This is a genomic window from Kluyvera sp. STS39-E (genome assembly GCF_040932435.1).
In the GTDB taxonomy this organism is placed as follows: domain Bacteria; phylum Pseudomonadota; class Gammaproteobacteria; order Enterobacterales; family Enterobacteriaceae; genus Kluyvera.
The window spans coordinates 1-57,671 of the sequence record NZ_JBFQGA010000013.1 but is presented as its reverse complement, the minus strand read 5'-3'; the positions used below and the strand labels follow the sequence as shown (position 1 = coordinate 57,671).

Annotated in this window: 50 protein-coding genes and 1 riboswitch (1 of these 51 running past the window's edge); of the genes, 15 read left to right on the top strand and 35 right to left on the bottom strand. The window is 54.9% G+C overall.

Features of this window, described 5'->3' with window-relative positions; all coding sequences use genetic code 11:
* Together AB4K05_RS22705 and ssb1 are read right to left on the bottom strand one after the other, a co-directional pair.
* Positions 1 to 447, bottom strand: partial view of a gamma-glutamyltransferase family protein gene (locus AB4K05_RS22705; protein WP_368481966.1) — the start only. The gene continues 1,161 nt to the left of window position 1, outside the view; 447 of the gene's 1,608 nt are visible here — the first part of the coding sequence; the start codon lies at positions 445 to 447; the stop codon falls past the left edge of the window.
* Positions 448 to 690: 243 nt separating this feature from the next.
* Positions 691 to 1,227, bottom strand: coding sequence for a single-stranded DNA-binding protein SSB1 (gene ssb1, locus AB4K05_RS22700; protein ID WP_368481965.1), 537 nt, complete (start codon positions 1,225 to 1,227; stop codon positions 691 to 693).
* Positions 1,228 to 1,480: 253 nt separating this feature from the next.
* Here ssb1 and uvrA point away from each other — a divergent pair, with 253 nt between their 5' ends.
* Entirely contained in the window at positions 1,481 to 4,306 is a 2,826-nt protein-coding gene (uvrA, locus tag AB4K05_RS22695; protein ID WP_368481964.1) for an excinuclease ABC subunit UvrA, read from the top strand.
* Here uvrA and AB4K05_RS22690 read toward each other — a convergent pair whose 3' ends face one another.
* The 5 genes from AB4K05_RS22690 to dnaB form a co-directional block, all read right to left on the bottom strand.
* Positions 4,307 to 4,660 (bottom strand): MmcQ/YjbR family DNA-binding protein, encoded by a 354-nt coding sequence (locus AB4K05_RS22690; RefSeq protein WP_368481963.1) that lies wholly within the window; start codon positions 4,658 to 4,660, stop codon positions 4,307 to 4,309.
* Positions 4,661 to 4,790: 130 nt separating this feature from the next.
* Complete coding sequence (gene aphA, locus AB4K05_RS22685; protein WP_368481962.1) at positions 4,791 to 5,504, bottom strand: acid phosphatase AphA; 714 nt, start codon at positions 5,502 to 5,504, stop codon at positions 4,791 to 4,793.
* A gap of 197 nt (positions 5,505 to 5,701) precedes the next feature.
* Complete coding sequence (gene tyrB / locus AB4K05_RS22680) at positions 5,702 to 6,895, bottom strand: aromatic amino acid transaminase (RefSeq protein WP_368481961.1); 1,194 nt, start codon at positions 6,893 to 6,895, stop codon at positions 5,702 to 5,704.
* Positions 6,896 to 7,080: 185 nt separating this feature from the next.
* On the bottom strand, positions 7,081 to 8,160 hold the full coding sequence (alr, locus tag AB4K05_RS22675; RefSeq protein WP_368481960.1) for an alanine racemase: 1,080 nt from the start codon (positions 8,158 to 8,160) through the stop codon (positions 7,081 to 7,083).
* Positions 8,161 to 8,198: 38 nt separating this feature from the next.
* Positions 8,199 to 9,614 (bottom strand): replicative DNA helicase, encoded by a 1,416-nt coding sequence (gene dnaB, locus AB4K05_RS22670; protein ID WP_368481959.1) that lies wholly within the window; start codon positions 9,612 to 9,614, stop codon positions 8,199 to 8,201.
* Positions 9,615 to 9,680: 66 nt separating this feature from the next.
* Here dnaB and AB4K05_RS22665 point away from each other — a divergent pair, with 66 nt between their 5' ends.
* The gene (locus tag AB4K05_RS22665; RefSeq protein WP_368481958.1) at positions 9,681 to 10,664 is read left to right on the top strand and encodes a quinone oxidoreductase; all 984 of its coding nucleotides are present in this window, start codon (positions 9,681 to 9,683) and stop codon (positions 10,662 to 10,664) included.
* Positions 10,665 to 10,835: 171 nt separating this feature from the next.
* On the opposite strand, the gene pspG is transcribed toward AB4K05_RS22665, so the two are convergent.
* The 4 genes from pspG to AB4K05_RS22645 all read right to left on the bottom strand — a co-directional run bounded on the left by pspG (position 10,836) and on the right by AB4K05_RS22645 (position 14,290).
* A complete protein-coding gene (pspG, locus tag AB4K05_RS22660) occupies positions 10,836 to 11,075 on the bottom strand; it encodes an envelope stress response protein PspG (protein WP_368481957.1) in 240 nt (79 codons plus the stop codon).
* 144 nt (positions 11,076 to 11,219) lie between these two features.
* On the bottom strand, positions 11,220 to 12,218 hold the full coding sequence (dusA, locus tag AB4K05_RS22655; RefSeq protein ID WP_368481956.1) for a tRNA dihydrouridine(20/20a) synthase DusA: 999 nt from the start codon (positions 12,216 to 12,218) through the stop codon (positions 11,220 to 11,222).
* Between the two features lie 163 nt (positions 12,219 to 12,381).
* A complete protein-coding gene (locus AB4K05_RS22650) occupies positions 12,382 to 13,629 on the bottom strand; it encodes a conjugal transfer protein TraF (protein ID WP_368481955.1) in 1,248 nt (415 codons plus the stop codon).
* A gap of 172 nt (positions 13,630 to 13,801) precedes the next feature.
* On the bottom strand, positions 13,802 to 14,290 hold the full coding sequence (locus AB4K05_RS22645; protein ID WP_368481954.1) for a cupin domain-containing protein: 489 nt from the start codon (positions 14,288 to 14,290) through the stop codon (positions 13,802 to 13,804).
* Between the two features lie 124 nt (positions 14,291 to 14,414).
* Between AB4K05_RS22645 and zur the strand changes: the two genes are divergently transcribed.
* Positions 14,415 to 14,930, top strand: a complete 516-nt coding sequence (gene zur, locus AB4K05_RS22640) for a zinc uptake transcriptional repressor Zur (RefSeq protein ID WP_368481953.1) — start codon at positions 14,415 to 14,417, stop codon at positions 14,928 to 14,930.
* A gap of 43 nt (positions 14,931 to 14,973) precedes the next feature.
* Here zur and AB4K05_RS22635 read toward each other — a convergent pair whose 3' ends face one another.
* The 4 genes from AB4K05_RS22635 to AB4K05_RS22620 all read right to left on the bottom strand — a co-directional run bounded on the left by AB4K05_RS22635 (position 14,974) and on the right by AB4K05_RS22620 (position 17,785).
* Positions 14,974 to 15,183 carry a CsbD family protein gene (locus tag AB4K05_RS22635; RefSeq protein WP_368482010.1) on the bottom strand — a complete coding sequence of 70 codons (210 nt, stop codon included), beginning with the start codon at positions 15,181 to 15,183 and terminating at the stop codon, positions 14,974 to 14,976.
* A gap of 136 nt (positions 15,184 to 15,319) precedes the next feature.
* Complete coding sequence (gene dinF / locus AB4K05_RS22630) at positions 15,320 to 16,639, bottom strand: MATE family efflux transporter DinF (RefSeq protein ID WP_368481952.1); 1,320 nt, start codon at positions 16,637 to 16,639, stop codon at positions 15,320 to 15,322.
* A gap of 69 nt (positions 16,640 to 16,708) precedes the next feature.
* Positions 16,709 to 17,317 carry a transcriptional repressor LexA gene (lexA, locus tag AB4K05_RS22625; protein ID WP_061283367.1) on the bottom strand — a complete coding sequence of 203 codons (609 nt, stop codon included), beginning with the start codon at positions 17,315 to 17,317 and terminating at the stop codon, positions 16,709 to 16,711.
* A 99-nt stretch (positions 17,318 to 17,416) separates the two neighbouring features.
* Positions 17,417 to 17,785, bottom strand: coding sequence for a diacylglycerol kinase (locus AB4K05_RS22620; protein WP_368481951.1), 369 nt, complete (start codon positions 17,783 to 17,785; stop codon positions 17,417 to 17,419).
* A gap of 195 nt (positions 17,786 to 17,980) precedes the next feature.
* Here AB4K05_RS22620 and plsB point away from each other — a divergent pair, with 195 nt between their 5' ends.
* Positions 17,981 to 20,410 (top strand): glycerol-3-phosphate 1-O-acyltransferase PlsB, encoded by a 2,430-nt coding sequence (gene plsB / locus AB4K05_RS22615; protein ID WP_368481950.1) that lies wholly within the window; start codon positions 17,981 to 17,983, stop codon positions 20,408 to 20,410.
* Positions 20,411 to 20,553: 143 nt separating this feature from the next.
* On the opposite strand, the gene ubiA is transcribed toward plsB, so the two are convergent.
* The 5 genes from ubiA to malK all read right to left on the bottom strand — a co-directional run bounded on the left by ubiA (position 20,554) and on the right by malK (position 25,747).
* Positions 20,554 to 21,426, bottom strand: coding sequence for a 4-hydroxybenzoate octaprenyltransferase (gene ubiA, locus AB4K05_RS22610; RefSeq protein WP_368481949.1), 873 nt, complete (start codon positions 21,424 to 21,426; stop codon positions 20,554 to 20,556).
* Positions 21,427 to 21,438: 12 nt separating this feature from the next.
* Complete coding sequence (ubiC, locus tag AB4K05_RS22605; protein ID WP_368481948.1) at positions 21,439 to 21,936, bottom strand: chorismate lyase; 498 nt, start codon at positions 21,934 to 21,936, stop codon at positions 21,439 to 21,441.
* A 187-nt stretch (positions 21,937 to 22,123) separates the two neighbouring features.
* Entirely contained in the window at positions 22,124 to 23,062 is a 939-nt protein-coding gene (malM, locus tag AB4K05_RS22600; protein WP_368481947.1) for a maltose operon protein MalM, read from the bottom strand.
* A 114-nt stretch (positions 23,063 to 23,176) separates the two neighbouring features.
* Positions 23,177 to 24,535 (bottom strand): maltoporin, encoded by a 1,359-nt coding sequence (locus AB4K05_RS22595; RefSeq protein WP_368481946.1) that lies wholly within the window; start codon positions 24,533 to 24,535, stop codon positions 23,177 to 23,179.
* A gap of 102 nt (positions 24,536 to 24,637) precedes the next feature.
* On the bottom strand, positions 24,638 to 25,747 hold the full coding sequence (malK, locus tag AB4K05_RS22590) for a maltose/maltodextrin ABC transporter ATP-binding protein MalK (RefSeq protein WP_368481945.1): 1,110 nt from the start codon (positions 25,745 to 25,747) through the stop codon (positions 24,638 to 24,640).
* 374 nt (positions 25,748 to 26,121) lie between these two features.
* On the opposite strand from malK, the gene malE reads away from it, so the two are divergent.
* From malE to malG, 3 genes are all read left to right on the top strand, one after another.
* A complete protein-coding gene (malE, locus tag AB4K05_RS22585) occupies positions 26,122 to 27,312 on the top strand; it encodes a maltose/maltodextrin ABC transporter substrate-binding protein MalE (RefSeq protein ID WP_368481944.1) in 1,191 nt (396 codons plus the stop codon).
* Between the two features lie 132 nt (positions 27,313 to 27,444).
* The gene (malF, locus tag AB4K05_RS22580; RefSeq protein ID WP_368481943.1) at positions 27,445 to 28,989 is read left to right on the top strand and encodes a maltose ABC transporter permease MalF; all 1,545 of its coding nucleotides are present in this window, start codon (positions 27,445 to 27,447) and stop codon (positions 28,987 to 28,989) included.
* Positions 28,990 to 29,003: 14 nt separating this feature from the next.
* Positions 29,004 to 29,894: a maltose ABC transporter permease MalG gene (gene malG, locus AB4K05_RS22575; RefSeq protein WP_062777991.1), complete on the top strand. Its 891-nt coding sequence runs from the start codon at positions 29,004 to 29,006 to the stop codon at positions 29,892 to 29,894.
* A 149-nt stretch (positions 29,895 to 30,043) separates the two neighbouring features.
* Here malG and psiE read toward each other — a convergent pair whose 3' ends face one another.
* The 6 genes from psiE to pgi form a co-directional block, all read right to left on the bottom strand.
* Positions 30,044 to 30,454, bottom strand: coding sequence for a phosphate-starvation-inducible protein PsiE (gene psiE, locus AB4K05_RS22570; RefSeq protein ID WP_368481942.1), 411 nt, complete (start codon positions 30,452 to 30,454; stop codon positions 30,044 to 30,046).
* 193 nt (positions 30,455 to 30,647) lie between these two features.
* The gene (locus AB4K05_RS22565; protein WP_368481941.1) at positions 30,648 to 32,744 is read right to left on the bottom strand and encodes a YjbH domain-containing protein; all 2,097 of its coding nucleotides are present in this window, start codon (positions 32,742 to 32,744) and stop codon (positions 30,648 to 30,650) included.
* On the bottom strand, positions 32,744 to 33,481 hold the full coding sequence (locus AB4K05_RS22560) for a capsule biosynthesis GfcC D2 domain-containing protein (protein ID WP_368481940.1): 738 nt from the start codon (positions 33,479 to 33,481) through the stop codon (positions 32,744 to 32,746). Before AB4K05_RS22560 ends, AB4K05_RS22565 begins: the two co-directional genes overlap by 1 nt.
* Positions 33,478 to 34,116: a YjbF family lipoprotein gene (locus tag AB4K05_RS22555; RefSeq protein WP_368481939.1), complete on the bottom strand. Its 639-nt coding sequence runs from the start codon at positions 34,114 to 34,116 to the stop codon at positions 33,478 to 33,480. The genes AB4K05_RS22560 and AB4K05_RS22555 overlap by 4 nt, the downstream gene beginning before the upstream one ends.
* Before the next feature lie 61 nt (positions 34,117 to 34,177).
* Entirely contained in the window at positions 34,178 to 34,423 is a 246-nt protein-coding gene (yjbE, locus tag AB4K05_RS22550; protein WP_368481938.1) for an exopolysaccharide production protein YjbE, read from the bottom strand.
* Positions 34,424 to 34,761: 338 nt separating this feature from the next.
* Positions 34,762 to 36,411, bottom strand: a complete 1,650-nt coding sequence (gene pgi, locus AB4K05_RS22545; RefSeq protein ID WP_368481937.1) for a glucose-6-phosphate isomerase — start codon at positions 36,409 to 36,411, stop codon at positions 34,762 to 34,764.
* A 244-nt stretch (positions 36,412 to 36,655) separates the two neighbouring features.
* Positions 36,656 to 36,853, top strand: a riboswitch (Lysine riboswitch).
* A gap of 114 nt (positions 36,854 to 36,967) precedes the next feature.
* On the opposite strand from pgi, the gene lysC reads away from it, so the two are divergent.
* The 3 genes from lysC (at position 36,968) to AB4K05_RS22530 (ending at position 39,753) form a co-directional block, all read left to right on the top strand.
* A complete protein-coding gene (gene lysC, locus AB4K05_RS22540) occupies positions 36,968 to 38,317 on the top strand; it encodes a lysine-sensitive aspartokinase 3 (RefSeq protein WP_368481936.1) in 1,350 nt (449 codons plus the stop codon).
* Positions 38,318 to 38,409: 92 nt separating this feature from the next.
* Positions 38,410 to 39,336: a ketopantoate/pantoate/pantothenate transporter PanS gene (panS, locus tag AB4K05_RS22535; RefSeq protein WP_368481935.1), complete on the top strand. Its 927-nt coding sequence runs from the start codon at positions 38,410 to 38,412 to the stop codon at positions 39,334 to 39,336.
* Between the two features lie 144 nt (positions 39,337 to 39,480).
* A complete protein-coding gene (locus AB4K05_RS22530; protein WP_052281808.1) occupies positions 39,481 to 39,753 on the top strand; it encodes a DUF3811 domain-containing protein in 273 nt (90 codons plus the stop codon).
* Here AB4K05_RS22530 and rluF read toward each other — a convergent pair.
* Positions 39,750 to 40,622, bottom strand: a complete 873-nt coding sequence (rluF, locus tag AB4K05_RS22525) for a 23S rRNA pseudouridine(2604) synthase RluF (RefSeq protein ID WP_368481934.1) — start codon at positions 40,620 to 40,622, stop codon at positions 39,750 to 39,752. The genes AB4K05_RS22530 and rluF overlap by 4 nt on opposite strands.
* A 219-nt stretch (positions 40,623 to 40,841) precedes the next feature.
* Between rluF and AB4K05_RS22520 the strand changes: the two genes are divergently transcribed.
* The gene (locus AB4K05_RS22520) at positions 40,842 to 41,765 is read left to right on the top strand and encodes a sugar-binding transcriptional regulator (RefSeq protein WP_368481933.1); all 924 of its coding nucleotides are present in this window, start codon (positions 40,842 to 40,844) and stop codon (positions 41,763 to 41,765) included.
* A 20-nt stretch (positions 41,766 to 41,785) separates the two neighbouring features.
* Complete coding sequence (locus AB4K05_RS22515; protein ID WP_368481932.1) at positions 41,786 to 42,598, top strand: shikimate 5-dehydrogenase; 813 nt, start codon at positions 41,786 to 41,788, stop codon at positions 42,596 to 42,598.
* 11 nt (positions 42,599 to 42,609) lie between these two features.
* On the opposite strand, the gene AB4K05_RS22510 is transcribed toward AB4K05_RS22515, so the two are convergent.
* Together AB4K05_RS22510 and AB4K05_RS22505 are read right to left on the bottom strand one after the other, a co-directional pair.
* Positions 42,610 to 42,927 (bottom strand): CcdB family protein, encoded by a 318-nt coding sequence (locus tag AB4K05_RS22510; protein ID WP_368481931.1) that lies wholly within the window; start codon positions 42,925 to 42,927, stop codon positions 42,610 to 42,612.
* On the bottom strand, positions 42,927 to 43,220 hold the full coding sequence (locus AB4K05_RS22505; RefSeq protein WP_368481930.1) for a type II toxin-antitoxin system CcdA family antitoxin: 294 nt from the start codon (positions 43,218 to 43,220) through the stop codon (positions 42,927 to 42,929). The genes AB4K05_RS22510 and AB4K05_RS22505 overlap by 1 nt, the downstream gene beginning before the upstream one ends.
* 184 nt (positions 43,221 to 43,404) lie before the next feature.
* Between AB4K05_RS22505 and pepE the strand changes: the two genes are divergently transcribed.
* Positions 43,405 to 44,094 (top strand): dipeptidase PepE, encoded by a 690-nt coding sequence (pepE, locus tag AB4K05_RS22500; RefSeq protein ID WP_368482009.1) that lies wholly within the window; start codon positions 43,405 to 43,407, stop codon positions 44,092 to 44,094.
* A 129-nt stretch (positions 44,095 to 44,223) separates the two neighbouring features.
* Here pepE and AB4K05_RS22495 read toward each other — a convergent pair whose 3' ends face one another.
* Both AB4K05_RS22495 and metH read right to left on the bottom strand, forming a co-directional pair.
* Entirely contained in the window at positions 44,224 to 45,855 is a 1,632-nt protein-coding gene (locus AB4K05_RS22495; RefSeq protein WP_368481929.1) for a Na/Pi cotransporter family protein, read from the bottom strand.
* A gap of 236 nt (positions 45,856 to 46,091) precedes the next feature.
* A complete protein-coding gene (metH, locus tag AB4K05_RS22490) occupies positions 46,092 to 49,775 on the bottom strand; it encodes a methionine synthase (RefSeq protein WP_368481928.1) in 3,684 nt (1,227 codons plus the stop codon).
* A 197-nt stretch (positions 49,776 to 49,972) separates the two neighbouring features.
* Here metH and iclR point away from each other — a divergent pair, with 197 nt between their 5' ends.
* Complete coding sequence (iclR, locus tag AB4K05_RS22485) at positions 49,973 to 50,797, top strand: glyoxylate bypass operon transcriptional repressor IclR (protein WP_368481927.1); 825 nt, start codon at positions 49,973 to 49,975, stop codon at positions 50,795 to 50,797.
* A gap of 57 nt (positions 50,798 to 50,854) precedes the next feature.
* Here the strand turns inward: iclR and aceK are convergent, their stop codons facing one another.
* The 4 genes from aceK to metA all read right to left on the bottom strand — a co-directional run bounded on the left by aceK (position 50,855) and on the right by metA (position 56,904).
* Positions 50,855 to 52,639, bottom strand: a complete 1,785-nt coding sequence (aceK, locus tag AB4K05_RS22480) for a bifunctional isocitrate dehydrogenase kinase/phosphatase (RefSeq protein WP_368481926.1) — start codon at positions 52,637 to 52,639, stop codon at positions 50,855 to 50,857.
* A 126-nt stretch (positions 52,640 to 52,765) separates the two neighbouring features.
* Positions 52,766 to 54,070: an isocitrate lyase gene (gene aceA / locus AB4K05_RS22475; RefSeq protein WP_368481925.1), complete on the bottom strand. Its 1,305-nt coding sequence runs from the start codon at positions 54,068 to 54,070 to the stop codon at positions 52,766 to 52,768.
* Positions 54,071 to 54,101: 31 nt separating this feature from the next.
* Positions 54,102 to 55,703, bottom strand: a complete 1,602-nt coding sequence (aceB, locus tag AB4K05_RS22470; protein ID WP_368481924.1) for a malate synthase A — start codon at positions 55,701 to 55,703, stop codon at positions 54,102 to 54,104.
* 271 nt (positions 55,704 to 55,974) lie between these two features.
* Positions 55,975 to 56,904 carry a homoserine O-succinyltransferase gene (metA, locus tag AB4K05_RS22465; protein WP_368481923.1) on the bottom strand — a complete coding sequence of 310 codons (930 nt, stop codon included), beginning with the start codon at positions 56,902 to 56,904 and terminating at the stop codon, positions 55,975 to 55,977.
* Between the two features lie 158 nt (positions 56,905 to 57,062).
* On the opposite strand from metA, the gene AB4K05_RS22460 reads away from it, so the two are divergent.
* Entirely contained in the window at positions 57,063 to 57,506 is a 444-nt protein-coding gene (locus AB4K05_RS22460) for an acetyltransferase (RefSeq protein WP_368481922.1), read from the top strand.
* Positions 57,507 to 57,671: the final 165 nt, after the last annotated feature.

Genomic DNA, 57,671 nt, shown 5'->3' with positions numbered 1-57,671 from the left:
AGGTACACCGTGGCGCGCGTAGTGCACGGCATCTTTTAGTAAACGAGGCAGCGGTAACGGCGCTTTTGCGCTATTTTGCTCAGCCCACGCCAGCGCTTGCTCCCAACCGGACACTGTTCCAGCGACGGTGTTTGCCGCCAGCGGCCCGCGCACCGGGATCTGCGAATAGCCCGCCTGCTGGTAAAAGGCGATATTGGCTTTTTCTGCCGCAAACCCGCAGGCCTGGATCGCCACCGGCTCTTTTCCCGGCGAGGAAATTAACCAGAAGCCGTCACCACCGATACCATTCATATGCGGGTAGACCACAGCTATGGTCGCTGCGGCGGCCACCATTGCTTCAATCGCGTTCCCGCCATCGCGCAGCACCGCGACCGCGCTTTCCGCAGCCAGCGAGTGCGGCGCAACGGCCATCCCCTGCATACATCTTGCTGATTGGTACTGAGTCATTGCCGGTCACCTTGCCTACATGAGTGTATACATTGATGTAGGCACAAACCGTGCCAGTTATTATTTTCTTTATTTATCTTGCAGTTATGGTGTTTTCCGTTTTTTGCTATTTTTTCTGAGTGGGCAACATGCGCACCGAAACGGTGCCGATGACGGGTCATGGTGCGAAAAATCATCTACTGGCAGAAACAAAAAACCCCGCCGAAGCGGGGTCTTTTATTTCTTAGCTGCCGAGTGCCAGCCTTAGAACGGGATATCGTCGTCGAAGTCCATTGGCGGTTCGTTAGACGGTGCCGGAGCGGACTGCTGCTGCGGGCGAGACTGCGCGCCGCCGCTGAACTGGTTGCCGCCCTGAGGTTGCTGAGGCTGACCCCAACCACCCTGCTGCTGACCGCCGCCTGCGTTACCGCCAGCTGGTGCGCCGCCACCCTGACGGCCACCCAGCATCTGCATGGTGCCGCCAACGTTAACCACGACTTCAGTGGTGTATTTTTCTACGCCTGACTGATCGGTCCATTTGCGAGTACGCAGCTGGCCTTCGATATAGACCTGAGAACCTTTACGCAGGTATTCAGCCGCAACTTCCGCCAGTTTGCCAAACAGCACAACACGGTGCCATTCGGTCTGCTCTTTCATTTCACCGGTCGCTTTATCACGCCAGGATTCGGAAGTAGCCAGCGTAATGTTGGCAACTGCGCCACCATTCGGCATGTAGCGTACTTCCGGGTCCTGGCCCAGATTACCGACGAGAATCACCTTGTTTACGCCTCTGCTGGCCATGTTTGTCTCTCCTGAATAACGATTCTTGATTAAGTGTAAACGCGCGAGTGTATCATTTCCACACGGTCTTTTGATAGCCGCGAGACATATTCCAGTAAACATCTTGTCACTCGACATTTTTTCATTGGCGACTCCGAGCGACGTTCCAACACTGTATATCCATTCAGGTTAAGTTGTGTCATAATTAGCCGTTTCTGCCGTTTGTCCTTCTAACAAACCAGGCAATCCGTGTATCTTCTACCGGGAAAGGTGAATGGATAAGATCGAAGTTCGGGGCGCCCGCACCCATAATCTCAAAAACATCAACCTCGTCATCCCTCGCGACAAATTGATTGTCGTGACCGGGCTGTCTGGGTCTGGTAAATCCTCATTGGCTTTCGACACCCTCTATGCTGAAGGGCAGCGCCGCTATGTAGAATCGCTTTCTGCCTATGCGCGCCAGTTCCTGTCGCTGATGGAAAAGCCGGACGTCGATCATATTGAAGGGCTGTCGCCGGCTATCTCCATCGAGCAGAAGTCGACCTCGCACAACCCGCGTTCTACCGTCGGTACCATCACCGAGATTCACGACTACCTGCGCCTGCTGTACGCCCGCGTCGGCGAGCCGCGTTGCCCGGATCACGATGTGCCACTGGCGGCGCAAACCGTCAGCCAAATGGTCGATAATGTGTTGTCCCAGCCAGAGGGCAAACGCCTGATGCTGCTGGCGCCGATTATCAAAGAGCGTAAAGGCGAGCACACCAAGACGCTGGAAAACTTGGCAAGCCAAGGCTATATCCGTGCGCGTATCGACGGTGAAGTTTGCGATCTCTCCGATCCGCCAAAGCTTGAACTGCAAAAGAAACACACCATTGAAGTGGTCATCGACCGCTTTAAAGTACGCGACGATCTGGCGCAGCGGCTGGCAGAATCTTTCGAAACCGCGCTGGATCTCTCCGGCGGTACGGCGGTGGTCTCCGATATGGACGACCCTAAAGCGGATGAGCTGCTGTTCTCCGCCAACTTCGCCTGCCCGATTTGCGGCTACAGCATGCGTGAGCTGGAACCGCGCCTGTTCTCGTTCAACAACCCAGCTGGCGCTTGCCCAACCTGTGATGGGCTTGGCGTACAGCAGTATTTCGATCCAGATCGCGTGATTCAGAATCCCGAGCTGTCGCTAGCCGGTGGCGCAATCCGTGGCTGGGATCGCCGCAACTTCTATTACTTCCAGATGCTGAAGTCGCTGGCAGAACACTACCAGTTCGATATCGAAGCACCGTGGGATACCCTCGGTGCCGTCGCACAGAAAGCCATTCTGTACGGTTCAGGCAAAGAGTCGATTGAATTCAAATACATCAACGACCGTGGCGATACCTCCGTTCGCCGTCATCCTTTCGAGGGCGTGCTGCACAACATGGAGCGCCGTTATAAAGAGACGGAATCCAGCGCCGTGCGCGAAGAGCTGGCGAAATTTATCAGCAACCGCTCATGTACCAGCTGCCACGGCACCCGTCTGCGTCGCGAAGCGCGTCACGTGTACGTTGAAAATACGCCGCTGCCAACCATTTCCGATATGAGCATCGGCCACGCGCTGGACTTCTTCAGTAATCTGAAGCTGGCAGGCCAGCGGGCAAAAATTGCTGAAAAAGTGCTGAAAGAGATTGGCGATCGCCTGAAGTTCTTGGTGAACGTCGGCCTGAACTACCTCACCCTCTCCCGTTCGGCAGAAACGCTGTCCGGTGGTGAAGCGCAGCGTATTCGTCTGGCCAGTCAAATTGGTGCCGGACTGGTCGGCGTGATGTACGTGCTGGATGAGCCGTCCATCGGCCTGCACCAGCGGGATAACGAACGCCTGCTGGGGACGTTGGTTCATCTGCGCAACCTCGGTAACACGGTAATTGTGGTTGAGCACGACGAAGACGCAATTCGCGCCGCCGATCACGTCATCGACATCGGCCCTGGCGCTGGCGTGCACGGCGGCCAGGTGGTAGCCGAAGGGACGCTGGACGACATTATGGCGGTGCCAGAGTCCTTAACCGGGCAGTTCATGAGCGGTAAACGCAAAATTGAGGTGCCGAAAAATCGCGTTCCGGCCGATCCGGAAAAAGTGCTCAAGCTGACGGGCGCATCGGGCAACAACTTAAAAGACGTGACCCTGACCCTGCCTGTCGGGCTGTTTACCTGTATCACCGGCGTATCCGGCTCGGGTAAATCGACGTTGATTAACGATACTCTGTTCCCGATAGCTCAGACCCAGCTAAACGGCGCCACTATCGCTGAACCAGCACCGTATCGCGACGTACAGGGGTTGGAGCATTTCGATAAAGTTATCGATATCGACCAGAGCCCTATCGGTCGTACTCCGCGCTCAAACCCGGCAACCTACACCGGCGTATTTACCCCAGTGCGCGAGCTGTTTGCCGGCGTGCCGGAGTCGCGTGCGCGCGGTTACACACCGGGGCGCTTTAGCTTTAACGTGCGCGGTGGACGCTGCGAAGCCTGTCAGGGCGACGGCGTCATCAAAGTCGAAATGCACTTCCTGCCGGATATCTACGTGCCGTGCGATCAGTGCAAAGGCAAACGCTATAACCGCGAAACGCTAGAGATTAAGTACAAGGGTAAGACCATCCACGAAGTGCTGGATATGACCATTGAAGAAGCCCGTGAGTTCTTCGATGCGGTACCGGCGTTAGCGCGTAAGCTGCAAACGCTGATGGACGTTGGCCTGACCTACATTCGCCTTGGCCAGTCGGCCACGACGCTGTCCGGCGGTGAAGCGCAGCGCGTGAAACTGGCGCGCGAACTGTCAAAACGCGGCACCGGTCAGACGCTGTATATTCTTGATGAGCCGACTACCGGCCTGCACTTCGCGGATATCCAGCAGTTGCTGGAAGTGCTGCATCAGCTTCGCGATCAGGGCAACACTATCGTGGTCATTGAGCACAACTTGGATGTCATTAAAACGGCAGACTGGATTGTCGACCTGGGTCCAGAAGGCGGCAGCGGCGGCGGGGAAATTCTCGTTTCCGGTACGCCTGAAACGGTGGCTAACTGCGAAGCCTCGCACACCGCGCGTTTCCTCAAACCACTGCTACAGTAACTACGAGTACATCTGCTGCCGGAGCGCATCCGGCAGCAGGTCCACCGCCAGCTGATACGACGCATCGACCAGATAGTAAATCTGCGAATTTGGCAACGAGCCGTCGAGATACACCGTGCTCCAGTGCGCTTTATTAAGATGGCGGCTTGGACGCACATCTTTGTGCTGCTCACGCAGCAACTCTGCCAGTTCGGGGCTGGTTTTCAGTGACACCGCCGGGCGGTCTTCCACATCCTTTACCATCGCGAAAAGTACATCGGCCACTTTAATCTGAGTTGCCTTCCAGTCGCTGTGCACGCTCTGTTCCGCGCCACGTTTAGCCATGCAATACAGCAGAAGATCCGAACTGGTCATCGTTATACTCCTTTGGGTTAACGCCACCTGTGCAAAAAATCATCACCTTCAGTGTGCAACAAGACGCCGAAAGGTTAAACCTTCCGGCGCGTTATTTTACCCAAAAGAGCATCATTTCTTGGTGCCGCACTCAATACTCGGAGTTGACGATCACTTCTTCATTGAAGCTGCCGGCATGCGGCAGCGGGCGATACGTGGAGTTAGAGGCGCGCAGTACCCGGATGCCTCTAGCTCCCGCCTCACGCGCAGCGGTGATATCGTTGTCAGAATCGCCGTAGAACACCCGAATGTTCTTCTCTTTCAGCCATTGTGTTTTCGTGTTCTGCCCTGGATTATCGCCAGCAAAAATCACCGGATTCATGTTTACACCGGGGATCAGGAAATAGTCCTGCAGCGTTTTCGACACGGTTTCAGTTTGCGTTTGGCTGCGGCCAGTAACAAAGTAAATACTGTCACCGCGCTTCACGTGCATCGCGATCAGCGAACGGGCCACTTCTTTCGGAATGCTGAATGCATCCCAGCCGTTGTTCATTTTTTCCCAAAAAGCCGGATTTTTCAGATAATCTTGGCTGTCCGGCGAGTAGGTTCGCTGCCCACGCCAGAAGCCGGGGCTGGAAAAAAGGACGGTATCATCGATATCAAAACCAACCGCCATCGGTGGATGGCTAATCAGACTATTTTCGATTTGTGCCACAGAAACCCAGTGAATAGGCGCTTGCTCAGCCAATTTTGCTACATCAGTACCGGGGTAAAGCGGAGCAGGAGACGACGCGTGAGCCGTCACCGAAGCATTCAGTGCAAATAACAAGCAGACGGCACTGAGAGCTTGCGTAATCTTGCGCATAATTTCCCTTAATTCGTCGATTCGTTATTGTCATAAAGTGGGCAATAATTCCCAAAAACACTGGGACCTTACCGTTTGAGGTCGATGAAAGAAAGGATTATCTAAGAATAATCACAGAAAAAGTAAGGGGATCACATTTTGATTATTCGGAAACACTCTGGCTCAACACATGCCTTTGAGCCAGAGTGAGCACACACTTACATCACGGCAGCAAAGGCTTTCGCCACTCGTTGAACGTTACGACTGTTAAGCCCAGCAACGCACATACGGCCGCTGGCGATCAGGTACACGCCGAACTCATCGCGCAGTCTATCGACCTGCTGTGCACTCAGGCCGGTATAACTGAACATTCCGCGCTGCTTGAGCAGGTAATCGAAGTTGCCGTTCGGCATCTCTTCTTTAAGCACCGTCACCAACGCCTGACGCATCTCCAGAATGCGCGTACGCATCCCTTCCACTTCCGCCAGCCAGTTGGCTTTCAGCTCCGCATCGCCCAGCACTGCGGCAACCACCTGCGCACCGAAATTCGGCGGGCTGGAGTAGTTACGACGGACGGTCGCTTTTAGCTGACCCAGCACGCGTAGCGCGGTTTCGTTGTCTTCACAGATAATCGACAGGCCGCCAACGCGTTCACCGTACAGCGAGAAAATTTTGGAGAAAGAGTTGCTAACCAGTGCCGGAAGTCCCGCTTCAGCAATCGCGCGGATCGCATAGGCATCTTCATCCATGCCGGCACCAAAGCCTTGATAAGCGATATCGAGGAATGGGATCAGATCGCGGGCTTTCAACACTTCAACCACCGCGTCCCATTGCGCTGGAGTCAGATCCGCACCGGTTGGGTTGTGGCAGCACGGATGCAACAGTACGATGCTGCGCGCTGGCAGCGTACTGAGTTTTTCCAGCAGCGCATCAACGCGCACGCCGTTCGTTTCGCTGTCGAACCACGGGTAAGTGCCAACGGTAAAGCCCGCACCTTCAAAGATGGCAATGTGATTTTCCCAAGTGGGGTCGCTGACCCACACCCCGGAATCCGGGAAGTAACGTTTGAGAAAATCTGCGCCAACCTTCAATGCGCCTGAGCCGCCGAGAGTTTGAATGGTGGCCACGCGTTGCTGCTGAAGAACCGGATTATCCGCGCCAAATAACAAAGGTGCGACGGTGTGGCGATAGCTGTTAAGCCCTTCCATCGGCAGATACAACGAGGCACCGTGAGGCTGCGCATTCAGGCGCGCTTCGGCTTGTGCCACCGCCTGCAGCTGAGGAATGATGCCGTCTTCGTTGTAGTACAGGCCGATGCTGAGGTTAACTTTGTCGCTGCGCGGATCTTCTTTGAAGCGTTCCATTAACGAAAGAATGGGGTCGCCCGCATAGGCGTCAACTTTTTGAAACACGCGATGGTTCTCCAGGTTTACAGAAAGGCAGGTAATAACACAATAAACCGGATGGTGAGGAAGGTCGAGAGGTTGTTGCGGTTGCGGTGAACATTGCCGGATGGCGGCGTAAACGCCTTATCCGGCCTATAGTCAATGCGCGATGTAGGCCGGATAAGCGCAAGCGCCATCCGGCACAGCCACGCTTAATCGATATACTTCATTGCGACGCGCGACGTCAGACGCGTAATAAGTTCGTAAGCACTCACTTTCGTTATTTCAGCAATGCGCTCAACCGGCAGTCCTTGACCCCACATAATCACCGTATCACCGGTCTTATCTTCAGCCTCTGGGCCTAAGTCCACGCAGATCATGTCCATCGCCACGCGGCCGACAATCGGCACTTCGCGACCGTTCACCAGCACCGGGGTGCCGGAAGGTGCCGCGCGAGGGTAACCATCGCCATAGCCCATCGCCACCACGCCCAGACGGGTATCGCGTTCACTTATCCAAGTGCCACCGTAGCCTACCGCTTCACCGGCTTTGTGACTGCGCACCGCAATCAGGCTGGAAGTCAGCGACATCACCGGCTGCATACCAAAATCCGGCCCCCAGGGCTTTTGCTCCAGAGGTGATACGCCGTAGAGAATAATGCCTGGACGCGCCCAGTCGAAATGCGACTGCGGCCACAGCAAAATACCGCCGGAAGCCGCGATGGAGCGCAGCCCTGGTTTGCCTTCGGTAAACGTATTGAAGATATCCAGTTGGCGCTCCGTCGCGCCGCAATCAGGCTCATCGGCACGGGCAAAATGGCTGACGATATTCACCGGCTGACGTACGTTTTTACACTGGGTCAAACGCTGGTAGAACGCTTCGGCATCCTCCGGACGAACGCCCAAGCGGTGCATGCCGGTATCAAGCTTCATCCACACGGTCACCGGCTCGTTCAGCGTAGCGGTTTCCAGCGCCTCAAGCTGTTCGACGTTATGGACGGCGGTTTGCAGGTGCTGTGCAGAAATCGTCGGCAGGTCCGTGGCGTTGAAGAAGCCTTCCAGCAACAGGATCGGCTGAGTGATACCGCCCTCGCGCAGACGCAGGGCCTCTTCAAGACGAGCAACGCCAAAAGCGTCAGCGTCGGGGAGCGTTCGCGCGGTCTCAAGAAGGCCGTGTCCGTAAGCGTTCGCTTTCACCACCGCAACCAGCTTGCTGGCAGGTGCCAGTTCACGCAGACGTTGCAGGTTGTGTCGCAGAGCGCGGCGGTTAATGACTACAGTTGCCGCTTGCATTTGTGTTCCTTGATAAGTGTTTGCTTTATTGAGCGTTATTATTCGTCGTCGTACTGCGGGCCAGCGTAATTATCAAAACGCGACCATTGACCGTTAAAGGTCAGGCGAACCGTGCCGATCGGGCCGTTACGCTGTTTACCGATAATAATCTCGGCGATGCCTTTTAAGTCACTGTTTTCGTGATAAACCTCATCACGATAGATGAACATGATTAAGTCGGCATCCTGCTCGATGGAGCCGGATTCACGCAGGTCGGAGTTGACCGGACGCTTGTCCGCACGCTGTTCCAGGGAACGGTTAAGCTGTGACAGCGCCACCACCGGCACGTGCAATTCTTTGGCTAACGCTTTGAGCGAGCGGGAAATTTCAGCGATTTCCAGCGTACGGTTGTCGGAGAGCGACGGTACGCGCATCAGCTGGAGGTAGTCGATCATGATCAGGCCAATGCCGCCGTGTTCACGAGCGATACGGCGCGCACGGGAGCGCACTTCCGTCGGCGTCAGGCCGGAGGAATCATCAATATAGATGTTACGTTTTTCCAGCAGAATGCCCATGGTGCCGGAGATGCGCGCCCAGTCTTCATCGTCGAGCTGACCGGTACGAATACGAGTCTGGTCAACGCGCGACAGCGATGCCAAAGTACGCATCATAATCTGTTCTGATGGCATTTCGAGACTGAAGATAAGAACCGGCTTGTCTTGTAACATCGCCGCATTTTCGACGATGTTCATTGCAAATGTCGTTTTACCCATCGACGGACGCGCGGCGACGATAATCAAGTCTGATGGCTGCAGGCCAGCGGTTTTCTTGTTGAGGTCGTCGTAACCGGTGTTAACGCCGGTGACGCCATCATGCGGCTGCTGGAACAGCTGTTCGATACGTGCGACGGTGGCGTCGAGTACTTCGGTGATGTTTCGCGGGCCTTCGTCTTTGTTCGCCCGGCTTTCGGCGATTTTAAAGACGCGGGATTCTGCCAAGTCGAGCAAATCTTCGCTGGTTCGGCCCTGCGGGTCAAAGCCCGCTTCGGCGATTTCGTTGGCTACGGCGATCATTTCACGCACGACCGCACGTTCGCGGACGATATCGGCATAAGCGCTAATGTTCGCCGCACTTGGCGTATTTTTCGACAGCTCTGCTAAATAGGCAAAGCCGCCGACGCTATCCAGTTGCCCCTGTCGCTCTAGCGATTCCGCAAGCGTGATGAGGTCAATTGGGCTGCCGCCTTCCTGCAAACGCCCCATCTCGGTAAAGATGTGGCGGTGCGGACGGGTATAGAAATCGTCGGAAACCACGCGCTCGGCGACATCGTCCCAGCGCTCGTTATCCAGCATCAAACCGCCCAACACCGATTGTTCCGCTTCAATCGAGTGCGGCGGTACTTTCAGACCTGCAACCTGAAAATCGCGTTCACGCGCTTCAGTTTGCGGTTTGTTGAAGGGTTTATTTGCTGCCATAGTGAATGGTATTACCGAGATAAAGAGTGGGTCGAAAGATTACCACATAATCGTTCTGGAGGAAGCATGGCAACCCGTATTGAATTTAGCAAGCATGGCGGCCCGGAAGTGCTTAATGCCGTCGAATTCACCCCTAACGCCCCTGCTGAAAACGAAGTGCAGGTGGAAAACAAAGCCATCGGCATTAACTATATCGACACCTATATTCGCAGCGGCCTTTACCCACCGCCAACGATGCCAAGCGGGCTGGGCACAGAGGCTGCCGGCGTGGTCAGCCAGGTAGGCAGCAACGTTAAGCATATCAAAACGGGCGATCGCGTGGTGTACGCGCAGTCGGGGCTTGGTGCGTACAGCTCTGTGCATAACGTCCCTGCTGATAAAGTCGCCCTGCTTCCGGCGGCGATTTCTTACGAGCAAGCAGCCGCTTCTTTCCTGAAAGGTTTAACGGTCTTTTATCTGCTGCGCAAAACCTATGAAATCAAACCCGGCGAGCCATTTTTGTTCCACGCGGCCGCAGGCGGCGTGGGATTAATTGCCTGTCAGTGGGCAAAGGCGCTGGGCGCAAAACTTATCGGTACCGTTGGCAGCGCGGAGAAAGCGCAGCGCGCGCTGCAGGCAGGGGCTTGGCAAGTGATTAACTATCGCGATGAGAATATCGCCGAGCGGGTGAAAGCGATCACCGGCGGTAAAAAACTGCCAGTGGTCTACGATTCAGTCGGTAAAGATACTTGGGAAGCATCGCTGGACTGCATTCAGCGCCGTGGCCTGATGGTCAGCTTCGGCAACGCTTCCGGCCCGGTGACCGGCGTAAATCTGGGGATTCTGAACCAAAAAGGCTCGCTGTTCGTGACCCGCCCTTCTCTCAATGGCTACATCACCACCTATGACGAGCTAAAGGAAGCCAGCCACGAGCTGTTCTCGCTGATTGCCAGTGGGATCATTAAAGTGGATGTCGCGGAGAATCAAAGGTATCCGCTGAAAGAGGCACGACGCGCGCATGAAATTCTGGAAAGCCGAGTAACGCAGGGCTCGAGCCTGCTTATTCCGTAGGCTTGCTGCGGCACAAAAGACTAGGGCTTCCCGTAGGAAGCCCTTTCTTTTTTTGTTCGGCTGTATGTAGGGTACAGCTCGATGAATTCGTTAACGCCAGTAATAGTGACAGATTTTTTACGCGGTTCCTACGGCGTTTTATGCAAAACTTTTGAGGTTGTGACGAAGCCCTCAATACCTACGGTAGTTGTCGCGGTAGGTCTGATTTTTCGGTGACTTTATCGCCCGCACAATCCATACCGCCACGATGGCCAGCAGTAGCCACGGCAGGAGTTTAATCATCAACGCAAACAACCCACCCACAAACATCAGCACCGTCGCCACCACCAGCGCGGCGATAATGCCGAGCAGTGAAATGCCCGTGACCAGTAGCATGACAAAAAATCCAATCACAAATAATAGTTCCAGCATGGTCGCTCTCCCAGGATTCACACTTATTTCTCTGGGCTAATACATTACAAAAACCATGCCAAAAATAACCCATTGAATATAAACAAAAACGCCCCGCAGTGTTGTGCGAGGCGTGGTGAATTTGACCAAGTTTTAGCGAAAAAATTAGCGTTTATCAGCAACCAGCTTTAGCGCGTGTTCGAGCACATTAATATCCGCACCGGCTTTATGCGCATTTTCACTCAGGTAGCGACGCCACTGGCGCGCGCCCGGGATACCTTGGAACAAACCTAGCATATGGCGTGTGACGTGGCCCAAGTAGGTGCCGTTGCTCAGTTCGCGTTCAATGTACGGATACATTGCCCGCACAATGGCCACTGGATCGGCGTCCACATCGCTCGCGCCGAAGATCTCCCTGTCAACCGACGCCAGAATCCCCGGGTTTTGATAGGCTTCACGACCCACCATGACCCCATCCATATGCTCCAGATGCGTTTTCGCTTCTGCCAGCGATTTAATCCCGCCGTTGATGGACATCGTCAGATGCGGGAAGTCACGCTTGAGCTGATAGACGCGCGGATAATCCAGCGGTGGGATCTCACGGTTCTCTTTCGGACTTAGACCTGAAAGCCAGGCTTTGCGCGCATGGATAATAAACATCTCACACTCGCCGCGCCCGGATACCGTGTCGATAAAGTCACAGAGGAACTCGTAGCTGTCCTGGTCGTCGATACCGATACGGGTTTTTACCGTGACCGGAATATCGACCACATCGCGCATGGCTTTGATGCAATCGGCGACTAACTGGGCGTTGCCCATCAAGCAGGCACCGAACATGCCGTTCTGTACGCGGTCAGATGGACAGCCGACGTTGAGGTTAATTTCATCATAACCCCGCTCCTGCGCAAGCACAGCACACTGCGCAAGTGCCGCCGGATCGCTCCCGCCAAGCTGCAGAGCAATCGGATGCTCTTCGTCGCTGTAGGCCAAATAATCGCCCTTGCCGTGAATGATTGCCCCGGTGGTCACCATCTCGGTATACAGCAACGTGTGCTGCGACAGCAGGCGCAGGAAGTAGCGGCAGTGTCTATCCGTCCAGTCGAGCATCGGCGCGATGGAAAAACGGTGAGCGGGAAAAGCAGCGGACGAGGATTCTGACAACATGGCGATTATTTAAGCATCCGGAAAAATGGGCGGGTACTATAGCATAAAGCATAAGCAGGGAAAAAATGCAGCGTAGGCCGGATAAGCGCAGCGCCATACGCCACCATGCGGCACATTGCCGCATGGTGGCGTAAACGCCTTATCCAGCCTACAAGGTCTGTGGCTAGAAGGTGACACTCACCTGGGCGCCAGCGCCCCAAGTTTGGTCTTCGCCGTACAGCCCCATGAGGTCGAGGTGGACACGGTTAAACGGCGCAAAACCTACGCCGCCGGTGAAGACGTTGCTGTCGTTGTTCTTCACATCCGCGCGGTAACCTGCGCGTACAGCCAGCCAGTCCAGCGGACGCACTTCGGCGCCCACGCCAACGTACTGTGAACTCTCCTCGCTCTTAAAACCTTTGGTTTCAGTCAGATCGCCATCGGCGCTCAGCGTCAGCATATCGGTGTGCCACGCAACGCCTGCGGTAACCAGCGGGCGGATTTGGTAAGTGTCACGAATGCCCGCCACTTCCTTGGTGTCGATATCACGGGAGAATAAGTTTTGCCCGCTCAGCCCAACCGTCCAGTTATCGCCGAAATCGGCGCTCATCCCCGCATCAACGTTAAAACCAGTATCGTCGTTGCGATAACGACTGCTGTTGATATCGTCGCTGCTGAAGTTGTAGATCGAAGCGGTGTAGTTGTAGAGCCACGTTTTTTGCAGCTTAGGCGTTACGCCGAATGACACCGGCACGCCGCCAAAGTCGAACTGGCGAGCGATGGCGACACCGTAGTCGGAGACAATAGCCGCCCGGCCATAGCCTTTAGATTTCAAATCGTCAGGGCTGACAGCCAGAACTTGGGATGGCGTGGCCTGAATCCCACGCAGCATATCGATATCACTTTGTTTGATATCCGAGCTAATCCGCGCACGGGCGTTCGCTTTAGCCACAAACGCTACCGCTAACACATCGTTCGGGATTGAAATCGCCATCCCCGCGCCGGCCTTCGCCTGTGCGGTCTTCCCTTTTAGCGATGAAAGTTGATCCGCCAGATTACCTGCCGCGGATGATACCTGCCGGTATCCTAGACTACCTGGGATGAAAAGATCGGAGATATTAATCGAGTTCAACGTGCCGATGTAGCTATTCACGTCATCGCTGACATCGTCTATCTTGTTGCGCAGATCATCCTTGTCGGAAATCTGTGCGCCGATCGTCGGTAGAATCACCGTGATGTCATCATCAGGCTTTGCTTTCGCCAGCAGCGCTGGGTTTATCAACACGCCGCTGCCGTAATTCGCGGAAGCCACCCCGGTACCACCCATGGCGTCATTTCTGGCTTCCGTCCAGCCGTTTGCGGCCCCTGCCTGACCTGCCACTAAAAAAGAGACAGCTATCCCCATCAGCGAAAATTTTTCGTTTTTTTTCACAGTTTGCTCGTCTTATTGTCTGTTATGAAACAACCCTCCCTCCGTTATCGCCTGGAAGGAGACGAACTATTGCTGTGAATAACGGGACAAAAAGTGGCTTGTTCCCTTAACTGAAATTTTCTACGAGGCTGTCATTATTAGTAAGCGCCCTAATCTTTATAGAAGAAGATGGCTAATTTCGCCCAGGTTTTCCGTCATGTGGGCCGAAAAACTGCGGTGGGTGATCCACCCAGCGGTCTTCACGGGTCACGGCATACGAGGCATTTAGCGGGTAGTAAATGCGGTTAGTTCGCTTATTTGCCTCCCCAACCACCAGCAGCCGGACCTCTTCCGACGTATTGTTGATAAAGGTGTGGCAAACCCCGGTTCCCGCCGGAAAACCAACGCTATCACCAGGCTTAAGTTTCCACAGGTAGCCATTGATCCACGCCTGCGGATACCCTTCCAGCACGTAAATAAACTCTTCTTCATCGCTCTCCGCGTGCGGATAGGAAGTGCGCCGCCCCGGCGGTAAGCGTTCGTGGTGAATACCCAGGTGCCTAAGCCCTAACGCACGGGCCAGCGGCGCGCCAATCGAAAAACGCTCATCGCTATCGGGATAGCTGGAATCATCGGGGCCTTCAACGTCGTGCCAATGGCGAATGCAATCGGGTCTTTTCATTTTTTCGTCCTGAGTGTGAAGTACACCTGATATAACACACCTATAGCACACCGGTGGAAACTCGGCGTTTCTGGCATAACATGATAAAGTATGCGTTTGTTTCACCCGTAACCCGAGGATGCCGATGGATAAGACCACTACGCAAGAACTGTTAGCGCAGGCTGAAAAGCTGTGTGCGCAACGCGGCGTACGCCTGACCCCGCAGCGTCTGGAAGTGTTACGCCTGATGAGTCTGCAAGAAGGCGCGATCAGTGCCTACGATCTGCTCGATCTGCTGCGGGTCAAAGAGCCGCAGGCTAAGCCGCCCACGGTATACCGCGCGCTGGAGTTTCTGCTTGAGCAGGGCTTTGTCCACAAGGTCGAATCTGCCAACAGCTACGTGTTGTGTCACCTGTTCGATCAACCAACCCACACCTCCGCCATGTTTATCTGCGACCGCTGCGGCGTGGTAAAAGAAGAGTGTGCGGAAGGGGTCGAAGACATCATGCATGCGCTGGCGGCAAAAATGGGCTTCGCTCTGCGCCACAACGTGATTGAAGCACACGGCCTGTGTTCAGGCTGCGTTGAGGTCGAGGCCTGCAAAACGCATGAATGCTGCCAGCACGATCATACAATCCAGATTAAGAAGAAATCCCGCTAGCGAACGCTAAGCGGGATAGCGTACTTCCTTGTACGCGAGGGGTTTACCAGCGGTGGTTGTGACGCTTGTCCCAGCTATCGACCTCTTTTTCCGCCTGATCTTTCGCGTAGCCGTAACGCTCCTGAATTTTACCGACCAGCTGATCGCGTTTCCCTTCGATCACCGTCATATCATCATCGGTCAGTTTGCCCCATTGCTCTTTCACTTTACCTTTGATCTGTTTCCAGTTACCGCCGACTTCGTCTTTATTCATCATAAAATCCTCGGGAGTCAGTGAGTGAATAGCGAAAGGTTTTCTACAACACGAACATCTTTTTCGCTAAGCGTGAGATTAATTGTAGTCGGTCATTCTGGGTTCGTTTCACTATTCAGAATCTTTAACCATCACGCTAAGAAAACCAGCTCCCCTCGCGCCAGTGACGACGCCAGATAAACGCCAGCGACATACCACGCAATGCGAGGAATACGGCCAGCGCTAACCACAGTCCGTGGTTGCCTAGCGTCGGCAGCGCCAGCAGCGTGAGCGCAAAACCGGCCGCCGCGACCGCCATGCTGTTACGCATTTCAGCGCCGCGCGTCGCACCGATAAACATGCCGTCCAACAGGTAACACCACACACCAATCACCGGCAGCACGACCTGCCAGAGCACATAGCGGTCAGCCAACTGGCGCAGCTCAGGGATGGAAGTCAGCAGCGCGACAATATGCTCACCCAATAGCGCATAAACCAGCGCAAAGGCCAGCGCGACAACGCCCGCTTGGCGACATGCCGCCTGCCACACCTCAAGCAGTTTGCTGCCATCGCGTGCGCCGTAGGCTTGCCCAGAGTGGGCCTCTACTGCATAGGCGAATCCGTCCAATGCATAGGCCGTGAAGGTCAGCATGGTCATCAGCACCGCATTCACCGCCACCACGTCGCTGCCGAGTCGGGCACCAAAGACGGTCACCGCGCCAAAGCACAGCTGAAGCAGCAGCGAACGCAGCATAATGTCGCGGTTCAGCGCCAGTAGCCGTCGAAAGTCACCGAGCCAAGCCGTTTTCAGCATCGCCCATGAAATGCCACGCATGATCAGTACCTTGCGCACCATTCCCAGCCCAACCAAGAACGTTGCATATTCAGCAATCGCCGTTGCCAGCGCCGCCCCCTGCACGTTCATATGCAGCCCCATAACCAGCCACAGGTCGAGAACAATATTCAGCACATTCCCTACCACCAGCAATACCACCGGTGCGCGAGCATACTGTACGCCGAGTAGCCAGCCGAGCAGCACGAGGTTTGCCAGTGAGGCGGGGGCGCTGAGCCAGCGGATTGAGAGAAAACGCTGCGCTTGTTCCAGCACCTCGCCGCTGCCGCCGACGATGGAGAGCGCCAAATGAATCAGCGGGTTTTTGAACAGAATAATCAGCAGACCCGCGCCCAGCGCCAGCAAAAGCGGTTGTACTAAGGCTCGGGCCAGCGCCTGGGGGTCTTTGGCACCAAACGCTTGCGCCGTCAGGCCGGTGGTGCTCATGCGTAAAAACAGCAGCAGCATGAACAGGAAGCTGGTCGCCGTGGCCCCAATCGCCACGCCGCCCAAATAGACTGGACTATCGAGATGACCAATCACGGCAGTATCCACCAGTCCCAGCAAAGGCACGGTGATATTGGAGAAAATCATGGGTAGCGCAAGACGCCACAGGGCTTTATCGGCGGAGGTCAGTAGAGGCATGTGCATGAACCAGAAAGAAAAAAGGCTGCGATACCGAAAGCATCACAGCCATTTGAGAGCGGAGAAGGGTTACAACCACTCACCGTTGCGGATAACGCCAACGGCCAGCCCTTCGATGGAGAAGTTCTGCTGGCGCAGATCGACCACGATAGGGGAAAACTCGCTGTTTTCTGGCAGCAGTTCGACGACGTTACCCTGTTTTTTCAGGCGTTTTACCGTCACTTCTTCGTCAATGCGCGCCACCACAACCTGGCCGTTACGCACATCCTGGGTTTTATGCACAGCAAGCAGGTCGCCGTCCATAATACCAATATCTTTCATCGACATACCGCTGACGCGCAGCAGGAAGTCGGCGCTTGGTTTAAACAGCGATGGGTCGACCTGATAATGGCCTTCAATGTGCTGTTGTGCTAGCAGCGGTTCGCCCGCCGCCACGCGGCCAATCAGCGGCAAGCCCGCTTCTTCTTCCACCAGTAGGCGGATACCGCGAGAGGCACCGGAGACAATCTCAAGAACCCCTTTACGCGCCAGCGCTTTCAGGTGTTCTTCAGCCGCATTCGGGGAACGAAACCCCAAGCGCTGAGCAATTTCCGCACGCGTCGGCGGCATGCCCGTCTGGCTGATATGATCCCGGATGAGATCAAACACCTCTTGCTGCCTGGTCGTTAACGCTTTCATTCCGCCCCCTGGGTGTATATACAGTTATGCTGTGAGTATATACAGCTAGTGTCTATTTTGGAACCATAAAACGCAGGAAATCAGGCAGTTTTCACAGCTTTAGTGGAAATGAGACCACAATAAGATGCCCCAGGTGATAACCGCGACGAAAATCGCCAGCAGCACCGCGGCAGAACCCATATCTTTAGCGCGCCCGGACAGCTCGTGATACTCCGAGCCAATACGGTCAACGACGGCTTCCAGCGCACTATTAAGAATTTCCACTATCATCACCAACAGGACAGAGCCGATAAGCAACACGCGGGTGATAGGATCCACATCCAGCCAGCAGGCAATAATTATCGCCACTAAGGACGCAACCCCTTCTTGGCGGAACGCGGCTTCGTTTTGCCACGCCGCGCGAAATCCTTTCCAGGAATAACCTGCTGCTTTGATAATTCGGGTGATCCCAGTGGTATTATTGGCCATCTCAAGAACCTTTTACGTTATGCGTCAATGACAATGCGTATGTACATCGTTCTTCCCGTCGCCGCTGCGTTCGCCGCGTGGCCGCTACGAGAATCACTTAGTGTATTATTATGGAGCGGTAGAACAGAAATCCTGCCAACTTTCTGATATTCTTGCCGCGCATTTGCATGATTAACCAGAGGCTTTACATCGTTTATGTCCGGCTGGCCAAGAATTTACTACAAATTACTGAATTTACCATTAAGTGTTCTGGTAAAGAGCAAGTCTATTCCCGCAGAACCTGCTCAGGAATTGGGGCTTGATACATCGCGTCCAATTATGTACGTCCTGCCTTACAACTCTAAGGCTGACTTACTGACGCTCCGCGCCCAATGTTTGGCGCACGACCTGCCCGATCCGTTTGAACCGTTAGAAATCGACGGCACCTTGCTGCCGCGCTACGTGTTCATCCACGGCGGGCCGCGCGTGTTCACCTATTACACGCCGAAAGAAGAGTCGATCAAACTGTTCCACGATTACCTCGACCTGCACCGCAGCAACCCAGATCTGGATGTGCAAATGGTGCCGGTGTCAGTGATGTTCGGTCGTTCTCCGGGTCGTGAGAAAGGCGAAATTAACCCGCCGCTGCGTATGCTGAACGGCTTCCAGAAATTCTTCGCCGTCTCTTGGCTCGGTCGCGATAGCTTCGTGCGTTTCTCGCCGTCCGTCTCCCTGCGCCGCATGGCCGACGAGCACGGTACGGATAAAATTATCGCTCAGAAGCTGGCGCGCGTTGCCCGTATGCACTTTGCCCGTCAGCGTCTGGCAGCGGTAGGCCCACGTCTGCCTGCGCGTCACGATCTGTTCAAAAAGCTGCTGGCATCAAAAGCTATCGCCAAAGCAGTAGAAGATGAAGCGCGCAGCAAAAAAATCTCCCACGAAAAAGCGCAGCAGAACGCCATTGCGCTGATGGAAGAGATTGCGGCTAACTTCTCCTACGAGATGATCCGCCTGACTGACCGTATCCTGAGCTTTACCTGGAACCGTCTGTATCAGGGGATTAACGTGAATAACGCCGAGCGCGTACGCCAGCTGGCGCACGACGGCCACGAGATTGTTTATGTGCCCTGCCACCGCAGCCACATGGACTATCTGCTGCTCTCATACGTGCTCTATCACCAAGGTTTGGTGCCGCCGCATATCGCCGCGGGTATCAACCTGAACTTCTGGCCAGCAGGTCCGATTTTCCGCCGTCTAGGTGCGTTCTTTATTCGCCGTACTTTCAAAGGCAACAAGCTTTATTCCACCGTGTTCCGCGAATACCTCGGCGAGCTGTTCAGCCGCGGTTACTCCGTGGAGTACTTCGTGGAAGGTGGTCGTTCCCGTACTGGTCGCCTGCTGGATCCGAAAACCGGCACGCTGTCGATGACCATTCAGGCAATGCTGCGCGGCGGCTCCCGTCCTATCACCTTAGTGCCGATTTATATTGGCTACGAACACGTGATGGAAGTGGGCACCTATGCGAAAGAACTGCGCGGTGCCACGAAAGAGAAAGAAAGCCTGCCGCAGATGCTTAAAGGTCTGAGCAAGCTGCGCAATCTCGGCCAAGGCTACGTCAACTTCGGCGAACCAATGTCGCTGATGACCTACCTGAACCACCATGTTCCGGAATGGCGCGAGTCTATCGACCCGATTGAAGCCGTGCGTCCAGCGTGGCTGACGCCAACCGTCAACAAAATGGCGGCAGAGCTGATGGTGCGTATCAACAACGCCGGTGCGGCTAACGCCATGAACCTGTGCTGTACCGCGCTGCTGGCTTCGCGTCAGCGTTCTCTGACCCGTGAGCAGCTCACGCAGCAGCTGGATTGCTATCTGGCCCTGATGCGTAACGCGCCGTACTCTGCAGATGCTACCGCACCGAAAGCCACCGCCAGTGAGCTTATCGACCACGCACTGCAGATGAACAAGTTCGAAGTCGAGAAAGACACCATCGGCGATATCATCATTCTGCCGCGCGAGCAGGCGGTGCTGATGACCTACTATCGCAACAACATTGCGCACATGCTGATCATGCCGTCGCTGCTGGCGTCGATTATGACGCAACATCGCGAAATCAGCCGTGAGCAGGTTCTGGGCTATATCGACACCCTGTACCCAATGTTGAAGGCCGAGCTGTTCTTACGCTGGAAACGCGAAGAACTGCCGGTGGTTATCGGTACGCTGATTGCCGAAATGGTGCGTCAGGAATTGATTACCGAACACGACGGCAAGCTGCACATCAATGCTTCGCATTCCCGTACCCTGCAACTGCTGGCCGCAGGCGCGCGCGAAACGCTGCAGCGCTACGCGATCACCTTCTGGCTGTTGAGCGGCAACCCGTCGATGAACCGCAGTACGCTGGAGAAAGAGAGCCGTACCATGGCGCAGCGTCTGTCCGTTCTTCACGGTATCAACTCGCCGGAGTTCTTCGATAAGGCGGTGTTCTCATCGCTGGTGTTAACGCTGCGCGATGAAGGCTATATCAGCGACAGCGGCGACGCCGAGCCGGAAGAGACGATGAAGGTCTACCAGATGATGGCAAGCCTGATTACCTCGGACGTGCGCTTGACGATTGAGAGCGTAACGCAAGAAGAAGCGGCGCAGTAAAAACAAAAATCCCCGGTCTTAGCCGGGGATTTTTTTATCGCGTGGTGGCCAAATGCCGCGCCTGATGGCGCAGCGCTTATCAGGCCTACAAACTTTCGTAGGCCGGATAAGGCGTTTTACGCCGCCATCCGGCAAGGTCGTTTTCAAAACTGCCAGTAGCTCATCGCCAACCCAATAAACAGCACCAGCCCGACATAGTTATTGTTCAAGAACGCTTGGAAACACGGGCCGCGCTCGCGGTGGCGAATCAGCTTTTGCTGATAAACAAACAGCGCTCCGGCAATCAGGATTGACCAGTAAAATTCCCACTGCAGACCATTTAGCCAACCAATAGCCACCATCAGCGCCAGCACACACGCTTGGAGAATACCGATAATTAAGCGGTCATTTTTGCCGAATAAAATCGCCGTCGATTTGATACCGATTTTGATGTCATCATCGCGATCAACCATCGCATATTGGGTATCGTAGGCCACCGCCCAAAGAATATTCGCCAGCAGCATCAGCCAGCAGCTCAGCGGCAGGGATTCGCTCACCGCGGCAAATGCCATCGGAATTGACCAGCCAAATGCCGCCCCCAACACAACCTGCGGCAGATGCGTGTAGCGCTTCATAAACGGATATACCCAAGCCAGCGCCAGACCGGCGACCGACAGCAGGATGGTCATAGTATTGAGCGTGAGAACCAGCAGGAACGACAGCAGCACCAGTACAGCAAACAGGATGCGCGCCTCTTTCTCGCTCACCGCGCCGCTTGGTAGCGGACGGTTAGCCGTGCGTTTGACATGGCCATCAAATTTGCGGTCAGCGTAGTCATTCACCACGCAGCCAGCGGCGCGCATTAGCCAGACGCCAGCGACAAACACCGCGAGGATCCACAGCGGTGGCACGCCCGGTGCCGCGACCCAAAGTGCCCACAGGGTTGGCCACAGCAGTAACAGCGCGCCGATGGGTTTATCCGTGCGCATCAACTGATGATAAGCCAGCAGCTTGTTCGGCCTCAGACTCCTCTCCATTTTTTCTTCCTCTTAGTACAACGGCGACGCCGGCAAAAACAGCTCGGTCAGGAGCAGTGGTTTTCCACTCAAACGGAGCCGTGAACGACGCCCCCACAGCGCATCATGGCGGCCAATTTCAATAAAATCTCGGGTCAACTGGGAGGACGTAAACAGATACCGGCCTAACGGCGTTTGTCCCAGTTGCTGTAATGCCAGCTCCGGTCCACATAAGGTGGACTCCGGTACGACGGTGCGCCCGGCAAGCCACGGCTCTCCCCCGACGCACAATAATATTTCTCGCAGCCAATAGCGAGGTTCATCGGCGAGCAAATGCTGCTCATCAACCAGCCCATCGCGACGAATAAATTCTTCGTTTAATAGCGTTACGCTAACGGGTTTTCCATACTGCTCAAACCGTTTGGTCATCGAATCTTCCAGCATCAGCCAATCGCGCTGGGCCGGTTCAAGCGGGGGAATGACGTCAAAATAGTGCAAAGCACGCAGCTGCGTCAGTGCAGGGTGCGACATGCCTGTCTCTCCAATACATAGCGTTGAGCCATTGTATCGCAGAAAGTCACTGTAGGGGGTGCAGGAATGGTCAAATACGATCATTGGCGCAACAGCAGTGCAACAGTTTGCCGCGCGCAACAAAAAAGGTGTGCCCACACGGGCACACCGAAAGGCTTCGCCTAAACATCGGCGCTGCGGGGAGAACTTACCCCTTGCCTTTTACAGCGCCAATAAAGGTGGAACGAGCAGATTTGGAGCCTAAGCGTTCGGCTTCATTCATCAATTTCAGGGCCTTATCGATATCGCCTTTGGCGACGGCCTGTTTGATCCCGTTGTTAAAGTAGCTTTCCGTATCGTTCAACATCGGTTCAGCTTTTGCAGCAGGCGCTGCCGCGACGGCCGTTGCTGCAACCGGCGCTGCGTAGGCTGGTGCGGCGGTATTACCAACGGTGACCGGTGCCGGGCCGGAGGAGCCGAACAGCGGGCCAACCAGTACGCTGGAGCTGCTATTGGTTTTCACCTTCAGCTTCACCAAACCGTCGGTGGTGTGTTTCGCAACCGGGTCAGGAATATCTGGGATCGCGTTGCCAATCCCTTTCGCATAGGCTTTGGCCGGATCCAGCAGCGTGGTGGTCTGCTGGAGATCTTTTTCCGTGGTAAAGACCAGCACGTACAATTTTTGCTGGCCCAGCGCAGGCGTCAGGCGCATTTCGCCTTCCAGACGGTCAGCGCTCATCACACCCGGTGCCTGGTAGGTAAAGTAGCTGCTTGGGAAGTAGGCAGAAGGCGTCATATTCTGATCGAGAATCAACACGTTCGGCGCAAATACGTTGGTTTGTTTGTTGACTTCGCTGGTCAGTGTTAGCGTCAGTTCACCGATGTTAGCCGGGACGCTGTAGGCCACCACGTTGCCGGTAATGCCCGGTACGTTCAGGCTCTGACCACCGGTAGAAAGTTGGGTAGACTGGACTTTAGATTGGTCAACCGGCGTCCAGGTCAACTGCTGAAGAGCAGAGGTTGGAATCGTCGGCGCGGCGCTGGTGTTTTGCGGCACATAGTTAACGTCTGCGAGGCTGATGCCCGGGACGCTTGCCATTAATCCAGCGGATAAGCACAGGGCAACGAGACTTTTTTTCATTTTCATTATGATGACCTCAGAAAGCAGAGATCCAGCGGTAGCCAGGCAATAGCGCGCTAAACCTCAAGGAACAGAGGGGCTTGCGCCCCTCGTCGGTTGTTACATCAGGTTAGTGCTGAATTACCACCAGATTTCCATCTGTGCACCGAAGGAGAACTCATCGCTGTCGCCACGACTGTTGGTAGATACACCAGAGCTGTTGGAGGCTGCGTAACGAGTCGCGTTACCGTTGCTGTCTTTAACATAACCCCAGTTTTCATCCCACTTCGCGTAAGTGGCGAATACGCGGATTGCTGGACGAGACCAGATGCTATCGCCAGCCTGCCACTGTTGTGCCAGGGTGATTTTGTACTGGTTGTTACGATCGCCAGTCTGCTGGGATTTCACGTTGTCATAGCCCACTTCCAACAGGGTGCTCATGATAGGCGTCCATTTGTACATTGGACGAATACCAACGGTCCACCATTCGGTACCCAGGTTAGTATCCATATCAAGCTTCTGATACATACCGACGTACATCAGATCCCAGTTGTCGCCAAGAGAGATGGCACCGTGGTCCAACACGCGCCACAGATTACCGTTGTTGTTGATGCGGTTGTTAACGTGGTAAATAACCGGATCTGTTGGTGAAGCCTGAGTGGTAAAGGTTTCGCCATAGGTACCTTGGGACTGACCTTTACCCTGAGTTGTCATCGCATCACTTGCGTACTGCAGAACAAACTTGTTATAGCCCTTCAGCATGCTCTGCGTATGTTCAGCGGTGAACATCCAACCATCTTTAGATGCGTCATCCGCATAGCTATAACCGTCGGTTTTGTTTGCGCGGCCATAATCAACACCCAGCTCCAGAACACCATCTGGGTTAGTCTGCAGACCAGCTAAGCGGACATCGAATACATCGTTCGCGGTGTCTTTGGATTTGTCATAGATATTCTGGCTGCTAAAGATATAAGAACCGCCAGCTTCCTGAGAACGGGTTGCTGCCAGAGACAGTTTACCGAAGCCCAAATCGATGTTTTCGATACCCGCACCAGGACCGGAGATATCCCAGTAGTAGAAGTCGATCATGTGAACGTCATGACGCTGGTAGAAACGCTTACCGGCCCAGATGGTGGAACCTGGCAGCCATTCAATCAGGTTTTTACCCTGCACGTTTGCTTCACGGAATGCCGGGTCAGTTGCTTCCCAGTCATTCTGCTGTGCAACGGAATAAGCTACGTTGGTGTCGAAGTAGAAGCTCTTATCGCCCTCTTTCCACACTTCCTGACCTAATTTAAGCTCAGCATAGGTCTCACATTCGTTACCGAGACGGTATTTACTTTGTGCACCAGTTGCTTGGAAACACTGTTGTTCGCCACCGCTACCCGTCCAGCCAATGCCGGAACGTGCGTAGCCATGAAAATCTACGGCCATTGCCTGAACAGACATAATGCCTGCTGCTACGGCAACCGCCACGGGGAGTTTGCGCAGAGTAATCATCTATTCTATCTCCTGAGATCATTGCTTTTCTTTAACATTCCACCCGGTAACGCCTTATCGCTGGCGGTGTAAGGGCTTCATGCTTGTTTTGTTATGGGGCTCTTAAACGCCGGGTTCTTTATGCAGCCGACGACATGCGGTGCCATCTTCACGGAACAGATGACAGCGCTCTGGCGGCAAACCGATGGCGAATGTGGCACCCTCTTTTACCAACACCACGTCGTTCTGGCGGTACACCAGGTTTTGACGAATGGCGGGGATCTGGATATGAATTTGTGTTTCGTGACCAAGCTGTTCAACCACATTCACCACGCCTTCCAGCGTTACGTCGGCGATATGGCTAGGCAGCAGGTGTTCCGGGCGAATGCCCAGCGACATATTGCTGCCCACGTTGACGTTATTACTTTCCACCGGTAACCAGACCTGCTGGCGGTTTGGCAATTCCACCTGCACCTGGTCAATGGCGGTTGCCGTGACTTTCACCGGCAGGAAGTTCATTTTCGGCGAGCCGATAAAGCCCGCAACAAAACGGTCGGCCGGATAGTGGTACAGCTCCAGCGGTTTACCCACCTGCGCCACGCGACCGGCGTCCAGCACCACGATTTTGTCCGCCAGGGTCATCGCTTCAACCTGGTCGTGGGTGACGTAAATCATCGTGCGGCCCAGACGTTTGTGCAGACGGGAAATTTCAATACGCATCTGAACGCGCAGCGCGGCATCGAGGTTGGAAAGCGGTTCATCAAGCAGGAAGACGCGAGGCTCTGCCACCAGCGTACGGCCAATGGCGACACGCTGACGCTGACCACCGGACAGGGCTTTCGGTTTACGTTCAAGCAGGTGGGCCAGTTGCAGTACCTCAGCAACCTGAGTGACGCGCTGGTTAATCACCTCTTTTTTGGCGCCGGCCAGTTTCAGACCGAAGGACATATTTTCAGCGACGGACAGGTGGGGATACAGCGCATAGGACTGGAACACCATACCCACGCCGCGTTCGGCAGGCGGGATGTCATTCATGCGGGTTTCGCCGATAAACAAATCACCGCTGGTGATGGTTTCGAGGCCTGCGATCATACGCAGCAAGGTTGATTTACCGCAGCCCGATGGCCCGACAAACACCACGAATTCCCCTTCCTGGATATCGAGGTTGATATCTTTTGATACCACCACGTCACCCCAGGCTTTCGTTACATTGCGTAGCTGTACGTTCGCCATGCCCTTCTCCCTCGTTACAACTTGTCACCAAAAGACACAATCAAGATGGGCTGACTATGCAACAGCCATCAGTTTGGTGAATCCTCCACCCCCCCGGTTTTTTATGGGGGAGGAGGCGGGAGGATGAGAAGGCGCGGTCTGCCCCCGATGACATCTGGTACTGACGAAGATCGTGATGGGGGTTGCAAAAAACGGCGCTTTATTTTGTGCGCTGGGACTCATAACCGGGAATTATGTTACAGAGATCACACTTATACCCCCTAGGGCGTAGACCCCAGGAGGATGGAAAGGGGTTGCTAAAAAAGGAAACTCATCAACGTTAAACCACCTCTGTGTATCCACGAGTACATCACCACCAAGAAAGGACGGGATATATGAAAATCAAAACTGGCGCTCGCATCCTCGCGCTGTCCGCATTGACCACGATGATGTTTTCCGCCTCTGCTCTGGCAAAAATTGAAGAGGGAAAGCTGGTTATCTGGATTAACGGCGACAAAGGCTATAACGGCCTTGCCGAGGTAGGTAAGAAATTCGAAAAAGATACCGGTATCAAAGTCACCATTGAGCACCCTGACAAGCTGGAAGAGAAATTCCCGCAGGTCGCGGCAACCGGCGACGGCCCGGACATCATCTTCTGGGCGCATGACCGCTTTGGCGGCTACGCGCAGTCTGGTCTGCTGGCTGAAATCACCCCAGACAAAGCGTTCCAGGACAAACTCTATCCGTTCACTTGGGATGCCGTACGCTATAACGGCAAGCTGATTGCTTATCCAATCGCGGTTGAAGCGCTGTCGCTGATTTACAACAAAGACCTCGTCCCTAATCCACCAAAAACGTGGGAAGAAATTCCGGCACTGGATAAAACGCTGAAGGCGAAAGGCAAGTCTGCGCTGATGTTCAACCTGCAAGAACCGTACTTCACCTGGCCGCTGATTGCAGCCGACGGCGGTTATGCCTTCAAGTTTGAAAACGGCAAATACGACGTGAAAGACGTGGGCGTGGATAGCGCTGGTGCGAAAGCGGGTCTGACCTTCTTGGTTGACCTGATTAAGAACAAACACATGAACGCGGATACCGACTACTCCATCGCTGAAGCGGCCTTTAACAAAGGCGATACCGCGATGACCATCAACGGTCCGTGGGCATGGTCCAACATCGATAAGAGCAAAATCAACTACGGCGTCGCGCTGCTGCCAACCTTCAAAGGCAAGCCGTCTAAACCGTTCGTTGGCGTGCTGAGCGCGGGTATCAACGCAGCTAGCCCGAACAAAGAGCTGGCGAAAGAGTTCCTCGAAAACTACCTGCTGACCGATCAGGGTCTGGATGAAGTGAACAAGGACAAACCGCTGGGTGCCGTCGCGCTGAAATCCTTCCAGGACAAGTTAGCGAAAGACCCACGCATTGCAGCCACCATGGATAACGCCCAGAAAGGCGAAATCATGCCGAACATCCCACAGATGTCTGCATTCTGGTATGCCGTTCGTACCGCAGTCATCAACGCTGCCAGCGGTCGTCAGACCGTCGATGCCGCGCTGAAAGATGCACAAGGCCGTATCACTAAGTAATGCTGTCGCGAGGGTGCCGGATGGCGGCATAAATGCCTTATCCGGCCTACAGCACACCGTAGGCCTGATAAGCGCAGAGCCATCAGGCGCTCTCCCAGCAACAAGATTTCATCGCTGTAGAGGAAGATCCCCATGGATGTCATTAAAAAGAAACATTGGTGGCAAAGCGACACGCTGAAATGGTCAGTGGTTGGTCTGCTTGGCCTGCTGGTGGGTTACCTTGTAGTTTTAATGTATGCACAAGGGGAGTACCTGTTCGCCATCATGACGCTGATTTTAAGCTCAGCTGGCCTGTATATTTTCGCCAACCGTAAAACCTACGCCTGGCGCTACGTTTACCCTGGTATGGCCGGGATGGGGCTGTTCGTTCTTTTCCCACTGGTTTGTACTATCGCCATTGCTTTCACCAACTACAGCAGCACCAACCAGCTCACCTTCGAGCGCGCACAGCAGGTGCTGATGGACCGCTCCTATCAGGCGGGCAAGACCTATAACTTCAGCCTCTTCCCAGCGGGCGATGAGTGGCAGTTGGCCCTCACCGACGGTGATAGCGGTAAAAATTATCTCTCCGAAGCCTTTAAGATCGGCGGCGAGCAGAAGCTGCAGCTGAAAGAGACCGAAGCACTGCCGACCGGTGAGCACGCCCAACTGCGCGTCATCACTCAAAATCGTCAGGCGCTGAACCAACTGACCGCCGTACTGCCTGATGAAAGCAAAGTCACCATGAGCTCGCTGCGCCAGTTCTCCGGCACCCAGCCGCTCTATAAACTTGCCGACGACGGCCAACTGACGAATAACCAAACCGGCGTGAAATATCGCCCTAACAGCGAAATTGGTTTCTACCAGACCGTTAACGCTGACGGCAACTGGGGCGATGAAAAGCTCAGCCCAGGCTACACCGTGAGCATCGGCTGGGATAACTTCACTCGCGTCTTTACCGACGAAGGCATCAAGAAGCCGTTCTTCTCTATCTTTGTCTGGACGGTGATCTTCTCCATCGTGACGGTTGCCCTAACCGTGGCGGTCGGCATGATTCTGGCCTGCGTGGTGCAGTGGGAATCGCTCAAGGGCAAAGCGATTTATCGCGTGCTGTTGATTCTGCCGTATGCCGTCCCGTCGTTTATCTCGATACTGATTTTCAAGGGACTGTTTAACCAAAGCTTTGGTGAAATCAACATGATGCTGAGCGCGCTGTTCGGTATCAAGCCAGCCTGGTTTAGCGACCCGACCACTGCGCGTTCGATGATCATTATCGTCAACACCTGGCTTGGCTACCCGTACATGATGATCCTGTGCATGGGCCTACTGAAAGCCATTCCGGATGACCTGTATGAAGCCTCGGCAATGGATGGCGCCGGGCCGTTCCAGAACTTCTTTAAGATTACGTTCCCGCTGCTGATTAAGCCGCTGGCACCGCTGATGATTGCGAGCTTCGCCTTTAACTTTAACAACTTCGTTCTGATTCAGCTGTTGACCAACGGTGGCCCTGACCGACTCGGCACCACCACGCCGGCCGGCTATACCGACCTGCTGGTCAGCTACACCTACCGTATCGCCTTCGAAGGCGGCGGCGGCCAGGACTTCGGTCTGGCGGCAGCCATTGCCACGCTTATCTTCCTGTTGGTTGGCGCGCTTGCGGTAGTGAACCTGAAAGCCTCACGTATGAAGTTTGATTAAGGGAGACAACGATTATGGCTATGGTACAACCCAAATCCCAGAAACTGCGTCTCTTCACCACGCACCTTCTGCTACTGATTTTTATTGCGGCAATTATGTTCCCGCTGCTGATGGTCATCGCCATCTCACTGCGCGAAGGTAACTTCGCCACCGGCAGCCTGATCCCAGAGAATATCTCTTGGGAACACTGGAAACTGGCGCTGGGCTTTAGCGTGGAACATGCAGATGGTCGCGTAACCCCGCCGCCTTTCCCTGTGCTGCTGTGGCTGTGGAACTCGGTGAAAATCGCGGGCATCACCGCTATCGGTATCGTCACACTGTCCACCACCTGCGCTTACGCTTTTGCCCGCATGCGCTTCCCAGGTAAAGCGACGCTACTCAAAGGGATGCTGATTTTCCAGATGTTCCCGGCGGTGCTGTCACTGGTCGCGTTGTATGCCTTGTTTGACCGTCTGGGCCAGTACATTCCGTTCATCGGCCTGAACACTCACGGTGGGGTGATCTTCGCCTACCTTGGCGGCATTGCGCTGCACGTGTGGACGATTAAAGGCTACTTCGAAACGATTGATAACTCGCTGGAAGAAGCGGCTGCGCTGGACGGTGCAACGCCTTGGCAGGCATTCCGCCTGGTGCTGTTACCGCTTTCTGTGCCGATTTTGGCAGTGGTATTCATCCTGTCATTTATCGCTGCTATTACTGAAGTGCCGGTCGCATCGCTGCTGTTACGCGATGTGAACAGCTACACCCTGGCCGTGGGTATGCAGCAATACCTCAACCCGCAAAACTATTTGTGGGGCGACTTTGCCGCTGCGGCTGTCCTTTCCGCCATCCCTATTACCGTGGTCTTCCTGCTCGCGCAGCGTTGGCTGGTAAACGGCCTCACGGCCGGCGGCGTGAAGGGCTAAGTTTCATCGTTAATGCCACTGCTATCATCCTCAACTTGTTATAACCCTAACTTGTGACTGTTTGGCGCTCTTCGGAGCGCCCTTTTTTTGCCCGTCGGTCGGGCGTAGGCCCGGTTCCGGGTTGCCTGATGGCGCTGCGCTTATCAGACCTACTCGCGCTTAAGGCGCTTCGAGTTACATAGCCAAAGGGTGATCACCAGCAGCAAAATGGCAGCGGAATAGATCAGCACATCCAGCGGGGATTTATGATCGACAATGATCAGCCGCACAATCGCCGTGATCCCGATATAGACAAAGTAGCGCAACGGGAAATGAAAGCCCGACTGAAAGTACTTCACAATCAGGGCGATAAATTCGAAATACAAGAAGTAGACCACCAGACCTTCCACCAGCGCGTACTTGCTGGTGCTCTCTGGCGCGAACAGTGCGTCTGCCAGATGTAGCGTCTCTTTACCGAGGAAAACGACCAGGATCAGGCCAAGACTGAGCAGACCCAGATTTAACACGGTCTGCAGAATGGTGGAGATGAACTCTACGCGTGGACGAGATAGCGACGTCATGGCTAACACCTCTTTCGCGGGGCCGAGATCTTTGTATAGCGCAGAAGTGTGATCTAGATCTAGTTTTTTATCGCATTCGAGGGTGACGGGTTCGCTGGCTTCTGCCCGATGGCGCTACGCTTATCGGGCCTACGAAGATAGGCTCAGGGCCAAAAAGTAGGCCGGGTAAGCGCTGCGCCACCCGGCAACAGGGCTAGCGGAAGTTCAGACTCTTATCGCCCGTCATGCTGTACAGCTCAAACTTACGCCCCAGCATCTGACCGCCGTCGCGGGTCAGCGGCGTCCAACCGACGGACGCCCGGCTGCGGGTTGGGCCGGAGGTGAAGAGATCCATCGGGATATTCACGTAAACGCCTTTGGTAAATTCCCCCTCCCCGTACTCATCCGCCGACACGTTGGTGATGGTGGCGTACGCGCCGACCACAATGCCGCTGTCGAAGTGTTTGGAAATATCCAGCGTGCCGCCTTTATCCCCCGCCAGATACTGGCCGACGCTGGCTTTCACCAGCACGTCTTGGGCAAACGACGGCGTCCAGTAGGCCGTCAGGTGGCCGGTTTTCACGCTGTAGTCGGTAAACTTCATCATATCCTGTGCGCTGCGCCAGTCGCGCTGTTTCACGTAGTTGGCGTTCAAGCCAAAGGCCCAGTTACTGTCCACCGGGCGATAGAGCACTTCCGCACCCGCACCGCCGTACATGGTTTCCAGATAGCCGCCGTAGACCTGCCCGTAGAAATCGTTGCCCAAATACTGGAAGTAGTTGGCCTGCAGGTTATTAACGTAAACATCGTTCTCAACGTATTCGCGGATGTGTGTACGCACGCGCGGTAGCGCCGAGTCGTTAGGCGGGTTGGTGTAGTTAAATTTGTCGTAGTTATTGGCGACATTGGCAAACAGGCTGCCGCTGGTCAGCAGGTGGTCGGTCACCCACCAGTCCGCGGTTCCCATCACGCCGACTTGGTACATATAGAAACTTTCCGGCCCGCCGATGGACTGGCTCAGCACCGGGTCGAGGTGGAAATCAAAGCGCGATTTGTCGATATACCAGCCCTGCTCGGTTTTCTCCGGCACAACCGGCGCCATGCGTTTTTGCACCAGCGGCGTTTCCTGGCCCAGTGGCTCGCCTTCCAGATGGCGTTTCAGACTGGCGACGTCGGTTTCGGTTGTTACTTCCGGCAAATTGAGGCGGGTTTCGGTCACGCGGATCGTGCGGATCCCATCGGGAAGATCGTTCATTACGATCCGGTTGGCACGTTCGATCCCCTCACGAGAATCCCGGTATTTCACCTGCTCACCGGTTACGTACAGCGTATCGCCTTTTACCTGCATATTCGGCGCGGCAAATCCGGCGTTGTACTTAAGCTGGGTCAGCTGATTCGCCACCACGGAGTGCTGGAGAATGGCATCCTGCGGCTGCGGACGGTAAGCCGGGCGCGCGTTGTCGTTATATGACGGGCGCAGGTCATTAAAGTTGGTACGTAGCGTAAAGCCAAACATCACGGTGTTGCCGCGCTCATAGCTCAGGTTGACGTCGGCCCAGTCGGTGACGCGATAAATGGCGCCGACGTTAAACTTGCTCTTTTGCTCAATCTTACCGGCAAAATCCTGCTGGTAATTATTGCCTTCATACTCCAGCTTGAGGCGCAGCGGCTGCCATGGCGTCTGGTATTCGACGCCGCCAAACCACGCCGCCGGGCCGTGGAACATCTGGCTGCCGTCGACGGAGCCCGCTTTGCGGTAGCTGTTATCGCGGTAGCAGTATTTATCACTGTATGAACAAAATGGGTTGGTGGCGTTACCGCTGGTGCCCAGATATCCCCAGCCTAAGCCGAGCGAGAAATCAAACGGCCCCCACGCCTTACTGGCAACCACATATTCTGAGTCGAACAGCCCGGTACCGCCGATGTCCCGCGCGCCCACGGCGACCTGCGGCAACCAGTAGCTCTCTTCCCACAGGCGTAGCTTCAGATCGAAGGCTTTATCTTTGTAGGTCTGCGAGCCGGAAAAGGACTCCACGCTGCTGTAGTTTTTGGTACGTACGTCGGTGTAGCGTAACGTGGTTTCAAGCCACGGGAACAGCTGTGCCGAAGCGGAGTAATAGCGATACTGATCGTTATTGCGATAGTTGGCGCTGAATTCGCCCTCACGCGCCATGCGAGCCGTCGGGGTTTGCATCAAACCTACGCCGCCGAAATCCGACTGTGACGGACCAATTGGCGCAGGATAGGTTTGCGCATGGCAGGCGATACTTACCGACAGGGCAAGCAGGCTATACAGACATTTTTTTTTCATTATTCAGGTCTCCGCTGCGACAGGGAGCGAAGAATGGCGGTATTTAGCGCCGCATACTTGTTCGTCCACAACGAGTCAGCAAAGCCGACAAAAAGGATGCTGCCGGGCATGGGTTCAATATGGCGTTTATTCCAATAGGCCACCGGCGCTTTCTGGGTGCGCCCATCCGGGTAGATAATCCAAGCGTAGCTACGGTCTGCGCCGCTAAGCAGGCTGATGTTATCCAGATATCCCGCGACGTCTTTTCCCGGTGTAAAGGCAATGCTTCCCGGTTTATCCACCAGCCCAAGGCGCGTGATCGTTGAAGGTTCGCGTCCCAGCCAGAGGGTGTAATGGCCCTGCAACGGTGGATTATTTTTGCTATGCACTCGCACGATATCCGGGTCTAGCGGCACCCGCAGACGCCCGGTGACCGGTATTGCCTGCAGTTGCTGACGCAGCGCATTGATGGCCGCCGCCGCGCTGCCGCCTTCCTCTGCCGCCAGTGCGCTGAGCTGCGCCAGCAGTGCTTGATGTTCATGCATGGCCTGCTCGGTGTCTTGTGGCGTTGTGATAACCGCGCCAGGCCACCAGCTCCCGGCAAGCCGCGGCTGTCCGACCAAATCGGCCAGCCGTTCCGCATTGGTTAAGGTGAGCGGTTTGGCCTCACCCACCTGATGGACTTCAACGATGCCCGCCGCCTGCGCAGCGGCTGAGAAAAGCGTAAAGGCAGCTGCGGCGATAAGCATTTTTTTCATGATTTTGCCGCCTTGATAAGCGTGGTATTCACCGGGAAAGTGCCCGCGCCAAGGTACTGCTGTGATTGACGGATCTGCCCTTCGCTGTCCACCCAATAGCGATTGCGCCAACTGGCCTCAGAGGTGGTGACTTCCTCCTCCAGCACACGGACTGCCGTACGGTTGTTGCCCATCGTCAACGTGTCGCTACCGTCCCAGCGGAAGGTCGATGTTGCCGTGGCGTAGCGTACCTGCTGGTGTTCGGTCCAGCCCATCGTTCGCGTCCAACGGGCTCCATCGGAAATCTGATTGGCGTGTGCCAAGGGGTCGTTTGCAAGATTATTAACCGTCAGCAGGTTGTCGCCCGTTAGCTGAGTTTTCACCAGACGCCCATGCTGAGTCACCAGCATCGCCCGGTCCTGGGTAAGCCATTTCTGTTGACCGTTTTCCGAGAACGCCAGCACGACAAAAATCTGTGGCCCGCCGTTAAGCTGCATGTATTGGCTGGCATACGGCATATTTTGGATATCGTCATCGGTGAGCTGTACGCCAGGCGAACCCCAGATGCTCTCCCAAAACGAGTGTCCCAGCCCTTTGGTACTGGGTGAACACGCCTGAAGCAGCAGGCAAAAAAGAGGGATAAAAAGTCGCTTCACGACGCGTCTCCAAGGGCGAAATAACCACACCGAAGTGTGGTTAGAATTAACGTACCTTTAATTACTGGGTACTGGTGGTCGTGCTGGTTGTGGTGGTCGTCCCGGTATTGGAACCATCACCGCCAGCCGCTGCCAGCGCCATACCAACAGCAGAACCTGCGGTGCTGGCGCTGGTGGCGGTTGAACTCCCGGCAGACACAGACGTTGCCGCAGCGCCAGCCGCTTCACCGGTTTCAATCGGTGCTGCGCTGGCGCTTGCCGCAGCAAACGCCGATATGGCAAAAATGCCATAGAGGATTTTCTTCATAAGTATTCCCTTCATTAGATGAATGGAGATATGCCTAAAAATATTCAGGCGTCATCGAGTATACACAACCAGATGAATGGAATTCGCGCGTGGGAAATAAGCCAATAGCTTTTAGGATAATAAGAAAAAGAGGTAGTGTGGAATACTCAATTCAATATAAAACAACAAGTTAAATTATAATCCAGGAATGGCAATATACGGTTAATCCGAAAAACGGTCACCGTGTTAGGAATATTTAGGATTATGCTCAATGGTAATATTATGCTGAATTTAGCGATAAGCAGAATTATCTGACAAAAAAATGCCGGCATTACGCCGGCATTGGGAAAAATATAACCTTACGCGCGCCAAGACTTATAACGGTTAATCAGACCGTTGGTCGAGCTATCGTGGCTGTCGATGGCTTTATCATCATTCAGCTCCGGCAGAATGCGGTTAGCCAGCTGTTTGCCCAGCTCTACGCCCCATTGGTCGAAGGTGAAGATGTTCAGGATAGCGCCCTGAGTGAAGATTTTGTGCTCATACAGCGCGATCAACGCACCCAGGCTGTAAGGCGTGATTTCACGCAGCAGGATAGAGTTGGTCGGACGGTTACCTTCGAACACTTTAAACGGCACCACGTAGTCTAGGGTCGCCGGATCTTTACCTTGGTCACGGTATTCCTGCTCAACCACTTCGCGAGATTTGCCGAATGCCAGCGCTTCGGTCTGCGCGAAGAAGTTAGACAGCAGCTTCGGATGGTGGTCGGTCAGCGGGTTGTGGGTGATGGCCGGGGCGATGAAATCGCACGGTACCACTTTGGTGCCTTGGTGGATCAGCTGATAGAACGCGTGCTGGCCGTTGGTACCCGGCTCGCCCCAGATGATTGGGCCAGTCTGGTGCGCCACTTTGTTGCCGTTACGGTCAACGTACTTACCGTTGGACTCCATGTTGCCCTGCTGGAAGTAAGCGGCAAAGCGGTGCATGTACTGATCGTACGGCAGAATCGCTTCAGTTTCGGTACCGTAAAAATTGTTGTACCAGATACCGATCAGCGCCAGCAGTACCGGCAGGTTTTTCTCAGCCGGGGTGGTGGAGAAGTGTTTGTCCATCGCATGGGCGCCGGACAGCAGCTGTTCGAAGTTGTCGAAACCGACGGACAGGATGATCGACAGGCCAATCGCCGACCACAGGGAGTAACGGCCACCAACCCAGTCCCAGAATTCAAACATGTTGGCGGTATCGATACCGAATTCAGCAACCGATTTACCGTTAGTCGACAGCGCAGCAAAGTGTTTCGCCACGTGTGCCTGGTCTACCGCGCTTGCCAGGAACCAGTCGCGCGCGCTATGGGCGTTGGTCATGGTTTCTTGGGTGGTGAACGTTTTGGAGGCCACGAGGAACAGCGTGGTTTCCGGGTTCAGCGTCTTGAGCGTTTCAGCGATATGGGTGCCATCGACGTTAGAAACGAAGTGCATATTCAGATGGTTTTTGTACGGACGCAGCGCCTCGGTCACCATGAATGGGCCAAGATCGGAGCCGCCGATACCGATGTTAACCACATCGGTAATCGCTTTGCCGGTGTAGCCTTTCCAACTGCCTGAAATGATGGCTTCTGAGAAGGATTTCATTTTCGCCAGAACCGCGTTCACTTCCGGCATCACATCTTTGCCATCAACCACGATAGGGGTATTGCTACGGTTACGCAGTGCGACGTGTAGTACGGCACGATCTTCGGTACGGTTGATCTTTTCGCCAGAGAACATGGACTTGATTGCGGCGCTCAGATCGGTCTCTTTGGCCAGATCCAAAAGCTTAGCCAGCGTCTCGTCGGTGATGCGGTTTTTAGAGAAATCGACCAGCATCTGATCGTCGAAGGTTGCGGAAAACTTAGCAAAACGGTCGCCATCTTTGGCGAACAGTTCGGCAATGGTAACGTCCTTCATTTCATCGAAGTGTTTCTGTAGTGCCTGCCACGCAGCAGTCTGCGTTGGATTGATGTTTTTCATTAGCAATACCCTTCTGATTTAAAAATCGTAACTGTCCTCGATTGTAGCGCCAGTCACAAAAAATTGTGATGGTTTTAATGTTATCCCCCCAGCGGATGACAAAATCGTGCATAAAGTAGACAAATATATCGTTTTTATAAGCTCTGTTACTGAGGGCCACGGCTGCATGAAAAATCCACATAACCCCAGCGTTGACAACCTACCCGCTAACCCTTTATTTATAAATGTACTACCTGCGCGTGCGCAGGCCAGAAGAGGCGCGTTGCCCAGGTAAACGGTGTTAGAGGAACCAGTCCTGAGAAAACATCTGAAGGGGAGCAACGCCGAGATGATTGAACAACCGGTTACGTTCATCATCGGCTACAGGGGCTGAATCCCCTGGGTTGTCACCAGAAACGTTCGCAGTCGCACGTTTCACAAGTGGTGGAGCACTTCTGGGTGAAATCGTAGTTGTTTACCGCTCTGCGCCCACCCGTCTTTCGCTCTTCCCTTGTGCCAAGGCTGAATAATTTGGACCGGCTTAAATAAGCCAGCCCTCCCCTGACACGAGGTTATTATGACAGCATTAGTAGTCGCCAAATTTGGCGGAACCAGCGTAGCCGATTTTGATGCTATGAACCGCAGCGCCGATGTGGTGCTCTCCGACGCCAGCGTGCGTGTTGTTGTGCTGTCTGCCTCCGCGGGTATCACCAACCTGCTGGTCGCCTTGGCTGAAGGGCTCGACGCTGCCGAACGCCAGACCAAGCTCGACGCGATTCGCGCCATCCAATATGCCGTGCTGGATCGTCTTTCCAACCCTACGGTTATCCGCGATGAAATCGAACGTCTGCTGGAAAATCTGGCAGCGCTGGCAGAAGCCGCGGCGGATGAAACCTCTACCGCCCTGACCGACGATCTGGTCAGCCACGGTGAACTGATGTCGACCCTGCTGTTTGTTGAAATTCTGCGTGAACGCCAGGTTCAGGCGCAGTGGTTCGACGTGCGTAAAGTCATGCGCACCAGCGACCGATTCGGCCGCGCTGAGCCGGACGTTGCCGCACTGGCAGAGCTGTCCACGCAACTGCTGGCACCGCGTCTTGAGGAAGGTCTGGTGATCACTCAGGGCTTTATCGGCAGCGAAAGCAAAGGTCGCACTACCACGCTTGGTCGTGGCGGCAGCGACTATACCGCAGCCCTGCTCGCCGAAGCGCTGCACGCTACTCGCGTTGATATCTGGACAGATGTTCCGGGCATCTACACCACCGATCCGCGCGTCGTACCTGCGGCAAAACGTATTGATGAGATTGCCTTCGAAGAGGCCGCTGAGCTTGCGACTTTCGGCGCGAAAGTCCTGCACCCGGCCACTCTGCTGCCCGCCGTGCGTAGCGATATCCCGGTGTTCGTCGGCTCCAGCAAAGATCCTAAAGCCGGCGGAACGCTGGTATGCAATGAAACCGCTAACCCGCCGCTGTTCCGTGCGCTGGCACTGCGCCGTAAACAAACGCTGTTAACGCTGCACAGCTTAAATATGCTGCATTCCCGCGGCTTCCTTGCGGAAGTGTTTGGCATTCTGGCGCGTCACAGTATCTCGGTGGATCTTATCACCACCTCCGAAGTCAGCGTCGCGCTGACCCTCGACACCACCGGCTCCACCTCCACCGGTGACACGCTGCTGACCCAGTCCCTACTAATGGAGCTGTCGGCGCTGTGTCGCGTAGAAGTGGAAGAGAATCTGGCACTGGTAGCGATTATCGGTAACGATCTGTCGAAAGCCTGCGGCGTCGGCAAAGAGGTGTTTGGCGTGCTGGAGCCGTTCAATATCCGCATGATCTGCTACGGCGCATCCAGCCATAACCTGTGCTTCCTGGTGCCGGGCGCTGAAGCCGAGCAGGTGGTGCAGAAACTTCATCATAATTTGTTTGAATAATATTCCACCACGCGATAAACAATAACTATAGCCGGGCTCGAACCCGGCTTTTTTATAACAACACAACACACCTGAATCGCAAGGAATACAACATGCTCGCCGTACTCACCCGGCTGTTCCCGCTATGGGCGCTGCTGCTCTCCGTTATTGCTTACTTCACGCCGACAACCTTCACCCCTATCGGCCCATTTGTCCCCTCGCTGCTGATGCTGATTATGTTTGGCATGGGCGTGCATCTGAAGGTGGACGATTTCAAACGCGTACTCTCACGTCCTGCGCCGGTGGCGGCGGGAATTTTCCTGCACTATCTGGTGATGCCGCTCGCGGCATGGCTGCTGGCGCTGGCGTTCCATATGCCACCGGAGCTTTCCACCGGGATGGTGCTGGTCGGTAGCGTAGCCAGCGGAACCGCGTCTAACGTCATGATCTATTTAGCGAAAGGCGATGTCGCTCTGTCGGTGACGATTTCATCGGTGTCAACGCTGGTCGGCGTGGTCGCCACGCCGCTGCTTACGCGTCTGTACGTGGATGCGCATATCCAAGTAGACGTGATGGGCATGTTGCTTAGCATCCTGCAAATTGTCGTGATCCCGATTGCTTTGGGCCTGGTGATTCATCACCTCTTCCCGCGCGTGGTGAAGGCCGTTGAGCCTTACCTGCCGGCATTCTCCATGGTGTGCATTCTGGCCATCATCAGCGCGGTGGTTGCGGGCTCTGCATCGCATATCGCCTCGGTTGGCTTTATGGTGATTATTGCGGTGATTTTGCATAACACGATTGGCCTGCTCGGCGGTTACTGGGGCGGACGCCTGTTTGGCTTTGATGAGTCGACCTGTCGCACGCTGGCGATCGAAGTCGGGATGCAGAACTCTGGACTGGCCGCCGCGCTGGGCAAAATCTACTTTGGACCGCTGGCGGCATTGCCAGGCGCGCTGTTCTCCGTCTGGCATAACCTGTCCGGCTCGCTGCTGGCGGGATACTGGTCAGGAAAACCGATTAAGAATAAAAAGGATCAATAACAATCGATTGTAGGCCAGATAAGCGCAGCGCCATCTGGCAGGCCCGCGCACGTTGCCGGATGGCGCCGCAAAAGCCTTATCCGGCCTACACAGCCTCTTCCCTTTGCCGTACACTGGGTGAACCATCCGATTGAGGGCACCCCTATGGCACTCCCCCGTATTACGCAAAAAGAGATGACCGAGCGCGAACAGCGCGAGCTGAAAACGCTGCTCGACCGCGCGCGCATTGCGCATGGCCGCCTGCTGACCAACGCAGAAACCAACAGCGTGAAAAAGGAGTACATCGATAAACTGATGGTAGAACGCGAGGCAGAAGCGAAAAAGGCCCGCCAGTTGAAGAAAAAGCAGGCCTATAAACCCGATACCGAAAGCTCATTTTCGTGGTCAGCGAATACGCCGACGCGCGGCAGACGTTAACGCCCTTTCTTTTTACGCCCCGGTGATACAAAACGTTTACCGTTTGACGCCGGGCGCGCTGGTTTTTCGCTGGTTTTTTCCATCTTCACCACCGGCCGTTTAATGCCCGCAGTTTTCGGCTTGGCCTTCGTCTTTGGTTTGGCTTCCGACGATGAACCCTCAATCAATTTAAACAGATCGATAAGTTCGTCATCGGTCAGATCACGCCATTCGCCCAGCGGGATGCCGCTCAAGCTGACATTCATGATGCGCGTACGTTCAAGCTTTGTGACCTCAAAACCGAAGTGTTCACACATGCGGCGAATCTGACGGTTCAGGCCTTGCACAAGGGTGATACGGAAGACAAACGGCGCCTCTTTCTTCACCTTGCACTTCTTGGTTACCGTCCCCAAAATGGGCACGCCGGCGCTCATTCCGCGAATAAAGTCATCGGTTACCGGTTTATCAACCGTCACCAGATACTCTTTTTCATGATCGTTGCCAGCGCGCAGGATTTTGTTCACCAGATCGCCGTGGTTGGTCAGGAATATCAGCCCCTGCGAGTCTTTGTCCAGACGCCCAATCGGGAAGATGCGTTTGCTGTGGTTAACGAAATCAACGATGTTGTCGCGCTCGCCATCTTCGGTGGTGCTGACAATGCCGACAGGTTTGTTTAGCGCAATCAGCACTAAATCGTCCGCTTCCCGCGGCTCAATCAACTGACCGTTAACCTTCACAACGTCGCCTGGCTTCACCTGATCGCCAATCGTGGCGCGCTTGCCGTTAAGGAACACATTGCCTTGTTCGATATAGCGATCGGCCTCGCGGCGCGAGCAAATTCCGCTTTCGCTGATGTATTTATTTAATCGGGTTGATGAGTCGGGCAGCATAAATTCTCCTGTAAAAGCGAAATATACCTCACCTTGATGCTGTGGAAAAAGGGTCCGCTTTAAATCATTGCCAATATCCCCCCATTCTTGCACAAACGTGCAAGGTTGCCTGCTTCCTCTCTCTGCAAAAGAGGCTTGAACTCGCTATAGGATGGCGATATACCAGATCGAGAATCTCTTTTTATGTTTTGCACATATGTGCAGGAGTCCAACGCCACGATGGAAAACAGTGACGATATCCGCCTGATCGTAAAAATAGCCCAGCTTTATTACGAGCAGGATATGACACAGGCGCAGATAGCGCAGACTTTGGGCATCTATCGCACCACCATCAGCCGCCTGTTAAAACGTGGGCGCGCGTTGGGCATCGTGAGCATTGCTATCAACTATGACTACAACGACAGCCTATGGCTCGAACAGCAGCTCAAGTTGAAATTTAACCTGAAAGAAGCCGTCGTGGCGCCGCAGGAGAGCGACGTCGGGCTGTATGGCGCCCAGCTCGTGGAAAGGTTGTTATCGCCCGGCATGGTGATAGGGTTTGGCTGGGGACGCGGCGTCAGCGCGCTGGTTGAGCAACTGTCGCAGTCCAGCCAGCCCCACCAGCTCGTGTGCGTGCCGGTGGTGGGTGGACCTGCGGGCAAATTGCCAAGCCGCTTTCACGTCAACACTCTCACCTACAGCGCTGCCAGCCGATTAAGGGCAGATTCTCATCTTGCTGATTTTCCTGCGCTTTTAGATAACACCGTTCTTCGCAACGGCATTATGCAATCGCAACACTTCAAAAACATCGCAGGATATTGGCAACGGCTGGACATGGCGCTCGTAGGCATTGGCTCTCCGGCCATTCGCCACGCCGCAAACTGGCAGGCTTTCTATGGCAATGAGCAAAGCGACGAACTGATTGCCCGCAGGGTGGCCGGCGATATCTGCTCACGCTTCTTCGATAGTGCAGGGTTACCCGTTCACACAGCCATGCAGGAAAAGACCCTATCGATTGAGCTGGCAACTCTACGCCAGGCCCGTTACACCATTGGCATCGCCTACGGCGAAGACAAATACGCGGCCCTGCTCGGCGCACTGCGCGGCAAATACATCAACGGCTTGGTGACCGACCGGGCTACCGCCGAATTTTTAGTGCAATAACACATTACGAGGGCATGACCATGATCAACCGCGATACCCAGCTGTGCATGTCGCTTGCCGGACGCCCCGGCAACTTCGGTACCCGTTTTCATAACTATCTGTATGAAAAGTTAGGGCTGAATTTTATCTATAAAGCGTTTACCACTCAGGATATTGAGGCGGCGGTAAAAGGCGTTCGCGCGCTTGGCATTCGTGGCTGCGCGGTCTCGATGCCGTTTAAAGAAAGCTGTATGGCATTTCTTGATGCTATCGATCCGTCTGCCAACGCTATCGATTCCGTGAACACTATCGTCAACGATGACGGCAAATTAACCGGGTTCAACACCGATTACATTGCGGTACAAAGCCTAATTGCCAGCCATCAGTTGGAGAAATCTGCTCGCGTGATGATTCGCGGTAGCGGCGGCATGGGAAAAGCCGTTATTGCTGCGTTCCGCGATGCCGGTTTTCACGATGTGATTATTGCCGCGCGTAATGAAGCAAACGGCCGCGCGCTGGCAAGCCAGTATGGTTTCCGCTGGCAGCCACAGCCAGAAGCGGACGACATCGATATTCTGGTCAACGTGACACCCGTCGGCATGGCCGGAGGCCAGGAAAGCGGAGCGTTGGCTTACAGCGAAGCGATGGTGACACGCGCTAGCGTGGTGTTCGACGTGGTGGCGCTGCCGCCGGACACGCCGGTCATTCAGCTTGCGCAGCGCCTGGGGAAAAAGACCATTAGTGGTGCAGAAGTGATTGCGCTGCAGGCGGTGGAACAGTTTGTGATGTACACCGGCGTGCGGCCGGATGAGGCGCTCATTGCCGAGGCGGCGGCGTTTGCCCGAGCAGGGTAATACGCTGCTAGCTAGTAACCATTGAGAATAAATTCCACCGCATCACGCAGGTCGGCTTTGTCGGCCTGTAGGTCGGCAACCCGCTCGCCCAGCTCATTAGCGGGTATTCCCGCCATCATATGCGTCATCACAACACAGGCCTGCCCGGCAATCTTCACCACCGGACAGACCTTAGCCGGCGGAATGCCGCCTGGAAGCTGCTTAAGGGTAATAGCCGGAGCCACCAGCACATGTTTTAAAACATTCGCTACAGGGTGCTGGAGGTTGATGAGATAAGGATATATCTTTTTCCCATTCCCTCGATTTTCGTACGCGCAATACTGTTCCATCAAAATGGCCTTTGGAAGTCGCTGAAAGAGCCATTTTCATCAACCCATTGGTTAACGGATTCGATCGCTTCTTCATTTTCCCGCAGCCATACTTCGCGTTGGTTTTCACGAAACTTTCCCAGTAATGCCTCGGTTAGTACCGCCGACAAATTGAGTTTCTGTTTACGTGCTTCTTCCAGAATTTCCGGTGCCAGAGAGACATTAACCGACTTTTTAGCACTAGACACAGTGCGCATGATAACCCCCATTGTAGTGCGCATGGTTTGTCTAAGATTAGCGTAATAAGCAAGCATTTCCTATTCCTTACTCTGTGACAGTGAATGGGAAACTAAGCGTCAGAGCCTGCATTGTCATGCCCTATTGCTCATTCTTGCGAGCAGCATTCCGCAACATCGTGAAGCTCGTCAGTGAGCCGCTTGGTGTTGAGTGATAACATCCTGCCCTGACTGATAATTTTTGTGATTAATGGGAGAAATGATGGAACTGCTACTGCTAAGCAACTCAACGCTGCCGGGCAAAGCCTGGATGGAACACGCCATGCCGCTTATCGCAGGCCAGCTGAACGGTCGCCGCTCGGCGGTGTTTATTCCGTTTGCCGGTGTCACCCAGACTTGGGATGAGTACACGGCGAAAACCGCCGCGGTTTTTGCACCGCTGGGCGTCACGGTAACCGGCATCCATAGCGTTGCCGATCCTATCTCCGCCATTGAAAACGCCGAACTGGTTATCGTCGGTGGCGGTAACACCTTCCAGTTGCTGAAAGAAAGCCGTGTGCGCGGCCTGCTGGCACCTATCGTCGACGTGGTAAAACGCGGCGCGCTGTACATCGGCTGGAGCGCTGGCTCAAACCTGGCTTGCCCAACCATCCGTACCACCAACGATATGCCGATTGTCGATCCGCAGGGCTTTGACGCGCTGGGCCTGTTCCCATTGCAGATTAACCCGCACTTCACCAATGCCCTACCGGAAGGCCATAAAGGCGAAACGCGCGAACAGCGTATTCGCGAGCTACTGGTTGTGGCGCCAGAGCTCACGGTGATTGGGCTGCCTGAGGGCAACTGGATCCAAGTGGCGCAGGGACACGCGACCCTCGGCGGGCCGAACACCACTTACGTGTTTAGAGCGGGAGAAGAAGCGGTAGCGCTGGAGGCGGGGCATCGGTTTTAAATGAGGCTTGGGGCCGCCCCGGAGTTGGTGTAAACGTGTTGCCGGATGGCGCTGCGCTTATCCGGCCTACAATGAGCACGATCTGTAGGCCGGATAAGGCGTTTACGCCGCCATCCGGCATTGATAACGTTAGTAATCGTCGCGATCGTCGTCTTCGTCAGGCTGCTCGAGCACACTGTAGGCTACCGAGCAGAATAGCGAGTTCAGACGTAGCATATCGCCCAGCAGCGCCAAGTGCAGAGTACTGGTTTCAATGCTCTGCACGTTTTGCTGATGCAGACGGTCAACGTGCGCATGCGCATAGCGACGATTCATAATGCGGAAGCGATGCTTGCTGCGGCGTAACCTACGCGCGCTAGTGACGTCACCAGAGAAGAAAACCGACATCGCCAGTTGCAGATTACCAAGCAGCAGCTCATGCAACCCATCCAGTTCTTTTAGCCCCTCCACCGAAAAAGCCCGGCGCGCAGCCAATGATTTGTCAGCAATCTCACTACCCATACGTTCAAGAATGTCCGACGCCTGTTCGAGGTTGAGCGACATGTCGATAATCTCGGCCCAGCGGCGAGACTCCTCTTCTGCCAGTTCATCTTTTGGCATCCGCGCCAGATAGAGTTTGATGGCGGTATACAGCACGTTGATATCGTCCGCCTGCTTGCGCAGGTTTTTCTCTTCGCGCGGCTCACCGTTCATCACCTTCTTCAACCCTTCCATCATCTGTTCCGTCGCATCGCCAATACGCAGCGTTTCACGGGCAGCGTTGGCCAGCGCCAGCGTTGGAGTATCCAGCGCTGTCGGATCGAGATGTTTTGGCTTCAAGTTGCCATCAAGCTCGGGTTCATCACGAATAAGACGTTTACACAGACGCGCCATCGGCTCCGCAAACGGCACCATCGCCACGCAGCGGAAAAGGTTGTAGAAAACATGGAAGTAGATAACCAACTCGGATTCCGGCAGCGGCAGTTTTTGCAGCGTGGTGGCCAGCACATGAACGAACGGCAATATCAGCAGGCTGCCCACCAGCTTAAACAGCAGGCTACCGAGCGCCACGCGGCGCGCAGCGGCGTTGGCGGCGCTGTTGTTAATCATCGCCAGCAGGCCGGAGCCAAGGTTGGCACCAATCACCAGACACAACGCGACCGGGAAGGAGATGACACCTGCGGTAGTCAGCGTGGCGGTTAACAACACCGCCGCTAGGCTTGAGTAGCTGATTATCGCAAACACGGCGCCAATCAACGCATCCAGCAGAATATCGCCGGTCAGCGAGGCAAAGATAACCTGCACGCCGTTGGCCTGCGTGATGGGCGTGACCGCCTGCACAATAAGCTCCAGCGCCAGCAGGATCAGGCCAAGACCAATCCCCACGCGCCCCAGTTGCCCTTCCCGAGTTTGCTTGCGGCCGAGGAAGAAGGTCACGCCTATAAAAATCAGCAGCGGCGATAACCAAGAGAGGTCGAAAGTCAGGATACGCGCCATCAGCGCGGTGCCCACGTCGGCGCCGAGCACAATCACCAGCGCAGGCGTCAGGGCGACCAAGTCCTGAGCGACAAATGAGGTCACCAGCATGGTGGTGGCGTTGCTGCTTTGCACCAGCGCGGTAACGCCGATGCCCGCACAGAAGGCCAGCGGCTTTTTCTCCACGCTGCGGCTAAGCACGGTGCGCAAGCGCGCACCAAAGACGCGCATCACGCCGGTACGGACAATATGAGTGCCCCACACCAGCAAGGCGACGGCAGAAAGCAGATGTAGCAGAGTTAACACGGAATCAGTTTCTCCTTATTGTTATAGGTTCCAGAGGCTCGTGGTGTTGGCATCATGCCTGATGGCGCTGCGCTTATCAGGCCTACAAAATCCGTAGCCCGGATTAGGCGTTCACGCCGCCATCCGGCAAACCGCTCACAGAGCCTCCTTTCAGTATAAGGGTTTACGCCCAATAAAGAGACAGGGCGCTCATTGAGCGCCCTGTTAGTTGTAAGGAAAGATGACGATTATGTGAATCAGTCAGCGTCGTAGCCAAGGTTTGGCGCCAGCCAGCGCTCGACTTCCGCCACGCTCATCCCCTTACGCTGCGCGTAGTCTTCCACCTGGTCGCGCTGGATCTGCGCCACCGCGTAGTACTTACTGTCCGGATGGCTGAAGTACCAGCCGGAAACCGAGGCTCCAGGCCACATAGCGAAGGATTCGGTCAGCTTCATTCCGGTGTGGGTTTCCACATCTAACAGTTCCCAGATGGTACCTTTTTCGGTGTGTTCCGGGCAGGCAGGATAGCCTGGCGCCGGGCGAATGCCCTGGTAGTTCTCGCGGATAAGTTCTTCGTTGCTCAAATTTTCATTTGGCGCATAGCCCCAGTAAACCTTACGCACGCGCTCGTGAAGATATTCGGCAAATGCCTCCGCCAGACGGTCGGAAAGCGCCTTCACCATGATCTTGTTGTAATCATCGTGCTGGGCTTCATAGGCATCAGCCAGTGCATCTTCTTCCAGACCGCCGGTCACCGCGAAGGCGCCAATATAGTCCGCTTTGCCAGAGTGTTTTGGTGCGACAAAGTCAGACAGGCAGTAGTTGGCAAAGCCCACTTTTTCCGTTTGCTGGCGCAGATGGCGGCTCACGGTCAGCACGTGGGTGCGCGTCTCATCGCGGTAGATTTCGACATCATCGCCGACACGGTTAGCTGGGAATAGTCCCACGACGCCGCGTGGATTCAGCGACTTCTCGGCGCTTAACATGTCCAGCATGTCGTTGGCATCTTTAAACAGACGCTTAGCCTCTTCTCCCACCACTTCATCTTCAAGAATGCGCGGATATTTACCGGCCAGCGACCAGGTCATAAAGAACGGCGTCCAGTCGATGTAGTTACGCAGCGTTTCGATGCTGGCTTCCACTTCCTGCACGCCGAGGCGATGCGCCACCGGCGGCGTATAGTTTTCCCAGTCAAACGCCAGATCGTTTTCACGGGCCGCCGCCAGCGTAACCGGTGGGGTGCGCGGCTTTTTACGCGCGTGCTGGATGCGCACGGTTTCGTACTCTTTGCGGGTGCGGGCCACAAAATCATCGCGCTGCGTATCCGACAGCAGCGCCGCTACCACGCCCACGGTGCGCGAGGCGTTCTGCACGTAGACCGTCGGCCCGCTGTAGTTCTGCTCGATTTTCACCGCCGTGTGCGCTTTTGAGGTGGTCGCGCCGCCAATCAGCAGCGGCAAGGTGAACCCCTGACGCTCCATCTCCTTCGCCACGTTGACCATTTCATCCAGCGACGGGGTGATAAGCCCCGAGAGGCCAATCAGATCGGCGTTCACTTCGCGGGCGGTTCTGAGGATTTTCTCCGCAGGCACCATCACGCCGAGATCGATAATCTCGTAGTTATTACACTGCAGCACCACGCCGACGATGTTTTTGCCGATATCGTGTACATCGCCCTTCACGGTGGCGATGACCATCTTGCCGTTGCTCGAGCCTTTTTCTTTGCTGGCTTCGATGTACGGTTCAAGGTAGGCCACCGCTTGTTTCATCACGCGAGCGGATTTCACCACCTGCGGCAGGAACATTTTGCCTTCGCCAAACAGGTCACCGACCACGTTCATCCCGTCCATCAGCGGCCCTTCGATCACCTCAATCGGGCGCGTGGCCTGCTGGCGGGCTTCTTCAGTATCCAGTTCGATAAATTCGGTGATGCCTTTCACCAGCGAGTATTCGAGGCGCTTTCTGACGTCCCAGCTGCGCCATTCCGCCTGCTGGGCGTTCGCGGTGTCATCGGTTTTACTGCCGCGATATTTTTCCGCCAGGTCCAGCAGACGCTCGGTGCCGTCGTCACGACGGTTAAGCACCACATCTTCTACAGCATCACGCAGTTCAGCCGGTAGATCATCGTAAATCGCCAGTTGGCCGGCGTTGACAATGCCCATGTCCATGCCGTTGCGAATGGCGTAGTAGAGGAACACCGCGTGGATGGCCTCGCGCACCGGGTCGTTACCACGGAACGAGAACGACACGTTGGAGACACCGCCGGAGATCAGCGCGTGCGGCAACTCGCGTTTAATGTCTTCACAGGCGCCGATAAAGTCCTGCGCATAGTTGTTGTGCTCTTCAATGCCGGTCGCCACGGCGAAAATATTCGGATCGAAGATAATATCTTCCGGCGGGAAGCCCACCTCTTCGGTCAGAATTTTGTACGCCCGGCGGCAAATCTCGATTTTACGTGCGCGGGTATCGGCCTGGCCTTGCTCATCAAAGGCCATCACCACCACGGCCGCACCGTAGCGGCGCACCTTTTTCGCATGATGGATAAACGGCTCAACGCCCTCTTTCATCGAGATGGAGTTAACAATGCCTTTGCCCTGAATACACTTCAGCCCTTTTTCGATAACCTCCCATTTGGAGGAGTCGATCATAATCGGCACGCGGGCTATATCAGGCTCGCCGGCAATCAGGTTGAGGAAGCGCACCATCGCCGCTTCGGCATCGAGCATCCCCTCATCCATGTTGATATCGATAATCTGCGCGCCGCTTTCCACCTGCTGGCGGGCCACGTCCAGCGCTTCATTATATTTTTCTTCTTTGATCAACCGCTTAAACTTCGCCGAACCGGTAACGTTGGTACGTTCGCCAACGTTGACGAACAGGCTGTCGTCGCCAATATTCAGCGGCTCCAGGCCAGACAGACGGCAGGCAACCGGCAGATCCGGCAGCTTACGCGGTGGCAGGCCTTCAACCGCCCGGCTCATGGCGGCGATATGCTCCGGCGTGGTGCCACAGCAGCCGCCGACGATGTTCAGGAAGCCTGACGCTGCCCATTCGCGGATTTGCGCCGCCATGGTATCGGCATCGAGATCGTATTCGCCGAAAGCGTTCGGTAGCCCGGCGTTCGGGTGCGCGGTGACGTAGCATTCGGCAATGCGCGACAGCTCCTGCACGTACTGGCGTAGCTCGTCTGGCCCTAATGCGCAGTTCAGGCCGAAGGTCAGCGCGTCCGCGTGGCGCAGCGAGTTGTAGAAGGCCTCGGTCGTCTGGCCGGAGAGCGTGCGCCCGGAAGCATCGGTGATGGTGCCGGAAATCATAATCGGCAGGTCAACGCCCAGCGCTTCAAATTCTTCTTTTACCGCGAATATGGCGGCCTTGGCATTCAGGGTGTCGAAGACGGTTTCAATCAGGATCAGGTCACTGCCGCCCTCCACCAACGCTTTGGTGGATTCACGATAGGCCGCTACCAGTTGATCAAAGGTCACATTGCGATACGCCGGATCGTTAACATCCGGGGAGATAGAGGCGGTGCGGTTAGTGGGGCCAAGCACGCCCGCGACGTAGCGCGGTTTGTTCGGCGTGCGTGCCGTCCATTCGTCTGCGCTGGCGCGCGCCAGTTTGGCCGCCGCAAAGTTAATCTCCGCCGACAGGGATTCCATCTGGTAATCCGCCATCGCGATGGTCGTCGAGTTAAAGGTGTTGGTCTCGATGATATCCGCGCCTGCTTCAAAATAAGCATGGTGGATAGCAGCGATCACCTCCGGCTTGCTGAGCACCAGCAGGTCGTTGTTGCCCTTCAGGTCGCAGGGCCAATCGGCGAAGCGTTCGCCACGGAAGTCCTGTTCGCTCAGACGATAGCCCTGGATCATGGTGCCCATGCCCCCGTCCAGAACCAAAATACGTTCATTTAACTGCTCACGCAGTTGATTCACTTTGCTGCTCACAGACACTCCCGACAACGCTCAACGAAACCCAGAGAAAAATAGCAATAAGGCATACTGGCATAAACCGGGGTGGCGGAAAAGGAAACAACCGTCTACATGAGACAAGTTCAACATGACTCATCGGAGCAGTAAGTCGAACGGTTGTATTATAATCAATAAAAACGAAAACAATTTCCACGATACAGAAAGGAGTTGCGATGGTTGCCAACGTTCCTGCCAAACGCGGTAGAAAGCCCGCTGCCGCTGCCGCCCCTGCGACCGGCCAAGTACAATCACTGACTCGCGGCTTAAAACTGCTGGAATGGATTGCCGAATCTCACAATAGCGTCGCACTGACCGAACTGGCACAGCAGGCCGGGCTACCTAACTCCACCACTCACCGTTTGCTGACCACCATGCAGCAGTTGGGATTCGTCCGCCAAGTCGGTGATTTGGGCCACTGGGCGGTGGGCGCACATGCTTTTATCGTCGGCAGCAGCTTCCTGCAAAGCCGCAATTTGCTGGCTATTGTCCATCCCATTTTACGCTCGCTGATGGAGGATTCCGGTGAGACGGTGAATCTGGCGGTGCTCGATAAGAGCGATCATCAGGCCATCATCATCGACCAGGTGCAGTGTACGCAGCTAATGCGCATGTCCGCGCCTATCGGCGGCAAGCTGCCCATGCATGCCTCCGGAGCGGGCAAGGCATTTTTGTCGCAGCTAAGCGAAGAGCAAGTGACCGGGCTGCTGCACCGCAAAGGGCTGCATGCCTACACCCACGCAACGCTGGTGTCGCCATTGCATTTGAAGGACGACCTCGCTCAAACGCGTAAACGCGGCTATTCGTTTGATGATGAAGAACATGCGCTGGGGCTACGCTGCGTGGCGGCGTGTATTTATGACGAGCATCGCGAGCCATTTGCGGCGATTTCAATTTCCGGCCCGATTTCCCGTATTACCGATGACCGCGTGACCGAGTTTGGCGCAATGGTGATTAAGGCGGCGAAAGAGGTCACCTTAGCCTACGGTGGAATTCGCTAATAAAAATGCCCCATCGCTGATGGGGCAAAATCGGTAGGCCAGATAAGCAACGCGCCATCAGGCAGTTCGTCGCACATTGCCGGATGGCGGCGCAGGCGCCTTATCCGGCCTACGGTCGGCATCATAACGGATACTGAATCGCTGGCGGCGGCGGTAGGCGTAAACATCCTCCACATGGCCGTTTTTAATTCGCGTTTGCAGGCCGCGCCAGTAGTCAGCGCAGAATAAGTCAGCGTGCATCTCTTCAAATAGCGGCCCAATACGCGGGTCGGCGCACAGCCAGTGGCGAAATTCTTCCGGGAAAACATCACCGGGTGACACGCTGTACCACGGCTCGCTGGAGAGTTCATCCTCCGGATAGCGCGGTGGTGGGATATGGCGGAAGTTCACCTCCGTCATGTAGCAAATTTCATCGTAATCGTAGAACACCACGCGACCGTGACGGGTAACGCCAAAGTTTTTAAACAGCATGTCGCCGGGGAAAATATTGGCAGCGGCAAGCTGGCGGATAGCGTTGCCGTACTCTTCAATGGCATCGCGCAATTGCTGCCCTTCCACTCGCTCTAGCCAAATATTCAATGGCACCATCCGGCGTTCAATGTAGAGATGGCTAATCGCGATTTTATCGCCCATATCGACGATTTTCCCCGACGCTTCTTGCAATAACAGCGCCATCAATGCCGGGTCAATTTGCCGCTTTTCCAGCACAAAATTCTCAAACTCCTGCGTGTCGGCCATGCGCCCGACCCTGTCGTGTTCTTTGACCAGTTGGTAGCAGGCGCGCACGTGGGCGGCAGACATCTCTTTTTGCGGCGCAAACTTATCTTTGATGATTTTGAATACCCGGTCGAAACCCGGCAGCGTAAACACCAGCATCACCATGCCACGAATGCCCGGCGCTTCAATGAATTGCTCGTCAGCGCTGGCGATATAGTTCAGATATTCACGGTAACTTTCTGTTTTAGCGTGCTTTTGGCAGCCAATCGCCATATACAGCTCGGCGGTGGTTTTGCCCGGCAGGATCTCTCGCAGCCATTCAACCAGCGCAGCTGGCAGCGGCGCATAAACCATAAAATAGGAACGGGCGAAGCCGAAAACGATGCTGGCCTCTTCCGTGGTGGTTAAACAGGTGTCGACAAACAGCTCCCCTTCATCAGTGCGATGAATAGGCACTAAAAACGGCAGCGTGCCGTCAGGCGTTATCAGCTTGCCAATCAGCCAAGCAGCCTTGTTGCGGTAAAATAATTCGTTGGCAATCTGGAGGCGCGAGTGGCGCAGAGTCTCTACATCCAGCGTTTCACTAAGATGCGCCATGATGTAGCCGACATCGCGAAATTTGTTCTGCCATGGCAGACGCAGCGGCAGATCGCTGAGCATCTTAAAGATAACCGCTTCCCAGCCATTTTCCGGGAAGAAGTCTTTTGCCAGCGGCCGGGGAATGGCGCGAAAGCGGCGCTCAGGCTGCGAACTGAAAATAAACAACCGCTCAGGACTAAGCGAGCGGTGGTCAAATAACCGGCAATAGACGGAGTTAAAGAAGCTCTCCGCAATCTCGAAGCGAGGATAGTCAGGCAACAGGCGCGTATACTGCGCCTTCACCTGTAGCAGAAAATTAGCATCGGTACTTTTGCCATCGGTAATGCAGCGCAGCTGTTCAACCACCAACCCCACGTGGTGGTCGTACAGATGGATACGGCTTTTCATCGCCTGCTGCACCGCATGCCAGTCGGCCTGTTCAAAACGCTGCTGCGCGCCGGAAGTCACTTCCAGAAATCGGCCGTACTGGGCGTCAAAGCCCTGCAAGATGGTTTGAGCGATCAGTAATTCCAGGCCACGCGACATTTTTCGCTCCCGTTTGCCGGATGACGGCTATCGCCTTATCCGGCCTACATTGTAGGCCCGGTAAGCGCAGCGCCACCGGGCATCAACCCGCTTGACCGGATAAGCGCAAGCGCCATCCGGCAGCCATCAGAACTGTGATTCTTCGGTGGAACCGGTCAGCGCTGTTACCGAAGAGGCTCCGCCCTGGATAATGGTGGTGACCTTATCGAAGTAGCCGGTCCCCACTTCCTGCTGGTGGGAGACAAAGGTGTAGCCATCTTTCGCTGCCGCAAACTCTGGCTGCTGAACCTTCTCAACGTAGTGCTTCATCCCCTCGCCCTGCGCATAGGCGTGTGCCAGATCGAACATGTTGAACCACATGCTGTGGATGCCCGCCAGGGTGATGAACTGGTATTTGTAGCCCATGTCAGACAGCTGCTGCTGGAAGCTGGCGATGGTTTTGTCATCCAGCTTCTTCTGCCAGTTGAACGACGGAGAACAGTTGTAGGCCAGCAATTTGCCCGGATATTTCGCATGGATAGCGTCCGCGAAGCGTTTGGCCAGTTCCAGATCCGGGGTGGAGGTTTCGCACCACACCAGGTCGGCATACGGCGCATAGGCCAGGCCACGGCTGATCGCTTGCTCAATGCCCGCCTGCGTGCGGTAGAAGCCTTCGCTGGTGCGTTCGCCGGTGATAAAGCCGCTGTCGTACGGATCGCAATCGGAGGTGATTAAGTCGGCCGCATCCGCATCGGTGCGTGCTATCAGCAGCGTCGGTACGCCCATCACGTCAGCCGCCAGGCGCGCTGCAACCAGTTTCTGAATGGCTTCCTGGGTTGGTACCAGCACCTTACCCCCCATGTGACCACACTTCTTCACTGACGCCAGCTGATCTTCGAAGTGTACCGCCGCTGCACCGGCTGCAATCATCGACTTCATCAGTTCAAAGGCATTCAGTACGCCACCAAAACCGGCTTCAGCGTCGGCAACAATCGGCAGGAAATAATCCACATAGCGCGGATCGTTCGGTTCAATGCCATTCGCCCATTGGATCTGATCGGCACGGCTAAACGAGTTGTTGATCCGATCGACGACCGCCGGTACTGAGTTTGCCGGGTACAGGGACTGGTCTGGATACATGCTGGATGCCAAGTTTGCGTCTGCCGCCACTTGCCAGCCGGAGAGATAAATTGCCTCGATGCCTGCTTTCGCCTGCTGCAGCGCCTGACCGCCGGTCAGTGCGCCAAGACTATTCACGTAGCCTTTTTTCGATTCACCATGCAGCAAGCGCCACATTTTGGCCGCGCCCAGCTGTGCCAAGGTGTATTCCGGATTGACCGAGCCACGTAATTTCACCACCTCTTCCGCGCTATACGGGCGGTTGATGCCTTCCCAACGAGGCTGCGTCCACTCTTTTTGTAATTCTTCGATTTGCTGAGTACGGGTTTTCATGTGCAGATGCTCCATATTGTTATGTGGTGAATTAAGCCAGCAGGCGGTAGCCCGGCAGGGTCAGGAAGTCGATCAGTTCGTCGGAGGTGGTAATTTGCTCCATCAGGCGTGCGGCATCGTCGAAACGGCCGCCGTTGAAGCGGGCATCGCCCAGCTCATCTTTGATAACCAGCAGCTCTTCGGTCAGCATTTGACGGAACAGCGGCTTGGTGACCGGCTTGCCGTTGCTGAGCGTTTTCTGATGATGGATCCATTGCCAGATAGAGGTTCGGGAGATTTCAGCGGTGGCTGCATCTTCCATCAGACCATAAATCGGTACGCAGCCATTGCCGGAAATCCAAGCCTCGATGTACTGCACGGCAACGCGAATATTGGCGCGCATACCCTCTTCGGTGCGTTCACCATCACACGGGGTCAGCAGCTCTTTCGCAGTAATGGGTGCATCGTCAGCACGCGATACCGACAGCTGGTTTGGACGTTCACCCAGCACCTCGTTAAATACCGCCATTGCGGTATCAGCCAGTCCCGGATGGGCTACCCAAGTGCCGTCGTGACCGTTATTGGCCTCCAGCGATTTATCCGCTTTGACTTTGTTCAGCACCTGCGCGTTGCGCTCAGCATCTTTGCTAGGAATAAACGCTGCCATGCCACCCATCGCAAACGCACCGCGCTTGTGGCAGGTTTTGATCAGCAGACGCGAATAGGCGCTAAGGAAGGCTTTATCCATCGTCACCACCTGACGGTCAGGCAGGACGCGATCCGGGTGATTCTTCAATGTTTTTATATAGCTGAAGATGTAGTCCCAGCGGCCGCAGTTCAGACCAACAATATGGTCACGCAGGGCGTGCAGGATTTCATCCATCTGGAAAACGGCCGGCAGCGTTTCAATCAGCAGCGTCGCTTTAATGGTGCCGCGTGGCAGGTTAAAGCGATTTTCCGCGTAGCTGAACACGTCGTTCCACCAAGCTGCTTCCTGCCAGGCCTGCGTTTTCGGCAGGTAAAAGTACGGGCCACTGCCTTTTTCCAGCAGCGCTTTGTGGTTGTGGAAAAAGTAGAGCGCAAAATCAAACAGGCTGCCAGGGATCGCTTCGCCGCGCCAAGTGACATGTTTTTCAGGCAGATGCAGGCCGCGTACGCGGCAAACGAGAACGGCCGGGTCCGGTTTGAGCTGGTAAATTTTCCCGGCTTCATTGGTGTAGCTGATGGTGCCGTTGACGGCATCGCGCAGGTTGATTTGCCCTTCAACAACTTTGTTCCAATCGGGGGCCAGCGAGTCTTCAAAGTCGGCCATAAAGACTTTTACGTTGGCATTCATTGCGTTGATCACCATTTTGCGCTCAACGGGCCCGGTAATTTCTACACGACGATCCTGTAAATCTGCTGGGATGCCGCGAACGGTCCAATGAGAATCACGAATGGAAGCGGTTTCCGAAATAAAGTCAGGAAGCTTACCATCGTCGATATCCTGCTGCTGCTGGATGCGGGCGGCCAGCAGCTTGTTGCGTTTTGGCGTAAACAGGGTCACCAGTTCAGTCAAAAACTCCACCGCTTCCGCAGTCAGAACCTGCTGCTCCTGGTCGCCTGAGGGCTTCAGAAAAGCCAGTTCATCGGTTGTTGTGGCCTGTTGTGTCATGGTGCAGCTCCTCGTTAATGATCCGAATAGTTTCCCCGCGGGATGGGCAAACGATCGTTGTCGTTTTTTCGCCCAACGTTTTTAAGCCTAATCAATAAAAAATAAAAATCAAAAACGATTTCCATTTTTAATTAAAAATAAATGCAAAATATTGATTAATAACAGATTAAAAATTATTTATTAACTGGGGTTTATTTCGGAAACAAAAAAGGCACCCGAAGGTGCCTGATTGAGGATGCTGAAACGCTTTAGGATCGTGAGGGGCAGTGGATCAATCCAGCGTTGGATTCATATTCCGCAGATCGTATGGTGTGATCTGATAGACGTAGTAGTTGAGCCAGTTGGCAAACAGCAGATTTCCATGGCTACGCCAGGTCGCGTGCGGTTTGTTTTGGGGGTCATCTTTCGGGAAATAGTTGTACGGTATTTCCGGGCTAAGGCCGGCATCTACATCGCGGAAAAACTCGCTCGCCAGAGTGTGAGCGTCATATTCAGGATGGCCGGTGACAAAAGCAATGCGCTTGTCTTTACTGGCAAACAGATAAGCATCGCCGTCCGCAGTTTCTGCGAGGATCTCAAGATCGGTGTAGTCACGAATTAGCTGCGCCGGGAAGTCGGCATAGCGTGAATGGGGAGCGAGAAATGCATCATCAAAGCCGCGCGTTAACAGGGCGTGCGGATGAAGAATATGGTGTTCATAAACGCCGGAGAGTTTATCGTTGCGTGTTTGCTTGGGAATACCGTAGAGAATATTGAGTGCAGCCTGCACTGCCCAACAGACAAACAGCGTGGAGGTGACGTGATCTTTGGCCCATTCCAGCACCTGCTGGATCTGTGGCCAGTAGGCGACATCATTAAACTCAACCAGCCCCAGCGGTGCGCCGGTCACGATCAGACCATCGAAGTTCTCGTGGCGAATGTCGTCGAAATTACAGTAAAAGTTATTAAGATGCTCTGTCGGCGTGTTGCGCGACTCTCGTGCATCAATACGCAGTAGCTGGATGTCCAACTGCAGCGGAGAGTTCGATAGCAGACGCAAGAATTGGTTTTCAGTCTCAATCTTTTTTGGCATCAGATTAAGGATCAGTACCTTTAATGGACGAATTTCCTGACCTGTTGCACGCGATGCCGTCATCACAAAGACGTTTTCATCACGCAAAAACTCGACGGCTGGTAGCTCGTCCTGCACCCGAATCGGCATAACCTTATTACCTCACAGCATACGTATAAACGTTTAGACTTCCAGACAGCTAACGATACCCAGATTTAAACAAAATGTCGAGCCTGCATGAGGAAGGTGAGAAAGTTTCAACCACCCTTAAGCTACAATGCGGAATCGATTCTAAAGGAAGCTCAACAATGATGATAAGACGCTCTCAACGTCATGAAAGTGAAAAGCTTATCTCTATATGGTGTCGTGCGGTTGATGCAACGCATGACTTTCTCTCCATACAGGATAGGGCTGAAATTGAAGTACAGGTGCGCGAATTTTTACCCGATGCGCCCCTGTGGGTGACCGTCGATGACGATGATAGTCCCGTTGCATTTATGCTGCTGTCGGAACATCACTTAGAGGCGTTGTTTGTCGATCCTGATGCCCGAGGCGGTGGTGTGGGACGTCAGCTGGTTGAGCACGCACTCGCAAGCATTCCTGATCTGACCACGGATGTAAATGCGCAGAATACGCAGGCGGTAGGGTTCTATCAGAAGATGGGATTTGTCGTGACTGGACGGTCAGAAACGGACGATCATGGGCGGCCTTATCCGCTGCTACATCTACGCTACGACCAGGGGCAACGATAAATATCTCGTAGGCCGGATAAGGCGAAGCCGCCATCAGGCAATCTACACTAGGCGTGCCTGATGGCGCTGTGCTTATCAGGCCTACACCATGAGCCGTTAATGCCATTTCCCCAGACCACAGACGCAAAAAAGCCCATCCGTTAGGATGGGCTTCTTCACTATTTG

What these genes read in the sequence shown, in the direction of transcription:
- AB4K05_RS22645 (WP_368481954.1), bottom strand. Translation starts at nt 14,290, where the DNA reads ATGAAAAGACCCGATTGCATTCGCCATTGGCACGACGTTGAAGGCCCC.
- aceB (WP_368481924.1), bottom strand. Translation starts at nt 55,703, where the DNA reads ATGACACAACAGGCCACAACAACCGATGAACTGGCTTTTCTGAAGCCC.
- AB4K05_RS22520 (WP_368481933.1), top strand. Translation starts at nt 40,842, where the DNA reads ATGGAAAACAGTGACGATATCCGCCTGATCGTAAAAATAGCCCAGCTT.
- AB4K05_RS22510 (WP_368481931.1), bottom strand. Translation starts at nt 42,927, where the DNA reads ATGGAACAGTATTGCGCGTACGAAAATCGAGGGAATGGGAAAAAGATA.
- AB4K05_RS22515 (WP_368481932.1), top strand. Translation starts at nt 41,786, where the DNA reads ATGATCAACCGCGATACCCAGCTGTGCATGTCGCTTGCCGGACGCCCC.
- ubiC (WP_368481948.1), bottom strand. Translation starts at nt 21,936, where the DNA reads ATGTCGCACCCTGCACTGACGCAGCTGCGTGCTTTGCACTATTTTGAC.
- AB4K05_RS22505 (WP_368481930.1), bottom strand. Translation starts at nt 43,220, where the DNA reads ATGCTTGCTTATTACGCTAATCTTAGACAAACCATGCGCACTACAATG.
- panS (WP_368481935.1), top strand. Translation starts at nt 38,410, where the DNA reads ATGCTCGCCGTACTCACCCGGCTGTTCCCGCTATGGGCGCTGCTGCTC.
- AB4K05_RS22530 (WP_052281808.1), top strand. Translation starts at nt 39,481, where the DNA reads ATGGCACTCCCCCGTATTACGCAAAAAGAGATGACCGAGCGCGAACAG.
- uvrA (WP_368481964.1), top strand. Translation starts at nt 1,481, where the DNA reads ATGGATAAGATCGAAGTTCGGGGCGCCCGCACCCATAATCTCAAAAAC.
- psiE (WP_368481942.1), bottom strand. Translation starts at nt 30,454, where the DNA reads ATGACGTCGCTATCTCGTCCACGCGTAGAGTTCATCTCCACCATTCTG.
- malE (WP_368481944.1), top strand. Translation starts at nt 26,122, where the DNA reads ATGAAAATCAAAACTGGCGCTCGCATCCTCGCGCTGTCCGCATTGACC.
- malM (WP_368481947.1), bottom strand. Translation starts at nt 23,062, where the DNA reads ATGAAAATGAAAAAAAGTCTCGTTGCCCTGTGCTTATCCGCTGGATTA.
- plsB (WP_368481950.1), top strand. Translation starts at nt 17,981, where the DNA reads ATGTCCGGCTGGCCAAGAATTTACTACAAATTACTGAATTTACCATTA.
- dinF (WP_368481952.1), bottom strand. Translation starts at nt 16,639, where the DNA reads ATGCCTCTACTGACCTCCGCCGATAAAGCCCTGTGGCGTCTTGCGCTA.
- metA (WP_368481923.1), bottom strand. Translation starts at nt 56,904, where the DNA reads ATGCCGATTCGGGTGCAGGACGAGCTACCAGCCGTCGAGTTTTTGCGT.
- dnaB (WP_368481959.1), bottom strand. Translation starts at nt 9,614, where the DNA reads ATGGCAGCAAATAAACCCTTCAACAAACCGCAAACTGAAGCGCGTGAA.
- dusA (WP_368481956.1), bottom strand. Translation starts at nt 12,218, where the DNA reads ATGTTGTCAGAATCCTCGTCCGCTGCTTTTCCCGCTCACCGTTTTTCC.
- AB4K05_RS22460 (WP_368481922.1), top strand. Translation starts at nt 57,063, where the DNA reads ATGATGATAAGACGCTCTCAACGTCATGAAAGTGAAAAGCTTATCTCT.
- alr (WP_368481960.1), bottom strand. Translation starts at nt 8,160, where the DNA reads ATGCAAGCGGCAACTGTAGTCATTAACCGCCGCGCTCTGCGACACAAC.
- yjbE (WP_368481938.1), bottom strand. Translation starts at nt 34,423, where the DNA reads ATGAAGAAAATCCTCTATGGCATTTTTGCCATATCGGCGTTTGCTGCG.
- aceK (WP_368481926.1), bottom strand. Translation starts at nt 52,639, where the DNA reads ATGTCGCGTGGCCTGGAATTACTGATCGCTCAAACCATCTTGCAGGGC.
- malK (WP_368481945.1), bottom strand. Translation starts at nt 25,747, where the DNA reads ATGGCGAACGTACAGCTACGCAATGTAACGAAAGCCTGGGGTGACGTG.
- ssb1 (WP_368481965.1), bottom strand. Translation starts at nt 1,227, where the DNA reads ATGGCCAGCAGAGGCGTAAACAAGGTGATTCTCGTCGGTAATCTGGGC.
- AB4K05_RS22595 (WP_368481946.1), bottom strand. Translation starts at nt 24,535, where the DNA reads ATGATTACTCTGCGCAAACTCCCCGTGGCGGTTGCCGTAGCAGCAGGC.
- aceA (WP_368481925.1), bottom strand. Translation starts at nt 54,070, where the DNA reads ATGAAAACCCGTACTCAGCAAATCGAAGAATTACAAAAAGAGTGGACG.
- zur (WP_368481953.1), top strand. Translation starts at nt 14,415, where the DNA reads ATGGATAAGACCACTACGCAAGAACTGTTAGCGCAGGCTGAAAAGCTG.
- AB4K05_RS22635 (WP_368482010.1), bottom strand. Translation starts at nt 15,183, where the DNA reads ATGAATAAAGACGAAGTCGGCGGTAACTGGAAACAGATCAAAGGTAAA.
- pspG (WP_368481957.1), bottom strand. Translation starts at nt 11,075, where the DNA reads ATGCTGGAACTATTATTTGTGATTGGATTTTTTGTCATGCTACTGGTC.
- malG (WP_062777991.1), top strand. Translation starts at nt 29,004, where the DNA reads ATGGCTATGGTACAACCCAAATCCCAGAAACTGCGTCTCTTCACCACG.
- AB4K05_RS22565 (WP_368481941.1), bottom strand. Translation starts at nt 32,744, where the DNA reads ATGAAAAAAAAATGTCTGTATAGCCTGCTTGCCCTGTCGGTAAGTATC.
- ubiA (WP_368481949.1), bottom strand. Translation starts at nt 21,426, where the DNA reads ATGGAGAGGAGTCTGAGGCCGAACAAGCTGCTGGCTTATCATCAGTTG.
- iclR (WP_368481927.1), top strand. Translation starts at nt 49,973, where the DNA reads ATGGTTGCCAACGTTCCTGCCAAACGCGGTAGAAAGCCCGCTGCCGCT.
- AB4K05_RS22665 (WP_368481958.1), top strand. Translation starts at nt 9,681, where the DNA reads ATGGCAACCCGTATTGAATTTAGCAAGCATGGCGGCCCGGAAGTGCTT.
- AB4K05_RS22560 (WP_368481940.1), bottom strand. Translation starts at nt 33,481, where the DNA reads ATGAAAAAAATGCTTATCGCCGCAGCTGCCTTTACGCTTTTCTCAGCC.
- rluF (WP_368481934.1), bottom strand. Translation starts at nt 40,622, where the DNA reads ATGCTGCCCGACTCATCAACCCGATTAAATAAATACATCAGCGAAAGC.
- lexA (WP_061283367.1), bottom strand. Translation starts at nt 17,317, where the DNA reads ATGAAAGCGTTAACGACCAGGCAGCAAGAGGTGTTTGATCTCATCCGG.
- aphA (WP_368481962.1), bottom strand. Translation starts at nt 5,504, where the DNA reads ATGCGCAAGATTACGCAAGCTCTCAGTGCCGTCTGCTTGTTATTTGCA.
- malF (WP_368481943.1), top strand. Translation starts at nt 27,445, where the DNA reads ATGGATGTCATTAAAAAGAAACATTGGTGGCAAAGCGACACGCTGAAA.
- lysC (WP_368481936.1), top strand. Translation starts at nt 36,968, where the DNA reads ATGACAGCATTAGTAGTCGCCAAATTTGGCGGAACCAGCGTAGCCGAT.
- AB4K05_RS22620 (WP_368481951.1), bottom strand. Translation starts at nt 17,785, where the DNA reads ATGGCCAATAATACCACTGGGATCACCCGAATTATCAAAGCAGCAGGT.
- AB4K05_RS22690 (WP_368481963.1), bottom strand. Translation starts at nt 4,660, where the DNA reads ATGACCAGTTCGGATCTTCTGCTGTATTGCATGGCTAAACGTGGCGCG.
- pgi (WP_368481937.1), bottom strand. Translation starts at nt 36,411, where the DNA reads ATGAAAAACATCAATCCAACGCAGACTGCTGCGTGGCAGGCACTACAG.
- pepE (WP_368482009.1), top strand. Translation starts at nt 43,405, where the DNA reads ATGGAACTGCTACTGCTAAGCAACTCAACGCTGCCGGGCAAAGCCTGG.